Source organism: Acidovorax sp. 35-64-16, assembly GCF_002281195.1.
Classification (GTDB): Bacteria; Pseudomonadota; Gammaproteobacteria; order Burkholderiales; family Burkholderiaceae_C; genus Acidovorax; species Acidovorax defluvii.
Genome location: NZ_NCFM01000004.1, coordinates 112,891 through 169,174 on the forward strand (window position 1 = coordinate 112,891; position 56,284 = coordinate 169,174).

General features: G+C 63.9%; 54 protein-coding genes (2 of these 54 running past the window's edge). 32 read left to right on the forward strand and 22 right to left on the reverse strand.

Annotated elements, in window-relative coordinates; genetic code table 11:
- The 8 genes from pilV to B7Y64_RS05030 all read left to right on the forward strand — a co-directional run.
- Positions 1-189: the final stretch of a type IV pilus modification protein PilV gene (gene pilV, locus B7Y64_RS04995; protein ID WP_291328467.1), read on the forward strand. Its footprint begins 450 nt before the window's first position; 189 of the gene's 639 nt are visible here — the last part of the coding sequence; its start codon lies off the left edge, out of view; it ends in the stop codon at positions 187-189.
- A 63-nt stretch (positions 190-252) separates the two neighbouring features.
- Positions 253-1,143 (forward strand): PilW family protein, encoded by an 891-nt coding sequence (locus B7Y64_RS05000; protein ID WP_291325292.1) that lies wholly within the window; start codon positions 253-255, stop codon positions 1,141-1,143.
- A gap of 35 nt (positions 1,144-1,178) precedes the next feature.
- Positions 1,179-1,985 (forward strand): PilX N-terminal domain-containing pilus assembly protein, encoded by an 807-nt coding sequence (locus tag B7Y64_RS05005; protein ID WP_291325290.1) that lies wholly within the window; start codon positions 1,179-1,181, stop codon positions 1,983-1,985.
- A 108-nt stretch (positions 1,986-2,093) separates the two neighbouring features.
- Positions 2,094-5,816, forward strand: a complete 3,723-nt coding sequence (locus tag B7Y64_RS05010; protein ID WP_291325288.1) for a PilC/PilY family type IV pilus protein — start codon at positions 2,094-2,096, stop codon at positions 5,814-5,816.
- Positions 5,817-5,826: 10 nt separating this feature from the next.
- Positions 5,827-6,252: a type IV pilin protein gene (locus tag B7Y64_RS05015; RefSeq protein WP_291325286.1), complete on the forward strand. Its 426-nt coding sequence runs from the start codon at positions 5,827-5,829 to the stop codon at positions 6,250-6,252.
- Between the two features lie 50 nt (positions 6,253-6,302).
- Positions 6,303-7,388, forward strand: a complete 1,086-nt coding sequence (gene ribD / locus B7Y64_RS05020; protein WP_291325284.1) for a bifunctional diaminohydroxyphosphoribosylaminopyrimidine deaminase/5-amino-6-(5-phosphoribosylamino)uracil reductase RibD — start codon at positions 6,303-6,305, stop codon at positions 7,386-7,388.
- Positions 7,389-7,541: 153 nt separating this feature from the next.
- Positions 7,542-7,916 carry a hypothetical protein gene (locus B7Y64_RS05025; protein ID WP_291328469.1) on the forward strand — a complete coding sequence of 125 codons (375 nt, stop codon included), beginning with the start codon at positions 7,542-7,544 and terminating at the stop codon, positions 7,914-7,916.
- Between the two features lie 12 nt (positions 7,917-7,928).
- On the forward strand, positions 7,929-8,456 hold the full coding sequence (locus B7Y64_RS05030) for a hypothetical protein (protein ID WP_291325279.1): 528 nt from the start codon (positions 7,929-7,931) through the stop codon (positions 8,454-8,456).
- Positions 8,457-8,469: 13 nt separating this feature from the next.
- Here the strand turns inward: B7Y64_RS05030 and selD are convergent, their stop codons facing one another.
- Entirely contained in the window at positions 8,470-9,534 is a 1,065-nt protein-coding gene (gene selD, locus B7Y64_RS05035; RefSeq protein WP_291325277.1) for a selenide, water dikinase SelD, read from the reverse strand.
- A gap of 48 nt (positions 9,535-9,582) precedes the next feature.
- Between selD and mnmH the strand changes: the two genes are divergently transcribed.
- The 3 genes from mnmH (at position 9,583) to B7Y64_RS05050 (ending at position 14,323) form a co-directional block, all read left to right on the forward strand.
- Complete coding sequence (gene mnmH, locus B7Y64_RS05040) at positions 9,583-10,632, forward strand: tRNA 2-selenouridine(34) synthase MnmH (protein ID WP_291325275.1); 1,050 nt, start codon at positions 9,583-9,585, stop codon at positions 10,630-10,632.
- Positions 10,633-10,890: 258 nt separating this feature from the next.
- Positions 10,891-12,093, forward strand: a complete 1,203-nt coding sequence (locus tag B7Y64_RS05045) for an ammonium transporter (protein WP_291325273.1) — start codon at positions 10,891-10,893, stop codon at positions 12,091-12,093.
- 241 nt (positions 12,094-12,334) lie between these two features.
- Positions 12,335-14,323, forward strand: a complete 1,989-nt coding sequence (locus B7Y64_RS05050) for a phospholipase D-like domain-containing protein (protein ID WP_291328471.1) — start codon at positions 12,335-12,337, stop codon at positions 14,321-14,323.
- Between the two features lie 31 nt (positions 14,324-14,354).
- Here the strand turns inward: B7Y64_RS05050 and B7Y64_RS05055 are convergent, their stop codons facing one another.
- Positions 14,355-15,308: a tRNA-dihydrouridine synthase gene (locus tag B7Y64_RS05055; protein ID WP_024814456.1), complete on the reverse strand. Its 954-nt coding sequence runs from the start codon at positions 15,306-15,308 to the stop codon at positions 14,355-14,357.
- 261 nt (positions 15,309-15,569) lie between these two features.
- On the opposite strand from B7Y64_RS05055, the gene B7Y64_RS05060 reads away from it, so the two are divergent.
- Positions 15,570-16,085, forward strand: coding sequence for a hypothetical protein (locus B7Y64_RS05060; protein WP_024814455.1), 516 nt, complete (start codon positions 15,570-15,572; stop codon positions 16,083-16,085).
- A gap of 41 nt (positions 16,086-16,126) precedes the next feature.
- Here the strand turns inward: B7Y64_RS05060 and B7Y64_RS05065 are convergent, their stop codons facing one another.
- From B7Y64_RS05065 to B7Y64_RS05075, 3 genes are all read right to left on the reverse strand, one after another.
- Complete coding sequence (locus B7Y64_RS05065) at positions 16,127-17,275, reverse strand: class I SAM-dependent methyltransferase (RefSeq protein WP_291325269.1); 1,149 nt, start codon at positions 17,273-17,275, stop codon at positions 16,127-16,129.
- A 9-nt stretch (positions 17,276-17,284) separates the two neighbouring features.
- The gene (locus B7Y64_RS05070) at positions 17,285-17,803 is read right to left on the reverse strand and encodes a GNAT family N-acetyltransferase (RefSeq protein ID WP_024814453.1); all 519 of its coding nucleotides are present in this window, start codon (positions 17,801-17,803) and stop codon (positions 17,285-17,287) included.
- A 122-nt stretch (positions 17,804-17,925) separates the two neighbouring features.
- The gene (locus B7Y64_RS05075; protein WP_024814452.1) at positions 17,926-18,492 is read right to left on the reverse strand and encodes a hypothetical protein; all 567 of its coding nucleotides are present in this window, start codon (positions 18,490-18,492) and stop codon (positions 17,926-17,928) included.
- Positions 18,493-18,656: 164 nt separating this feature from the next.
- On the opposite strand from B7Y64_RS05075, the gene B7Y64_RS05080 reads away from it, so the two are divergent.
- Together B7Y64_RS05080 and B7Y64_RS05085 are read left to right on the forward strand one after the other, a co-directional pair.
- A complete protein-coding gene (locus B7Y64_RS05080) occupies positions 18,657-19,292 on the forward strand; it encodes a response regulator transcription factor (protein WP_114655044.1) in 636 nt (211 codons plus the stop codon).
- On the forward strand, positions 19,279-21,066 hold the full coding sequence (locus B7Y64_RS05085) for a hybrid sensor histidine kinase/response regulator (RefSeq protein WP_291328474.1): 1,788 nt from the start codon (positions 19,279-19,281) through the stop codon (positions 21,064-21,066). The genes B7Y64_RS05080 and B7Y64_RS05085 overlap by 14 nt, the downstream gene beginning before the upstream one ends.
- 49 nt (positions 21,067-21,115) lie before the next feature.
- On the opposite strand, the gene B7Y64_RS05090 is transcribed toward B7Y64_RS05085, so the two are convergent.
- From B7Y64_RS05090 to B7Y64_RS05115, 6 genes are all read right to left on the reverse strand, one after another.
- Entirely contained in the window at positions 21,116-22,555 is a 1,440-nt protein-coding gene (locus B7Y64_RS05090) for a coniferyl aldehyde dehydrogenase (RefSeq protein WP_291325264.1), read from the reverse strand.
- A 127-nt stretch (positions 22,556-22,682) separates the two neighbouring features.
- Positions 22,683-23,033 carry a hypothetical protein gene (locus B7Y64_RS05095; RefSeq protein WP_291325262.1) on the reverse strand — a complete coding sequence of 117 codons (351 nt, stop codon included), beginning with the start codon at positions 23,031-23,033 and terminating at the stop codon, positions 22,683-22,685.
- Between the two features lie 149 nt (positions 23,034-23,182).
- Positions 23,183-25,789: an ATP-dependent chaperone ClpB gene (clpB, locus tag B7Y64_RS05100; RefSeq protein ID WP_291328476.1), complete on the reverse strand. Its 2,607-nt coding sequence runs from the start codon at positions 25,787-25,789 to the stop codon at positions 23,183-23,185.
- Between the two features lie 320 nt (positions 25,790-26,109).
- Entirely contained in the window at positions 26,110-26,469 is a 360-nt protein-coding gene (locus tag B7Y64_RS05105) for a collagen-like protein (RefSeq protein ID WP_024814446.1), read from the reverse strand.
- 378 nt (positions 26,470-26,847) lie between these two features.
- A complete protein-coding gene (locus tag B7Y64_RS05110) occupies positions 26,848-27,405 on the reverse strand; it encodes a molybdenum cofactor biosynthesis protein MoaE (protein ID WP_024814445.1) in 558 nt (185 codons plus the stop codon).
- A 57-nt stretch (positions 27,406-27,462) separates the two neighbouring features.
- Complete coding sequence (locus B7Y64_RS05115) at positions 27,463-27,693, reverse strand: hypothetical protein (protein ID WP_024814444.1); 231 nt, start codon at positions 27,691-27,693, stop codon at positions 27,463-27,465.
- Between the two features lie 74 nt (positions 27,694-27,767).
- Here B7Y64_RS05115 and B7Y64_RS05120 point away from each other — a divergent pair, with 74 nt between their 5' ends.
- A complete protein-coding gene (locus tag B7Y64_RS05120) occupies positions 27,768-28,022 on the forward strand; it encodes a hypothetical protein (protein WP_024814443.1) in 255 nt (84 codons plus the stop codon).
- A gap of 9 nt (positions 28,023-28,031) precedes the next feature.
- Complete coding sequence (locus B7Y64_RS05125) at positions 28,032-28,379, forward strand: hypothetical protein (protein WP_291324012.1); 348 nt, start codon at positions 28,032-28,034, stop codon at positions 28,377-28,379.
- A 75-nt stretch (positions 28,380-28,454) separates the two neighbouring features.
- On the opposite strand, the gene moaD is transcribed toward B7Y64_RS05125, so the two are convergent.
- The 6 genes from moaD to B7Y64_RS05155 form a co-directional block, all read right to left on the reverse strand.
- Positions 28,455-28,706 carry a molybdopterin converting factor subunit 1 gene (moaD, locus tag B7Y64_RS05130; RefSeq protein ID WP_024814441.1) on the reverse strand — a complete coding sequence of 84 codons (252 nt, stop codon included), beginning with the start codon at positions 28,704-28,706 and terminating at the stop codon, positions 28,455-28,457.
- Positions 28,703-29,944, reverse strand: coding sequence for a gephyrin-like molybdotransferase Glp (gene glp / locus B7Y64_RS05135; RefSeq protein WP_291324011.1), 1,242 nt, complete (start codon positions 29,942-29,944; stop codon positions 28,703-28,705). Before glp ends, moaD begins: the two co-directional genes overlap by 4 nt.
- Positions 29,929-30,498, reverse strand: coding sequence for a molybdopterin-guanine dinucleotide biosynthesis protein B (mobB, locus tag B7Y64_RS05140; protein WP_024814439.1), 570 nt, complete (start codon positions 30,496-30,498; stop codon positions 29,929-29,931). Before mobB ends, glp begins: the two co-directional genes overlap by 16 nt.
- Before the next feature lie 111 nt (positions 30,499-30,609).
- On the reverse strand, positions 30,610-32,124 hold the full coding sequence (locus B7Y64_RS05145; RefSeq protein WP_024814438.1) for a threonine synthase: 1,515 nt from the start codon (positions 32,122-32,124) through the stop codon (positions 30,610-30,612).
- A gap of 23 nt (positions 32,125-32,147) precedes the next feature.
- Positions 32,148-33,509: a homoserine dehydrogenase gene (locus B7Y64_RS05150; RefSeq protein ID WP_291324010.1), complete on the reverse strand. Its 1,362-nt coding sequence runs from the start codon at positions 33,507-33,509 to the stop codon at positions 32,148-32,150.
- 71 nt (positions 33,510-33,580) lie between these two features.
- Positions 33,581-34,810 carry a pyridoxal phosphate-dependent aminotransferase gene (locus B7Y64_RS05155; protein WP_024814436.1) on the reverse strand — a complete coding sequence of 410 codons (1,230 nt, stop codon included), beginning with the start codon at positions 34,808-34,810 and terminating at the stop codon, positions 33,581-33,583.
- Between the two features lie 169 nt (positions 34,811-34,979).
- Between B7Y64_RS05155 and B7Y64_RS05160 the strand changes: the two genes are divergently transcribed.
- From B7Y64_RS05160 to B7Y64_RS05175, 4 genes are all read left to right on the forward strand, one after another.
- Positions 34,980-35,360 (forward strand): Mth938-like domain-containing protein, encoded by a 381-nt coding sequence (locus tag B7Y64_RS05160; protein WP_111865465.1) that lies wholly within the window; start codon positions 34,980-34,982, stop codon positions 35,358-35,360.
- Between the two features lie 152 nt (positions 35,361-35,512).
- On the forward strand, positions 35,513-35,998 hold the full coding sequence (locus tag B7Y64_RS05165) for a peroxiredoxin (protein WP_024814434.1): 486 nt from the start codon (positions 35,513-35,515) through the stop codon (positions 35,996-35,998).
- Positions 35,999-36,182: 184 nt separating this feature from the next.
- The gene (locus B7Y64_RS05170) at positions 36,183-37,943 is read left to right on the forward strand and encodes a PhoH family protein (protein ID WP_291324009.1); all 1,761 of its coding nucleotides are present in this window, start codon (positions 36,183-36,185) and stop codon (positions 37,941-37,943) included.
- 2 nt (positions 37,944-37,945) lie between these two features.
- A complete protein-coding gene (locus B7Y64_RS05175; protein WP_024814432.1) occupies positions 37,946-38,332 on the forward strand; it encodes a hypothetical protein in 387 nt (128 codons plus the stop codon).
- A gap of 78 nt (positions 38,333-38,410) precedes the next feature.
- Here the strand turns inward: B7Y64_RS05175 and dnaB are convergent, their stop codons facing one another.
- From dnaB to rpsF, 5 genes are all read right to left on the reverse strand, one after another.
- On the reverse strand, positions 38,411-39,829 hold the full coding sequence (gene dnaB, locus B7Y64_RS05180; protein ID WP_114655052.1) for a replicative DNA helicase: 1,419 nt from the start codon (positions 39,827-39,829) through the stop codon (positions 38,411-38,413).
- A gap of 179 nt (positions 39,830-40,008) precedes the next feature.
- Positions 40,009-40,461, reverse strand: coding sequence for a 50S ribosomal protein L9 (gene rplI, locus B7Y64_RS05185; RefSeq protein ID WP_024814430.1), 453 nt, complete (start codon positions 40,459-40,461; stop codon positions 40,009-40,011).
- Between the two features lie 12 nt (positions 40,462-40,473).
- The gene (gene rpsR, locus B7Y64_RS05190) at positions 40,474-40,755 is read right to left on the reverse strand and encodes a 30S ribosomal protein S18 (protein ID WP_005795932.1); all 282 of its coding nucleotides are present in this window, start codon (positions 40,753-40,755) and stop codon (positions 40,474-40,476) included.
- 17 nt (positions 40,756-40,772) lie between these two features.
- Positions 40,773-41,063, reverse strand: a complete 291-nt coding sequence (priB, locus tag B7Y64_RS05195; RefSeq protein WP_024814429.1) for a primosomal replication protein N — start codon at positions 41,061-41,063, stop codon at positions 40,773-40,775.
- 20 nt (positions 41,064-41,083) lie between these two features.
- Entirely contained in the window at positions 41,084-41,503 is a 420-nt protein-coding gene (gene rpsF / locus B7Y64_RS05200) for a 30S ribosomal protein S6 (protein WP_024814428.1), read from the reverse strand.
- Between the two features lie 251 nt (positions 41,504-41,754).
- On the opposite strand from rpsF, the gene grpE reads away from it, so the two are divergent.
- From grpE to truA, 12 genes are all read left to right on the forward strand, one after another.
- Positions 41,755-42,306 (forward strand): nucleotide exchange factor GrpE, encoded by a 552-nt coding sequence (gene grpE / locus B7Y64_RS05205; RefSeq protein WP_024814427.1) that lies wholly within the window; start codon positions 41,755-41,757, stop codon positions 42,304-42,306.
- A gap of 82 nt (positions 42,307-42,388) precedes the next feature.
- A complete protein-coding gene (dnaK, locus tag B7Y64_RS05210) occupies positions 42,389-44,335 on the forward strand; it encodes a molecular chaperone DnaK (RefSeq protein WP_291324008.1) in 1,947 nt (648 codons plus the stop codon).
- 90 nt (positions 44,336-44,425) lie between these two features.
- Positions 44,426-45,571 carry a molecular chaperone DnaJ gene (gene dnaJ, locus B7Y64_RS05215; protein WP_024814425.1) on the forward strand — a complete coding sequence of 382 codons (1,146 nt, stop codon included), beginning with the start codon at positions 44,426-44,428 and terminating at the stop codon, positions 45,569-45,571.
- Between the two features lie 248 nt (positions 45,572-45,819).
- Positions 45,820-47,184, forward strand: coding sequence for an MBL fold metallo-hydrolase (locus B7Y64_RS05220; protein WP_024814424.1), 1,365 nt, complete (start codon positions 45,820-45,822; stop codon positions 47,182-47,184).
- A 245-nt stretch (positions 47,185-47,429) separates the two neighbouring features.
- Positions 47,430-48,368: a LysR family transcriptional regulator gene (locus tag B7Y64_RS05225; RefSeq protein ID WP_291324007.1), complete on the forward strand. Its 939-nt coding sequence runs from the start codon at positions 47,430-47,432 to the stop codon at positions 48,366-48,368.
- 36 nt (positions 48,369-48,404) lie between these two features.
- A complete protein-coding gene (leuC, locus tag B7Y64_RS05230; protein ID WP_291324006.1) occupies positions 48,405-49,826 on the forward strand; it encodes a 3-isopropylmalate dehydratase large subunit in 1,422 nt (473 codons plus the stop codon).
- Between the two features lie 11 nt (positions 49,827-49,837).
- Positions 49,838-49,963, forward strand: a complete 126-nt coding sequence (locus tag B7Y64_RS05235; protein ID WP_008903921.1) for an entericidin A/B family lipoprotein — start codon at positions 49,838-49,840, stop codon at positions 49,961-49,963.
- Positions 49,964-49,972: 9 nt separating this feature from the next.
- Positions 49,973-50,623 (forward strand): 3-isopropylmalate dehydratase small subunit, encoded by a 651-nt coding sequence (gene leuD, locus B7Y64_RS05240; protein ID WP_291324005.1) that lies wholly within the window; start codon positions 49,973-49,975, stop codon positions 50,621-50,623.
- A gap of 88 nt (positions 50,624-50,711) precedes the next feature.
- On the forward strand, positions 50,712-51,782 hold the full coding sequence (gene leuB / locus B7Y64_RS05245; protein WP_291324004.1) for a 3-isopropylmalate dehydrogenase: 1,071 nt from the start codon (positions 50,712-50,714) through the stop codon (positions 51,780-51,782).
- Positions 51,783-52,111: 329 nt separating this feature from the next.
- On the forward strand, positions 52,112-53,242 hold the full coding sequence (gene asd, locus B7Y64_RS05250) for an aspartate-semialdehyde dehydrogenase (RefSeq protein ID WP_291324003.1): 1,131 nt from the start codon (positions 52,112-52,114) through the stop codon (positions 53,240-53,242).
- Positions 53,243-53,524: 282 nt separating this feature from the next.
- Complete coding sequence (locus B7Y64_RS05255) at positions 53,525-56,095, forward strand: FimV/HubP family polar landmark protein (protein WP_291324002.1); 2,571 nt, start codon at positions 53,525-53,527, stop codon at positions 56,093-56,095.
- A protein-coding gene (gene truA, locus B7Y64_RS05260; protein ID WP_024814417.1) for a tRNA pseudouridine(38-40) synthase TruA crosses the window boundary here: on the forward strand, positions 56,095-56,284 show its start. It continues 680 nt past the right edge of the window; only the first 190 of its 870 coding nucleotides appear in the window; the start codon lies at positions 56,095-56,097; the stop codon falls past the right edge of the window. The genes B7Y64_RS05255 and truA overlap by 1 nt, the downstream gene beginning before the upstream one ends.

Sequence of the window (56,284 nt, forward strand, 5' to 3'; positions counted from 1 at the left end):
GCTGGCACCAAAACCGACGATATCGACGCGAGCAAGTTCCGCGCCGCCGACGGCACCTTTACTTCAGGCACCGACACCACCAACGCCTGCCCCGCCGACAAAACCTGCCACCTGCAATACATCCCGGTTGCTGCCCGCTGCGCGCCCTACGACGATGGCAGCGGCACAAAGATGCTCTATTGCTCGTAACGAAGGCCACCCCATGCTCTCAAAAACCATAGCATCTAGCGCTTATCCGGTGGGCTCTACATCATGAAAATCCTTCAAACATCCCTCCGGCAACGCGGCGTAACGCTGATCGAGATGATGGTCGGCCTGTCCATCGGACTGCTGGTCGTCGCGGTAGCCATGGGCGCGCTGATAGTTTCGCGCGGCATCTCTGGCACAGTCAGTGACGCCAGCGGCATCCAGCAACAGGGTGCCTACATCCTGCGAGTCATTGGCCAACAACTGCGCCAAACCGGCTCGCTGTACCTGAACCCCGACCCCGCTGGAGGCACCAGCACCGACGTACTGAGCCCCGTGGCATTTGAAATCAAGGCCGACAAAGTAGGCAGCGGAAACAGCTTCGAGCAGGAAAGCACCCTCGCGGGCGCCAGTGACACCGTAACCACCGGATTCAGGCGCTACCCAGACAACGTTTTCATGGTCGCAGGCACAGAAGCCGCCGCCTCCACCCCTGCCACATTCGGCACTGACTATCTGGCACGCAACTGTGTCGGTGCCCCGGGCAATAGCAGCACCGATCAGCGGGTCGAAAGCATCTTCACTTTTAACAGTGCCAAAAACGAACTGCGATGCGGCGGCAACGGTGCCTCGGCTCAACCAATCGCGCAAAACGTCGCGCAATTCCAGGTTGTCTACATGGTGCAAACCACCGATGCTGCCGGGACCAAGGTGCAATACACCAAAGGAAGCGACATGCCCGCCGCCGCAACCGACCCAGCATGGCGCCAGGTACAGGGCGTGCAAGTTTGCTTGGTGCTCTATGGCAGCGAACCCATCGACATGCCCGCAGGCAGTAGCTACACCGACTGCTCCGGCACCAGTGTGAACATGACCACCCTCACCGGCGATCGCAAGAACCGCATGCACCTACTGTTCCGCAACACCTTCCAGTTGCGCAGCCAGGGGCTGGTCTGATGCACGCGCCCCGAAAACACTGCAAATTTTCCCTCATGCCACACAGTCCGCGCCCCGACGCCCTCCGCCCCGCAGCCCATTGCGGCCACGGGCAACCCTTGCCACCCGTTGCCGTGCGCCAGCGTGGCGTGGCACTGTTCGTCGTCATCGTCTTCGTCATGCTCTCGATGCTGCTGGCACTGTGGGCGTCGCGCACCTCGCTGTTCAACGAAATGGTGGTGGGCAACGACGCGGACTACCAACGCGCCTTCGAGGCAGCCCAGGCGCTGCTGCAAGACGCTGAACTTGATATTCGCGGCGAAATGGCCGATGGCAATTTATGCAGCGCCCCCCCTTGCCGCGCGTACTCGAGCGCGCTGCAGTTTCCGGGTGACACCAACGAGATCAACCCACTGATTACCGTGCTGGAATCCAAGGCCACGCGCTGCCAGGACGGCCTGTGCGCGCGGCGCGTGGGGCGGCAGGACTTTTGGAACTACGCCACAGCAGAGACCACCATCACACCTGCCGCTAACACGGCCTTGGGAGAAGTGCCGCTGTCCGACCTCATGGCCGTGGGTGCCCGCTACGGCCAGTTCACCGGCGCACAACTGGGCAGCACCACAGCGCCCGCCAACCCCATCCTGGCCGACCCTGATGCTGGACGGTACTGGATCGAAATCATGCGCTACAGCGACACAGCCAAAAGCGCCAACCTGATCGTGGATTCCACCACCAGCCAATTGCCGCTGAACCTCGATGTTTACGTTGTCTTCCGCATCACCGCCCTGGCCGTCGGGCGCAAGCCCGGCACCACCGTTGTGCTGCAGGAAACCTATGCCCGCCAACGGACGAAAGATTGAAACACAGCGCTGGGAAACCATGAATTCGATAGCTACCAGCGCACACCACACAATCGTTTCAGGTCATTTTTACTTCTTTTCTTGAATCCACCCCTGAAGGAGCAAGCCATGCCCCGCACCAAGAACCTACCCTTCCAGAAGAACCTGCTGGCCATTGCCATCGCCACTGCGTTGACCCCCGCCTGGGCGCTTGAACTGGTGCAGGAGCCGCCGCTGCCCACGTCCAAATCGGCTTTCGTAGCACCGAACGTGATTATTTCAGTCGATGATTCTGGAAGTATGGGGTTCCGTTTGGATACGGGAAGCACATATAACGCAACGAACAATACCACCCCCAATGCCGACAAAACATGGCCAGTTACCAGTCGGCGCATGAATGTGCTAAAACATTCATTGACACAGGTTTTCAACGACAAAGAACTTATTCCTGATGGAAAAATACGCTTGGGATGGCAGGCCATGTGGAACAACGGCAACACCGTGAGCACCTATGGCGATTTATATTATTGGTATGGCAGCGGCAACAATCCTGGCAAAGGAAATACACCCGGGGCAGACGACATTAAATCAACTAGCACCACAAGAAAAAATTATATTCGTCCCCTTGATTCAAATCATCGAACCAACTTCCTGAATTTTGTCGGTTATCTCTTACCACAAAATAGCACGCCTTCACACAAATTATTCAAGCAAGCCGACGAACATATGCGTGCGGCGTTGAGTAGTACCGGCCCGTGGTCCACAGATCCCGGCGGCACCGGCAGCAAGGCCACTGAATACCTCGGCTGTCGCCGCAACTATCACATCATGTTGACCGATGGCCAATGGAACGGCACTGTATCTGGCGAGCAGCAAGATGGAACCAACTGGGGGGCTTCTGGCAATCGTTTGGAATACAACACCACGTCTGACCAGACAAGAATTTACAAAGATGATGACTCGGACACCTTAGCAGACTGGGCCTTCAAAAGCTGGATGAATCCTTTACAGGATTCAAGCAAACTCACGGATGCGGACAAACTCAAACCCTCGAAGGTTTATGAAGAGGCTCCAGCCACCGAGTTTTTTACCCGGACAAAAGACACATTTAAGTATGTGGAAATTTCCAGACCCAACAGAAGGAGCAAGTGCGAAGCTATAGCCGGAGAGTGGAACAGCAATACTGAACTGTGCAAAATAAAAGGAACAGAAACCAAATCCGTCGATCTCCAAAAATACTGGAATCCCAAATACAACCCTGCCACCTGGCCACATATGGTGACCTACACCATCGGTTTCAGTAAAGAGGCATATCAATGGACTGACACGCCCACACCGCCTACAGCACAAATACCTTTTGGCTATGACAACGGATTTGTTGACCTAGTTACCGGTTGGCAATCTTGGCCAAAAATGAGTTCAAACTCTGATATACGGGGAATGGATTTATGGCACGCTGCCATAAATGGTCGTGGACGGTTTTATGCTGTGGAAAAAGGGGAAGATCTAGAAAATGTCTTCCGCGAAATTATCGGCAAGATCAACGATGAAAGCGCCCCCCTGCCCGACAATATTGCCGGCGGCGGCAGCACCAGCGGTTACAACGTTTCGCAAAGCAACGCCGGTATTTTTGCATCGGTCTACGACCCCAAAAACGGGTGGAGAGGCTCCATCACCGCCACACGCGCTGTTGAGCCCGAAGAATATGCCTGCCCGACAGAGGCAGACCCTGCGGCCAAGTGCATCCGCTTTCCTGACACCACCGCCGGATGGCAAGGCAAGTCAACTGCGGACCGGCTCGACGAAGCCTGGCCTACGGATGGTTCAGTAGACACCCGGCTGGTTCTAAGCTGGGGCGACGGTTCGGGCCAAGGCATCCCATTCACATGGACCACCAGCGCAGCCATTGGTTACAGCACGGCGCAAAAGCTGGCGCTGCTCGGCGTCACATCGGGCGACACGACGCTAGACCCCCTGAAGACCCAGGGCATCAACATCGTCAACTACATCCGGGGCGATCGCAGGCTGGAAGGCACCACGACAGACAAGCCACTGCGCGTGCGCTACAGCCGGCAGGGAGACGTGGTCAACTCCGAAATCTGGTACACCGGGCGCCCAATTAGCAACTATGCGATGGGCTATTCGAGCTTTGTGACGGCCCAGAAAGATCGCACGCCCATTCTGTACGTGGGCGGCAACGACGGCATGCTGCACGGGTTCTCTGCCACAGATGGCAAGGAGCTGATCGCGTATGTGCCGCGCGGCGTGGTAAGCGGGCTAAAAGACCTGACCGATAAGGACTACCAGCACCGCTACTACGTCGATGGCTCGCCCATGACTGGCGACATCAAAGATGGCACCACCTGGAAGACCCTGCTGGTGGGCGCGCTGGGTGCCGGTGGCAAGGGCTACTTTGTGCTGAACGTCACCAACCCCGCCGGATTTGGCACAGCCACTGCGGCTGATCTGGTGGTGCTGGACCGCACTCGCGCCAAGGGCGAGGCCGACCCCAACTGCAGCGCGCTCACGGGCACGGCAAAAACCGCCTGTGACGCGACCGTGGCCGAAATCAAGGACATCGGCAACATCACGGCCCAGCCCGGGCGCAACCCTGCCAACAAGCAAGAAGCCACGCAAATCACGCGCATGAACAATGGCCGCTGGGCCGTGGTTATGGGCAATGGCTATAACAGCGACAACCAGCGCCCGGTGTTGCTGGTGCAGTACCTTGATGGCGACAAGGCGCTTAAGCGCATTCAGGCCGTCCCTGCGACAGTCGCCACGGGCACCGGCAACGCCAATGACAACGGGCTGGCATCGCCCGCGCTGGTGGACCTTGATGGCGATGGCAAGACCGATGTGGCCTATGCAGGTGACAACCTGGGCAACCTTTGGAAGTTCGACCTCACCAGCGTCACCGACAGCGACTGGAAGGTGGCCTTCGGCGACAACAAGCCGCTGTTCACCACGCGCGGCCCCGCTACGCTGACCAGCACCACGCGCGACAAGGTGCAGCCCATCACGGCCCCACCCATCGTGCGTCCCAACGACCGCAGCATGACCGTGGGTACGGGCGCCAGTGCAAAGACAATCCCCCTGGGCGGCATGATGGTTGCCTTCGGCACGGGCCGCAACCTCACTGCAAACGACCGCCGCACCGACATCACGCAGCCGGTGCAAACGCTGTATTCGGTGCTGGACAACACGCGCTATCGCATGAAGACGGACAAATCCTCGCTGGAAGTCCACCCCGGCGGTGGCACCTGCCCCAGCGGCGCCGACTGCGTGCCTGCCCCCACGCAGGTGGGCACCATCGCCAACAACGGCGAGCCCCTGGCCAAGCAAACCGTGACGACCGTGTCTGGCGACGACGCCACCGTGAACGCCACGCAAGAGCTGAAGACGGCCACCTGGAACAAGTACAAGGGCTGGTATGTGGATTTGCCGTTTGCTGGTGAGCGACTGCTCAAACCCATGCAGTTCTATGATGGCAGCAACATTCTTGCGGTCTATAGCGAATCGCCCTCGGGCACCAAAAACAGTGAGAGCGACAACATCAACGAGAGTTGCGTGCCGGTGAAAGTGGACACCAGCGCGGGCAGCCAGTTCCGAACGTTTGTCAACATCATGGATGGCAAGCGCCCCACGGTCCAGCTGGTGGACACCGACAACAACGGCATCTACAACTCCGCTGACAACAATGTCAACCGAGTGGCGGTGAAGACCGGCACACCGGTCCTGATCACCAAACGCGACCGCATTCAGGACCTCACTGGCGGCGGGGGTGCCCGGGACACCCTGAACCGCATGCCTGAGCAATCCATGCGCCCCAGCTGGCGCCAACTGAAGTGAGAAAAGCAACATGATTCGACATCCGCAGAAAGCGCAACGTGGCTTCACCCTCATCGAGCTCATGATCGTGGTGGCCATCGTCGGGATTCTCTCGGCGGTCGCCTACCCCAGCTATACCGAATACGTCCGGCGCGGGCACCGGGCGGATGCGCGCGCCGGGCTGTTGCAGGCGCAGCAGTGGCTGGAGCGTGCCGCCACGGCCACAGGCGTTTACCCCACGGCTTTACCCGCCACTTTGACCTGGGCCAATGACTCCGCCAAGCGCTACACCATATCTATTGGCGGAGCGACCACGTCCGCCTTTACGCTGACGGCCACCCCCAAAGGAGCCCAGGTTGGCGACAAGTGCGGCAATTTCACCGTTACCAATACTGGCGTGCGCGGTGCCAAGGGCGCCACCACAGGCGATATCGTCACCGACTGCTGGAACAAATAGCCCGCTGCGCTACCATCCGCAGCGCAATGACAACACCTGCGCTCACCTTCATGAACCAAGCGCTTGGGCTCGCCGCCCAGGCGCTTTTTCTTTCCAACCCCAATCCGCGCGTCGGCTGCGTGCTGGTGGCGCCCGATGGCCGGGTGATCGGGCGCGGCTTTACCCAGCAGGCCGGCGGGCCGCACGCCGAGGTGATGGCGCTGCGCGATGCAGCAACTGCCGGGCAGGACGTGCGCGGTGCCACGGCCTACGTCACGCTGGAGCCCTGCGCGCACCAGGGGCGCACGGGGCCGTGCTGCGATGCGCTGATTGCCGCCGGCATAGGCCGCGTGGTGGCCTCCATTGCCGACCCCAACCCGCTGGTGGGCGGCCAGGGCTTTGCGCGGCTGCGGGCGGCGGGCGTGGCGGTAGAGGTGGGCCCGGGCGCGGCCGAATCACGCGAGCTCAATATCGGCTTTTTCAGCCGCATGGTGCGCGGCACGCCGTGGGTGCGCCTCAAGGCTGCGGCGTCGCTGGATGGCACCACTGCCTTGGCCAATGGCGCCAGCCAGTGGATCACATCGCCCGCTGCGCGCGCCGATGGCCACGCCTGGCGTGCGCGCGCCTGCGCGGTGCTGACCGGCATTGGCACGGTGCTGGACGACGACCCGCGCCTGGATGTGCGCGAGGTGCCCACCCCGCGCCAGCCGCATGTGGTGGTGGTCGATAGCCAGTTGCAAACGCCGCTGGATGCTCGCCTTTTCATAGCTTGTCGCGCTTGCTACATATACGCTGCAGCCCAAAATGATGCCAAAAAGGCCGCACTGGAAGCGCGTGGCGCCACCGTGATCTATCTGCCCAATGCACAGGGCAAAGTGAGCCTGCCCGCCATGCTGCGCGACCTGGCCCAGCGCGGCGTGAACGAGCTGCACGTGGAGGCTGGCAACAAGCTCAATGGCTCGTTCGTGCGCGAGGGGCTGGTGGATGAACTGCTGGTGTATCTGGCACCCACTTTATTGGGGCCGGGCCTTGGCATGGCCAACGTGGGGCCATTCGACGCATTGGGTCAGGGCTTGGCGATGGACTTCACTACGGTGGAGCGTGTGGGGCCAGACATTCGCATCGTGGCCCGGGTGCGCGGGCGCGATATTTTTTGACAATGGCGGCAATGGGGCGGTGACCATTTGGGTGTCTCGGACCCAAGTTTGTACAGACAACGTCATAACTCCATGCTCACCAAAAATACGCTCTCTATACGGCAATGGCTTCGCTTTAGCGCCAACACTTGATTGTGTAATACACTTATTTATGTGTTGAACATCATCAAAGGATCAAACATGGCCGCGAATGTCAATTTCACTGGTTCCGTGGATCGCGACCTACTCAAGCGAGCCAAGGTGATTGCGGCCAAGGCGGATACGTCGATCAATGCGCTGTTCAATGCCGAGCTACGCTACCTGGTCGAAACTTTTGAGGCAGCCGAAATCAGCGGCAATCAAAACTTCAGAGCCCTGCTGGATTTTTCGCTGGGGCGCATTGGCGACGGTGAAACGCTTGCAGCCTTAGGGATAGACAGCCAGGAAGACCTTTTCTTGCTGATGGCGCAGGCCCATTTGCCCATGCCGCGCATTGCAGATGCTGAAACACAACATATGGTGGGCAGCCTGCACGCACTGGCGCCTTGATCGGCAGGCCGAATGACGACGCACGCTGACATTGTTTTGCTGCCCGACGCGGGGCCGTTGATTACCCTGGCCTATGCCGACGCGCTGGATGTGCTTTTCAGGCCGGGCTGGGAGGTTGCGCTGGTGGATATGGTGCTGTTGGAGGTGACGCGCAACCAGACCCCTACCAGCGATAAGCTGGCGCAATGGGCACAAACCAACCATGTGCCCGTTCTCACCACCAGGATTCATGAACGCTACCAACAAAGCCTGTATAGCGGCTCTGCCCCACCCCGAAAATCGAATCTGGGGGAACTGGCAATTCAGGAATCGATGAATCACTTTGCAGTAGAGCAGCCACCGAAAACCGGTGTTTTCTTGTTTGAAGACCACAAAATAGCGCGTGCCAGCTTTGTCGTTCCAGACAATTGCCGCAAGGTCAGCACCCGGGCTTTCTTGTTGTTTCTGGAACAAAAGGGGTGGCTGGCGTCTGCCGCAGAAATCGAGCGCAAAGCGGTTCACGCCGGGCGTGCGTTTTCAAATTTGCGCTTCCCCCCGTAATAGTCCGCCCCACTCACCCGCAAACCAGCTGACTGCCCTGCCCTTGGGCCCGCGCTTGCATGCCGCCAATGGCAGCAGCTGCGGCAAAGCCGGCGTGCTGAAACGTGTTGAGCACCTGCTGCAGCGCGTCGGGGCTGCAGCTCACCAGCAGGCCACCGCTGGTTTGGGGGTCGGTCAGCAGGTGGCGCTGCCATTCGGGCGCACCGGGGGCCCAGGCCACATCGGCGCCGTAGGCGGCCCAGTTGCGGGCCGATGCACCGGTCACCACGCCATCCAACGCAAACTTCGCAGCGGCCTCAATGAAAGGCACCTGGGCCACATTGACCCGGGTCGACAGCCCCGAGCCCCGGCACACCTCCAACAAATGGCCGGCCAGGCCGAAGCCGGTGACGTCGGTCATGGCGTGCACCCCGTCCAGCGCGCCCAGCGCAATGCCCACGCGGTTGAGTTGCGTGGTGTAGCGCAGCATGTCGGCATAGCCAGCAGCGTCCAGAATGCCCTTTTTGAGCGCTGCCGAAAGAATGCCCACGCCCAGCGGCTTGCCCAGCACCAGCACATCGCCTGCCTGCGCGTCGGCGTTGCGGCGCACGCGCTGGGGGTGCACCAGGCCCAGGCCCACCAGGCCGTAGATGGGTTCGAGCACGTCGATCGAATGCCCGCCCGCAATGGGGATGCCGGCTTCGCGGCACACGGCGGCGCCGCCTTCGAGCACGCGGCCTATCACTTCGGGCGGCAGCTGGGCAATGGGCATGCCCACCAGCGCCAGCGCCATGATGGGCGTGCCGCCCATGGCATAAATGTCTGACAGTGCATTGGTGGCGGCAATGCGGCCAAAGTCGTACGGGTCGTCGACGATGGGGGTGAAAAAATCGGTGGTGGCCACCAGCGCCTGGCTGTCGTTGAGGCGGTAAACCGCCGCGTCGTCGCTGGTTTCTGTGCCCACCAGCAGCTCGGGCGGCACGATGCCCTGCGGTGCGCGTGCCAAAATCTCTTGCAGCAGGCCCGGCGCTATCTTGCAACCGCAACCGCCGCCGTGCGAGAACTGGGTAAGACGAATGGGTTTTGAATCAACAGTCATGGTGCGCGCCATTGTGCCAGCCGCCTGCGGCGCGGCGCGGGGCGAGCCATGAGCCACCGCAGCCCCGTGCGCGTGGCAGACCGCCACGCGTTTCACACCCTCATTGATGCGCGGTCGCCCGCCGAATACGCGCTGGACCACCTTCCCGGCGCCATCAACTGCCCCGTGCTGGATGACGACGAGCGCCGCATTGTTGGCACCATCTACAAGCAGCAGGGCGCCTTTGAGGCGCGGCGCGTGGGTGGCGCCATGGTGGCCGCCAACCTGGCGCGGCATTTGCGCACGCAGTTTGCCGACCAGCCCGCCAGCTGGAAACCGCTGATCTACTGCTGGCGCGGCGGCATGCGCAGCGGCTCGATGGTGACCTGGCTGCGCCTGGTGGGCTGGGATGCCCAGCAACTGGCCGGTGGCTACAAGTCGTGGCGCCGCCACGTCATCGACCGGCTGGCCGAGCTGGCACCGCAACTGCCCCTGCGCGTGATTTGCGGCCCCACCGGCAGCGCCAAAACGCGCGTGCTGCAAGCCCTGGCCGCGCGCGGCGCGCAGGTGCTTGACCTAGAGGCCTGCGCGCGCCACCGCGGCTCGGTGCTGGGCGCCTGGCCGGGGGTGGACCAGCCTTCGCAAACCGCCTTTGAAACCGCCCTGCTGCATGCGCTGGAGCCCCTGGATTTGCAGCGCACCATCTATGTCGAGGCCGAGAGCAGCAAGATCGGCCGCCTGGCGGTGCCCCAGCCCCTGGTGCAGCGCCTGCGCGCCAGCCCCTGCATCGAGATTGCAGCCAGTGTGCCAGCGCGGCTGGATTTTTTGCTGCGCGACTATGCCAACCTGGGCGACGACCCCGACCTGCTGGCCCAGCAACTGGGCGTGCTCAAAGAGTTGCACGGCAAGCAGGTGATTGCACGCTGGCAAGACTGGGCACAGGCAGGTGCGTTGCCCCCCCTGTTCGCCGAGCTGGTGGCACTGCACTACGACCCGCTGTATGCCCGATCGCAAAGCACGCACCTGCACCAGTGGGCTGCACGGCACAGCCTGGCCAGCGACGATCTTTCTGCAGCCGGCATTGATACCCTGGCCGCCCAGGTGCTGGCGCTGGGCTGAGGGCCCCCTCTGCACCGGACAGGGCTTCGTGCATCGATAGCTATCAAAACAATAGCTGCTTGCGCTTACTGCATAAGCGCTAGAGGCATATTTGACCCAATTTTCTCGGATTCACACGACAACGGTGCCTGATATTGGTGCGCGCTGGCCACGCACCAGTATGGTTTTCATGGTCCAAATTTTGCTTAATTTTGGTGCAAATCTGGCGCCGACGTCTTGAGCGCACCAGAACCGATCAATTCTGAGCACGAGGAAGTTATGAATGCACTCCCACAGGGCAGCGATGCCCTGTTTATTTTGCTGGGCGCCATCATGGTGTTGGCCATGCACGCGGGGTTTGCGTTTTTGGAGCTGGGCACCGTGCGCAAAAAGAACCAGGTGAATGCGCTGGTCAAAATTTTGGTGGATTTTTCGGTTTCCACGGTGGTGTATTTTGTGGTGGGCTACAGCGTGGCGTATGGCACCCATTTCTTTGTGGGTGCAGAAACCTTGGCCCAGCAAAACGGCTATGCGCTCGTGAAGTTCTTCTTTCTGCTTACCTTCGCTGCGGCCATTCCGGCCATTGTGTCGGGCGGCATTGCCGAGCGTGCCAAATTCTGGCCCCAACTGCTGGCAACGGCTGCCATCGTGGGCTTTGTCTATCCATTTTTTGAAGGCATCGCCTGGAACGGGCACTTTGGCATCCAGGCTGCCATTACCGCCCTGACAGGGGCCGCTTTTCACGACTTTGCCGGTTCTGTGGTGGTGCACGCCATGGGGGGCTGGATTGCCCTGCCTGCGGTGCTGCTGCTGGGGTCGCGCTCCAACCGCTACCGCAAGGACGGCGCCATCTCGGCACACCCTCCATCCAACATCCCGTTTCTGGCGCTGGGGGCGTGGGTGCTGGTGGTGGGCTGGTTTGGTTTCAATGTGATGAGCGCGCAGACGGTCGACAAGCTCTCGGGGCTGGTGGCGGTCAACTCGCTGATGGCCATGGTGGGGGGCACGCTGGCTGCGCTGGTGCTGGGCAAAAACGACCCCGGCTTTGTGCACAACGGCCCGCTGGCCGGGCTGGTGGCGGTGTGTGCGGGCTCGGACCTGATGCACCCGCTGGGCGCGCTGGTGGTGGGCGCGGTGGCGGGCAGCATCTTTGTGGTGATGTTCACCCTGACCCAGAACCGCTGGAAGATCGACGACGTGCTGGGCGTGTGGCCCCTGCACGGGCTGTGCGGCACCTGGGGCGGCATCGCAGCGGGCATTTTTGGCAGCAAGGCGCTGGGTGGGCTGGGCGGCGTGAGCCTGTGGGCCCAACTGATGGGCACGGCCATGGGCGTGCTGTGGGCGCTGTTGGGGGGCGCGCTGGTGTATGGCGTGCTCAAGGCCACGGTGGGCCTGCGCCTGTCGCAGGAAGAAGAGTTTGATGGTGCCGACCTGTCGATCCACAAGATCAGCGCAACGCCCGACCGCGAAGTGAGCTGGTAAGAACCTGTTCTGGGATCGTCGAATTGCCCTGCCTGGGCGGTTGTTGATTTTTTCACACGGCAAGAGGCCAGTTCCTCGGCACGGCGTGCCGTCTGACACCCGCCCGGCGTGCGGCCCGCTACGCTGTGGCGCATGATGTGCACAGCGAGCCCACACAGTGGGCCGGCACGCCATCGCGCTGGCAAAGTCCTCGACCACCCAAATCACCACAGCCGCCCAAAAGCCTCCGATGAGCCCGCCCATGACCCCAGCCCTTGTTTCCGCCCCCCGTAGCGTGCTGCCACTGCGGCATCTGCCAGTGCTGTGGGCAGCCCTGCTGGTTGCCGTGCTGGGTGGCTGTGCCGAGTTGCCCAAGAATGTGCCGCGCCCCGTTTCAACGGCGCTGGAAACCACCGCAGGCACCGCGCTGGCCACCCAGGTGCAAGAGCGCCGCGCGGCGGCGAGTGGGCGCTTTGAATCCGGCTTTTTGCTGCTCTCCGGCCCCCAGGCGGCCTATGGCAGCCGCCTGGCACTGGTCGAGGCGGCCCAAAAAACGCTGGACCTGCAGTACTACGCCATTCACGCCGATGCCAGCACCGAGCGTCTGCTGCGCAGCGTGGTGGCCGCAGCCCGGCGCGGCGTGCGCGTGCGCGTGCTGCTGGACGACTTCAACACCTCCGGCGCGGACGCGCAGGTGATGCGCCTGGCCTTTGAGCCCAACATCGAAATGCGCATGTTCAACCCGGTGGCCGGTTCCCGTGACTCGTCTTTGTGGCGCATGGTCAGTGCCCTGAGCGATTTTTCGCGGGTGCAGCAGCGCATGCACAACAAGCTGTTCATTGCCGACAACGCCATGGGCATCGCCGGCGGGCGCAACCTGGGCGATGCCTATTTCGGCCACGACACTTCGGGCAACTTTGTGGACCTGGACGTGCTGGCGGCTGGCCCCATCGTCAAAGATCTGTCGCGCAGCTTTGACAGCTACTGGAACAACGAGCGCGCCTACCCGGTGCAGTCGCTCATCACGCGCAAAGAGCTCGATGCCCTGCGCGCTTCTGCTGCATCGGTCGAAGAGGTGGACGAGACGCCCACCGAATCTTCCAGCCCCCCCGAGGCCGCCCCCAGCCCTGTGACAACGGCATCAGCATCAGCAGCGGCAACGGCATCGCCCCCGAACGCCACGACCGCCCTGGAGGCCCTGGAGGCCCAGCGCAGCCGCGTGTGGGACCGCAAGCCACTCAATCTGGCCGCCGCACGCTTTGTGTGGGCACCGGCCGTGGTGCTGGTGGACAAGCCCGCCAAGATTCCGGCAGATTCCGCCGCCACCACGGAGCCGCTGGCACCACAGCCCGGAACACCGTCGCCGCGTGATGCGGTGACGGCAGTGGCTGGGCAGCGCAACGCCCTGGCCCCCGCGGCCCCCGTGCACCCCGTACATGTGGCATCGGTCACGCCGGCACCCAAAACGCCCACGGCATCAATCACCGCGTCCCCCGTGGGCACCTCCACGGCCCCTACGTCAGGCACGCCTCAGGCGCCATCGGCGGCCGAGCTTGAATACCTGGAAAGCCAGGAAGACACCGTGGTGGATGGCCTGTTGCAGCTGATGGACCAGGCCCGGCGCGATTTGCTCATTGTTTCGCCCTATTTCGTTCCCGGCCCCGAGATCACGGCCGCCTTTGCCGCCGCGCGTGCCCGGAACGTGCGGGTGCGGGTGCTGACCAATTCGCTGGCATCGAATGACGCACCCATTGCCCATGTAGGCTACGCACGCCACCGCAAGACGCTGCTGGCGATGGGCGTCGAACTGTACGAAATGCACAGCGAGGCCACCGGCGTGCGCAAGGCGTTGAGCGCCACGGGCAGTGGCAGCAGTGGCGGCAGTGACGGCATCGGTGCCACGGGGTCCACGGGCTCTTCGCGCGCGATGCTCCACTCCAAGCTGGTGATCATGGACCACCGGCTGCTGGCCGTTGGCTCGATGAACCTGGACATGCGTTCGCAAAAACAAAACACCGAGATCGCGCTGCTGATCCGCAGCATGGATCTGTCCCGCAGGGCCGGTGCCAGCATCGAACTGGCGCTGCGCGATGCCGCCTGGCATGTGGAACTGGACGCCCGTGGCGGCCTTGTCTGGCGGGCGCCGCAGGGCAGCAACCTGCAGGACGCCACCAGCGAGCCCGGCGCAAGCGTGCCGCTGCAGTTGCTGTTGCTGCTGCTGGGGCCGCTGGCGCCCGATCATCTGCTGTAGAGCCTGCCCCGCACGGGTGGCCGCGCCCGCCTCAAGGCTGCAGGGCTGCCAGCCAGGCCGTGATGGCGCGCTGATCGGTCATGGTGCGCACGTGCTGGTAGGCCAACTCGGCCTCTGGATAGCGGCGGCGCAGCAGGTTGAGCCATTGCTTGAGGCGGCCGGCGCGCTGGCGCGGCTCCAGGTCGTTGCACACCAATTGCCAGAACGCTGCCAGCTGCGGCAGCAATGCCGGCCACTGCACCGGGTCGGTGCCGGGCAGGCCCTGGTCGGCAGCACGGATGGCACGGGCCAGCCCGGGGTCGGCCACCATGCCGCGGCCCAGCATAAGGGCGTCGCAGCCCGACACTTCGCGGCAGCGCTGCGCGTCGGCCACGGTCCAGATCTCGCCATTGGCCACCACGGGGATGCGCACCGCCGCCCGGATTGCCGGGATCTGCTCCCAATAGGCGGGCGGGCGGTAGCCATCGGCCTTGGTGCGCGCATGCACCACCAGTTCGCTGGCACCGCCAGCCTCCATGGCCTGCGCGCACTCGCGCGCCAGGCTGGCGTCGTTAAAGCCCAGGCGCATCTTGGCCGACACGGGCAGGTGGGCGGGAACAGCGCGGCGCACGGCGGCCACCAGCGTGGCAATGCGCTCGGGCTCTTGCAGCAGCGCCGCCCCGCCGCCGTGGCGGTTGACCACCTTGGCGGGGCAACCAAAGTTCAGGTCGATGCCCTCGGGCCCCAGCGCCGCCAGGCTGGCCGCGTTCTCGGCCATGCACACCGGGTCGGAGCCCAGCAGCTGCGCGCGCACGGGCACGCCGGCCAGCGTGCGCCCGCCATGGTGCAGTTCGGGCAGGTAGCGCAGAAACACCCTTTCGGGCAACAAGGTGCCGGTGACGCGGATGAACTCGGACACGCAGCGGTCCACGCCGCCCACGCGGGTGAGCACATCGCGCAGCACAAAATCCAGAAGCCCCTCCATGGGGGCGAGCAGCAAGGTCATGGTGCAGCACACCCGCCCGACTTGCGGAGGGATGCTCAGAGAGTATTCAAACAAAAACGGGCTGTAGCGCTTATGTATAAAGCGCAAATAGCTATAATTATTATAGCAACTTACGCCGTTGTCGGCGGCCCCGTCGGCAGCCGACATTGTGCGACAGGCTGACGGAGTGCTCTGCCTGCGGTGCCGCCCGCTGCACGGGTCATCACAGCGTCATCGCACGGTGCTGCAATGCACGCCATACCCTTCGCAACCCATGCCCCCATGTTGCTCCACCGAACCGAAAAAGCCCGCCGTGAACTCTCGCCAGGCGTTCGCACCCTGAGCCTGCGCGAACGCTCGTTGCTGTTGCTGGCAGACGGCAAACCCCTGGCCGATCTGCAGGCCATGTACCACGGCATCGGTGCGCAAATGGTGGAGCAGCTGGTGCGCGAGGGCTACCTCACCCACTTGGCCACCACGCGGGCGGCAGACACCGCCGCCCCCGCGCCAGAAACGCCCCCCGAACCCACCGAGGCCCTGCGCTCACTGGCGGGCACCCGCATGTACCTGTTCGATCTGTGTGAACGCCTGTTTGCGCGCCGCGACCCCGATCTGGCCCGCTTCTATCACGCCACCTTGCGCGAAGCGCGCGATCACCACAGCATGCTGGAAGTGGGCGCAGCCCTGATCGCGGAAGTGGCCAAGGTGGCCGGGCCGGAGCGCGCCCACGGCATCCGCGAACGCCTGGAGCAGTTGCAGCCGCCGGAACGCGCGCTGTCAGCCGCCATGAGCGACTGAGCCCATCGCGCAGCCCCTTCATCCCATCGAACGGGATCGAATCAGGCCGCAGCCAAGCGCCACAGCGAGGTGACTTCCGCCGCACGGGCAGCGTGCAGGGCATCGCCCGCATCGGCCGCCTTGGCGTGGTGCGGGCGAATGTCCTCACGGCCCAGCACCTTGAGGCCGGCCTCGGCAATCCAGCCCAAGAGCTGTTCGCGGCTGCGCAAACCCAGGTGCTCGGCCAGGTCCGACAAGATCAGCCAGCCCTCGCCTGCGGGCTCCAGGTGGGCTGCGAGCCCTGCCAGAAAGCCGCGCAACATGCGGCTGCCCTCGTCATACACCGCGTGCTCGATGGGCGAGCTGGGGCGGGCCGGCACCCAGGGCGGATTGCACACCACCAGCGGCGCGCGCCCGGCAGGAAACAGGTCCACCGACTGCAATTCGACCTGCGGCAGCACGCCCAGGCGCTGCAGGTTGTCGCGGGCGCAGGCCAGCGCGCGCGGCTCGTTCTCGGTGGCCACCACGCGCTGCACGCCCCGGCGCACCAGCAGGGCCGACAGCACGCCCGTACCCACGCCGATGTCAAAGGCCAGCGCCTTCGACGGCAGGGTTGCGGCTGCCACCAGGTCCACATATTCGCCGCGCACGGGCGAAAACACCCCGTAATGCGGATGGATGCGGTTGTGGGGTGCGGCGCCGAGCGCAGGCACTTCCACGCCCTTCTTGCGCCACTCGTGCGCCCCCACCAGACCCAGCAGTTCACGCAGCGAGGCCACCGAGCGTTCGCCCGTGGCCGCGCCCCAGGCTTCGGTGCAGGCCTGGCGCAGGTCGGGCGCACGGCGCAGGTCAATGGCGTAATCGCCTTCCAGCGCAATCAGCAGGGACGACAGCACGCGTGCGCGCTGCGCCTGCGCCTGGCGGTGCAGGTGAAACGCTTCGGCCGCCGTGGCCTCTGCCATTTTTTGTGCTGCCTTGGCTGCCGCCTTGGGCGGCTTGCGATCCACCCGCCGCATAAGGGCCTGCAGCAACATGCGGGCGTTCTGAAAGTCGCCCTGCCACAGCAGGCCGGTGCCTTCGCAGGCCAGCCGGTAGGCCGTGTCAGCGGACAGCGTGTCATCGGCCACCACGACGCGGCGCGGCGCAGTGGCCCCGCTTTCGGAGCGCCAAAGGGCTTCGTGGGCTTGGCCCGAGTCGCTCCAGGAGATCATGCAATAGCCTTAATTGATGGGGCGTTTGAGACGCACTTCTTCGATCTTCACGCCGCCTACCACGGCCGTCTTGGCAGTGGAGAGCTCGCGCTTGAAACCGGCCATTTCGTGGAACCGGATGGCGCGTTCGTTGCGCAAGGGAACCCACGCGGTCACGTTGGTGCAGCCTTCTTCGTGCAGGCCGTCACGGGCGGCGTCCCACAGGGCCAGGCCTACGCCCTGGTTCCAATGGGTGGGCGCGGCGTAGATGGCCCAGATTTCACCGGTGGTGGGGCGGGATTTTTCATCGCGCGAGCGGTCATAGCCGACGAAGCCCACAATCTTTTCGCCATCAATGGCGACTTGCACCTGGGGCTCGCAATATTCAATGGCTTCGCGCCAGTAGGCCTGGCGCTTTTCTACCGACATGGATTTCAACTGCTCGTCTGGCACCAGACCTTTGTAAGCCTCTTGGGCGGATACGGTGTGGATCTGGGCAATGGCTTTGGCATCGCGAAGCGTGGCGGGACGAACCTGGATACTGGACATGGAAAAACCGAACGAAAACAGGGAGTGAAAAAACAAAAAGGACCGGCATTGTCGCCGCAAACGCTTTTTCGCCCTGTGCTGCTGGTTAATCCGGGGGCTCGCAACGCCCCCCACCACCACCCTCAGGCCCTGCTGAGCGCGGCGTTCGATGCCGTGTCCAGGCCCTGCGCCCGGGCGCGTTTGTTGCGCGGGCGCGGCACCTTCACCGCAGGCGGCACACCGTTGATGGCGCCCATGCACAGCACCAGCGCCACACTGTGCGATGCGTCCTCGCGCTCATCCGGCGCATAGGGGCGATAGCTGCCATTGCCAGCGCCGTGGCCGCGCTGCACAGAGTGAAACACCACGCGCGCGCCCTCCCGGTTGCTGCCCGAGCACAGCACGCGCAAACGCGCGTCGCGGTCGAGCGCCAGGCCCGTGTGGCCGGGCCGGTTGATGAGGTCGGTACGCACAGCGCGCCACGTCTGCCCGTCGTCCAGCGAAAATTGCCAGGTGCCTGCCTGCGTATCCAGATATTCAATGACCACACCCGCCGATGCCCGCATGTCGGCGCAGTTTTCCTGCAGCAGTTGGGCCACGGTATTGCCCCCCACACCGGCCCCGCCAGCAGCTGCCACGGGGCGTTGATCGACGATGCGCTGACCGAGAACGGAAGAGCGGGCGACAGAATGGGAAACACTGGCACTCATGCGTAAACCTCTTTGTGGATAAGCTGGACAGGATCGGATGCGCCACGCGGTCCAGCCACAGACCATCACAACGCCTGGGTCACAGTCTAGAAACCGCACGCCCGTGCGTCCATCGCACAAATGGACTAGTCGCGCACCCCGGCGTTGTGCGCAATACTCGCCCCATGCCTGCCAGTCTGCTGCTTGTTGACGACCACACCCTGTTTCACACCGGGCTGCGCCTGATCGTGCAGGACCACCCCGGCGTGGATGCCATCTTCGAAGCCGGCACCGTGGCCGAAGCCTGCGCGCTGCGGCCAGAGACCGTGGACCTGGTGCTGCTGGACATCCAGATGCCCGGCATGAGCGGCCTGGACGGCCTGCGCCTCTTGCGCCAGGCATTCCCCCGGGCGCGCATCGTGCTGGTGTCTGCCAGCGTGGCGCCCGACGCTGTTTACGAGGCGCGCACGCGCGGTGCCGACGGTTTTCTGCCCAAGTCGGCCAGTGGCGCCGACATTCTGGAGGCCATCAGCTGCGCGCTGTCGGGCGCGCCCTGCTTTCCCGCCCACAGCGGCAACACCACCACCACACGCGCACCGGCAGCGCCCACGCTGACCGCACGCCAGCTCGATGTGCTGTTCCTGCTGTGCACCGGCAAGCCCAACAAGGTGATTGCCCGCGATCTGGGACTGAGCGAAAACACCGTGCGCGTGCATGTGGCCGCCATCTTTGCGCAGCTGGGCGTCAACAGCCGCAGCGCTGCCTTGCTGGCGGCACAGCGGCTGGGCCTGTCGTTGCCGCCGCTGCATGATGCCGCCTGAAACGCCAGGGACCGGTGCGCTCTGGCCCTGGCCGTCGCTGCGCTGGGAGCGCGACGAGGTGCTGCGCGAGCAGGTCGCACTGCTGCGCCAGAACTTTCCCATGACCCTGGTGGCCTCCCTGGCCACGGCACTGGGCACGATGTGGGTGATGGACGGCGCGGTCGACCCGCAGGCGCTGACGGCCTGGCTGATCTCGCATGTGCTGGTCGTGATGGGGGTCTATCTCTCGCTGCGCAGCATGGACCCGACGACCGATCCCGCCCGCTGGTCGGCCTATAAGCTGATGGCCTGCATGGCCGGCATGGGCCTGAGTTGGGGCGGCCTGGGCCTGGTGGTGATGCACTGGGGCAACGCCAGCAGCGTGGTCTATGCCATTGGCATCGTCAGCACGGTGTCGTCCGGCGCCCTGGGGCTGGGAGCACCGCTGTACCGCGCCTACCTTGTCTACCTGAGCTGCGCCATTGGCAGCGTGCTGCTGGCCATTGCCCTGGCAGGTGGGCCGGTGCTGTGGCCCGCGCTGTTCCTCGTGCTGGTGTATTTCAGCCTGACCTGCATGCAGGCCAGCACGGCCGATACAGCCACCCGCCGCAGCATTGCCCTGAAACTGGAAAACCAGCGCCTGGTGGGAGAGCTGCGCGCCGAGTCCCAGCGCGCCCAGGCGGCGCAGCAGATCGCCGAAAAAGCCGATCGCGACAAGTCGCGTTTCCTGGCGGCGGCCAGCCACGACCTGCGCCAGCCGCTGCACGCCATGGGGCTGTTTCTGGAGAGCCTGCAGCGCAGCCCGCTGAACGCCCACCAGCAGACGGTACTGGACCATGCCCACGCCGCATCCAGCGCCGCAGCCGAAATGCTCACCACCTTGCTCGACTACTCGCGGCTGGAGGCTGGCGTGGTCAAGGTGCGCCCGTCGGCATTTGCCGTGCAACCCCTGCTCACGGCCCTGGAGCAGGAATTTGGCGTGCAGGCCGACAACGCACGCCTGGTGTACCGCACCCGCGAGACCTCACTGGCCGCGCATGCCGACCGATCACTGGTGGGCCTGGTGATGCGCAACTTCATCTCCAATGCGCTGCGCTACACCACCCGGGGCGGCGTGCTGATTGCGTGCCGTCGGCGCGGCCAGCGGGTGGCACTGGAGGTATGGGACACCGGAATCGGCATTCCCCAGCACCAGTGGGACGACATTTTTCAGGAGTTCCTGCAGCTCGACAACCCGGAGCGCGACCGGCGCAAGGGCCTGGGCCTGGGCCTGGCCATCGTGCACCGGCTGGTGAACGAGATGGGGGGCACAACTGTCGAGTTGCGCTCGCAACCGGGCCGGGGCTCGGTGTTTCGCCTCTGGATGGATGCGTGGGACGGCGCGCTGGAGGATGAAGCCGCGCCGCTCCCCGAAGACCGCAGCCTGGAGGGCCTGCATGTGCTGGCCATTGACGACGACGAGGCGGTGCTTCTTGGAATGCAGTCGCTGCTGCAAAGCTGGGGTTGCCACTGCACCGTGGCCGGCTCGGGCGCCGAAGCACTGAAGCACCTGGGCGACGACACCCCCGATCTCATCATCACCGACTTCCGGCTGCGCCATGAGGAAACCGGCAAGCAGGTGCTGCAGGCACTGCGCACGCACCTGGGCACTGCAGTGCCGGCCATCATCATGACGGGGGACACCTCGCCCCAGCGCCTGCGCGATGCGCAAAGCACATCGGCCCTGCTGCTGCACAAGCCGGTTTCCACCGGCCAGCTGCGCGAAGCCATGGTGCAGCTCATCACCCAGCCGTAGCCCACCAACGCGGCCGGCTCCGCGATGCAGCCGGTCGACGACAACGCGGCTACAACCAGCGGCGCAGCAGGCCCATGATCTTGTCGAAGCGCGCGCCGTAAGGCGGGTAGAACAGCGAGCCCATGGCCCAGCGGGACTGCACCAGCACCGCCTTCTGGTGGCAAAAGCGCAGAAAACCCTGCTCGCCGTGGTAGGCGCCCCAGCCGCTTTCGCCCACACCGCCAAAGGGCAGGTTGTCGTGGGCGATGTGCATCAGCGTGTCGTTCACCGTGACGCCACCGCTCACGGTGCGGCGCAGCACATCGTCACGCACCGCATCGCTGCGGCCAAACCAGTACAGCGCCAGCGGGCGGGGCCCCGCGTTGATGTGGGCCACGGCATCGTCCAGCCGCTCGTACGAAATCACGGGCAGGATGGGGCCAAAAATCTCCTCCTGCATCAGCGCCATGGCGGGCGTGGCGCCAAACACCAGCGAGGGCAGCATCTGGCGGCTGGCCCCGTCGCCCAGCGTGCCCACAGTGGCCGCCACGGGCTTGCCGCTGGCGGGGTCGATGGTGTGCACCTCGGCGCCCTGCGTCTGGGCCTGCTGCAGCATGGTGCGCAGCCGCGCATAGTGGCGCGGCGTGATGATGGAGGCGTAATCGGGGTTGCCCTCGATGCTGGGAAACAACCGTGCCACCGCAGCCTGGTAGGCCTGCGAAAACTCGGCCTCACGCCCGCGCGGCAGCAGCACGTAATCGGGGGCAATGCAGGTCTGGCCCGCATTGAGCAGCTTGCCGTGGGCAATCTTGAGCGCGGCGTCCTGCATGTCGCAATCGGCATCGACGATGCACGGCGACTTGCCCCCCAGCTCCAGCGTGGTGGGCGTGAGGTGCTGCGCTGCCGCCTGCGCCACCTTGCGCCCTACCGCAGTGGAGCCGGTGAACACCAGGTGGTCAAACGGCAGCGAGGCCACCAGCGCGGCCGCCGCTGCATCGCCCTGCACCACGCAGAACTCATCCGCCGCAAAGAACTGCGCCACCAACAGCGCCAGCTGGGCCGATGTGTGGGGCGTGAGTTCGCTGGGCTTGAGCATCACGCGGTTGCCCGCCGCCAGCGCCGTGATGGCAGGGGCCAGCGCCAGTTGCACGGGGTAGTTCCAGGGCGAAATCACGCCCACCACACCCAGCGGCTGGCGCGCGATCCAGCCCCGCGATGGCTGTAAAAAGAGGGGCGTGCGCACCTTCTGCGGCTTCATCCAGCGCGCCAGATGGCGCAAGGTGTGCGACAGCAGCGTACGCAACACAAAAAAATCGGCCACCTCGGTCAAACGCGGCGAGCGCATGCCGAAATCGGCCTGCACGGCGGCGGCCAGCACGGGCCCGTGCTCATCGAGCATCTTTTGCACGCGCAGCAGGCGCTCGCGACGCACCAGCAGGGGCACGTCAATGTGTGCCCGGCTGGCCTGGTACTGAAGGTCAAAATGGGCACGAATGTCGTCAGGTGTCATGGCCGCCATCATAGAAGACAGCCCGATGCCCCGGAGTCAAGCCCCTGCAACGCCCCCACGTCGGCGTCAGAAGCCACGAACCACAAAGCGCAGGCACCCGGCGCGGCTGCCAGCAGGCTCTTTCGCGCTACTGCTCTTCGCGAGGCTCGCGGGGTGCGCGGGGTTCCACATCCACCACCTCATCGGCGCCGGGCAACACGCCTGCGCGACGCGAGGGGGTGTCGGCGGCGGGTGCGGTGCGCGCAGCCGACCACCGCTCGGTGGAGCGGTAAACCGTGCTCCAACCCGTGCGCGGATCAACCCGCAGGGTCCAGGGCATCACGGGCCGACCGGTGAGGCGCGCCCACAACGCGCGCAGCCCCCACACCAGCGCCAGCACCAGCACGGCGGCCAGCAAACTCAAAAATATCACCAGCCCGGCAACCACCACCACGGCCCGGATGAGCCAGCGGGTCAGGCCCGCCAAAAAATCATTCAAACAACCTCCTCGGTTCTCAGCCTTTGGGCGATAGGCAGGGATGTCCACTACCCACTGTCAACCACCAAAATTTATGCCAAATGTGCCGCTAGCGCTTATCCATAAAGCGCTAGCAGCTATCATTTTTGACAATTAAAATTGCCTGCCGCTCAGACCGGCGCGGATGCTCCAAAGTGGAACACCCCCGGCTCCAGCACCGGATCCACACTGACCTCGATGCGGCTCTTGGGCGGGAAGCGCCCTTCGAGCAGCAACTTCGACAGCGGGTTCTCGATGCGCTGCTGGATGGCACGCTTGAGCGGGCGCGCACCAAACACCGGGTCGAACCCCACCTTGGCCAGCTCGGCCAGGGCGGCGTCGGACACCTGCATTTCCAGGTCCATCTTGGCCAGGCGCGATTGCAGCAGCTGCAGCTGGATCTTGGCGATCGAGGCAATGTGCGCCGCGTCGAGCGCATGGAACACCACGGTCTCGTCGATGCGGTTCAAGAACTCGGGGCGGAAGTGGTTCTTCAGCTCGCCCCACACGGCTTCCTTGATGTCGTCCGAGTCCTGCCCCACCATCGCCTGGATCAGGTGCGAGCCGATGTTGCTCGTCATCACGATCACCGTGTTCTTGAAGTCCACGGTGCGGCCTTGGCCGTCGGTCAGGCGGCCGTCGTCCAGCACCTGCAGCAGCACGTTGAACACGTCGGGGTGGGCCTTCTCCACCTCGTCCAGCAGCAGCACGCTGTAGGGCTTGCGGCGCACGGCTTCGGTCAGGTAGCCGCCCTCTTCATAGCCCACATAGCCCGGAGGCGCGCCAATCAGGCGGGCAACGCTGTGCTTTTCCATGAACTCGCTCATGTCGATGCGGATCAGGTGCTCTTCGCTGTCGAACAGGAAGCCCGCCAGCGCCTTGCACAGCTCGGTCTTGCCCACGCCCGTGGGGCCGAGGAACAGGAAACTGCCCGTGGGGCGGTTCGGGTCACTCAGGCCCGAGCGCGAGCGCCGGATGGCGTTGGCCACGGCGGCAATCGCCTCCTCTTGGCCCACCACGCGCTCGTGCAGCTTGGTTTCCATCTGCAAGAGCTTGTCTTTTTCGCCCTGCATCATCTTGGCCACAGGAATGCCCGTGGCGCGGCTCACCACCTCGGCGATTTCTTCGGCGCCCACCTGGGTGCGCAGCAGGCGGTTGGGGGCAGACACGCCATCGGTGCCGGCCTCCTGGGCCTGGGCTTCCTTGAGCTGCTTTTCCAACTCTGGCAGCTTGCCGTATTGCAGTTCGGCCACCTTGTTGAAGTCGCCCTTGCGCTTGAGTTCTTCGATCTGCAGCTTGACCTGCTCAACCTGCTCGCGCACATGCTGGCTGCCCTGCGCCTGGGCTTTTTCAGCCTGCCAGATCTCGTCGAGGTCGGCGATTTCTTTTTGCAGCGACTCGATTTCTTCCTCGATCAGGCCAAAGCGCTTTTGCGAGGCTTCGTCCTTCTCGCGGCGCACGGCCTCGCGCTCAATCTGCAGCTGGATCAGGCGGCGGTCGAGCTTGTCCATGACCTCGGGTTTGGAGTCGATCTCGATCTTGATCTTGGACGCAGCCTCGTCGATCAGGTCAATCGCCTTGTCGGGCAGGAAGCGGTCGGTGATGTAACGGTGCGAGAGCTCGGCGGCGGCGACGATGGCCGGGTCAGTGATCTCAACGCCATGGTGCACCTCGTACTTTTCCTGCAGGCCGCGCAGGATGGCAATGGTCGCCTCCACGGTGGGCTCGCCCACCAGGATCTTCTGGAAGCGGCGCTCCAGTGCGGCGTCCTTCTCGATGTACTTGCGGTATTCGTCGAGCGTGGTGGCGCCCACGCAGTGCAGCTCGCCACGCGCCAGCGCAGGTTTCAGCATGTTGCCGGCGTCCATGGCGCCCTCGGCCTTGCCCGCGCCCACCATGGTGTGCAACTCGTCGATGAAGACGATGGTTTGCCCCTCGTCCTTCGCCAGCTCGTTCAGCACGGTTTTCAGGCGCTCTTCAAACTCGCCGCGAAACTTGGCGCCGGCCAGCAGCGCTGCCATATCGAGCGAGAGCACGCGCTTGCCCTTGAGGCTTTCAGGCACCTCACCGGCCACGATGCGCTGCGCCAGACCCTCGACGATGGCGGTCTTGCCCACACCGGGCTCGCCAATCAGCACGGGGTTGTTCTTGGTGCGGCGCTGCAGCACCTGGATGGCACGGCGGATCTCGTCATCACGGCCGATCACCGGGTCCAGCTTGCCCATGCGAGCGCGCTCGGTCAGGTCGATGCAGTATTTTTTCAGGGCCTCGCGCTGGCCCTCGCCCTCGGCGCTGTCCATCTTCTGGCCACCGCGCACGGCGTCAATGGCGGCTTCGAGGCTCTTGCGCGTGAGACCGTTTTCCTTGGCAATGCGCGCGGCATCGCCCTTGCTGTCGATCACGGCCAGCAGAAACAGCTCGCTGGCGATGAACTGGTCGCCGCGCTTGATGGCTTCTTTTTCAGTGGCTTGCAGCACGCGGCCCAGCTCGGGCCCGCCCTGCACCTGATCCTGGCCCTGCACGGAAGGCAGCCGCTTGACGGCAGCCTCGGCCGCAGCCAGCAGGCCGGGCACGTTGGCACCCGCGCGCTGCAACAGTGCCTTGGGGCCGTCGTCCTGCTTGAGCATGGCCACGAGCAAGTGCACGGGCTCGATATAAGCGTTGTCATTGCCCAGCGCAATGCTCTGGGCATCGCTCAGGGCTTCCTGGAACTTGGTGGTGAATTTGTCGAGACGCATGGTCCATATCCTCCGAATTGCAGAGCACTTGAGGCAGGGTGTGCCTGATTTCAAGACAGCACGCAGGCCAGAACTTGTGCCAGGTCAACCAACCCAAGGGCGCTGGCACCCCCTTGTAAACCCATTTTTCCATGACCACCGGCGCTTGACCAGCGGGGAACAGCAACTGCGGATCCGGTTCGCCAAGGCGGCGTGCAAATCCACCCGTCGGCATTGCGCGGGGCATGGATGCCGTTTATTTGAAACGGCACCCCATTGCCCGGCCCAAAAAAAAGGCGCAGGCGGAAAACCGCCTGCGCCTGTCGCGTCACGCCAAGGTTCTACTTGGCGGGCACAACAATCACGGTGTCGCCCGTTTTGCCATCAGCGCCCGCTTCGCCCTTGGCACCGTCGTAACCGGTGGCACCCGTGGCGCCAGACGCACCGGTGGCACCGGTAGAGCCCGTGGAGCCCGTGGCACCGTCATAGCCGCTCGCACCCGTGGCGCCGGTAGCACCGGTGGGGCCTGGAACACCCACCGTGGAGCCGGTAGCTCCGGTGGCACCCGTGGCACCCGCAGGGCCTGCCGGGCCCGGAACCACCACCACCGGTGCAGCGACCGGCGGGGTTACAACGGTTTTTTCGCAAGCGGCCAGACCGAAAGTGGCAATCAGGGCGGCAAGCAGTAGGGAATTTTTCATGGAAACCTTGTAGGGAGGGGATAGACGCACATGACGATGAAACTGCGCGCGGAGTTTCTTTCTTGCCAAGACCTTCAACAGTCATTGACAAGCTGTGGCGCAAATCTACAGAAAATGCCCACGCGGCCCTGTAGGACGAACCGACGCCTGCGTGTCATTGTTCAGGCCGATTCAGCCCGCCTCCAGGCTGGATGGGTGTCCGGTCGGGTAAAAGCTGTTTTTCCGTCCCAACGCCAGCGCTGCGCCCCACGGCGCCCCAATCACCGTGCGCTGGCCACCGGACGGCCGAATGTGGCGACGCGGCCGCACCAGCGGCGTGGCTGTGCTCGCGGGTCCGCAGGGCGACGCCAGCGCCAGCACTTAGCGGTCGACGGCCCCTCAGGCGTTGCGTGCGTCGATGCCCCAGCGCGCAAGGGCGGCATCGTCGCTCACGCGCGCATCCACCCAGCGGGCTCCCTGCGCGGTTTCTTCCTTTTTCCAGAACGGCGCCTGGGTCTTGAGGTAGTCCATCAAAAACTCGCATGCCTGAAAGCTCTGGCCCCGGTGGGCGCTGGTCACTGCCACCAGCACGATCTGGTCGAGCGGCTGCAGCAGCCCCACGCGGTGGATGATGCGGGCGCCAAAAATATCAAAGCGCCGCATGGCCTCGTCCACCATCGCCTCGATGGATTTTTCGGTCATGCCGGGGTAGTGCTCCAGTTCCATGGAGGCCACGGCATCGCTGTCTTGCGCCGCCCGGCCGCCCGAAGGCGCAAGCGCCCCTTCGGAGGGCAGCGAGGACACGGACGTGCCGAGCGTGGGGGCCACGGTACGGTCACGCACGGTGCCGACAAAGCTGCACACCGCACCCACGCCCTTGTTCTCGTGGCGCAGCGCGGCAATTTCGGTGGAGACGTCAAAGTCCTCGGTCTGGATGGAAACGCGGGGCAAGGTCATGGCAAAAAGCTCTCTACAGGGCGAAATGACGGCAGGGGACGGGGCGCGGCCCACCCCTCAAGGCGAGCGGTGCAGGCGTGGCGCTGCCAGCAGCGCGCACTCTTCTTCCACCACCTTGTTCAGTTGCGTCAGCGCGGGCGATGGGGGCAGCTGGGCCAGCAAGGCTTGCAGGCGGGTGACATCACCGACGGTCGGGGCCACCTTGATCTGCGCGATGGCGGCGGTCAGGTTGCCGCCCCGAACCAGGGCGAGCACCTTGGCGGGCCATTCACTTTTGTTGCGTGCCATAAATTGTGAAATAGGTTTGTCTGTACGATTCGCCCGCACTGTACCCGCACTGCACAACCACCCCTTCTTCGCCCATGGCCACACAAACGATTCAGACACCTCTGTACAAGCTCTATCCGTCGCCACGCAACCTGCACCGCGATATCTTCGAGCACCAGGTTTTCGTGCCCTACCCCTACGCCATCATTGACCTGGATGTCATGGAGCTTTCGGGCAAGACCACGCTGTTTGCGGCCTGTCGGCTTTCCGACATGAAGATGGGGCAGTTGGTCACCTTCGATCTGGCACCCGATCAGGCCAAGTTTGAGCGTCTGTTCACACCCGACTGAACCACGCCCATGCACGACGACAACCAGATTTTCGTTCCGCCGTCTTTCATGGCCGTGTTCACCGATGCCCGTGGGCGGCTCACTGAAAAGGCCGACGCCGTGCGCACGCGCTACGAGCTGTGCGAAGACCTGGCCGGACACCTGGTGGAACATGCGCAGACGCTCTACAACGTGCAGGCCCCTTTAGAGGCCGAGATTTTGCGGCGCATCCATGCCGGGCTGTGCACGGCCGAATCGGGTGTATCAACGGCCGAGGCGACCTGGATCGTCACGCGGCTGGCCGAACTGCTGGTGTGGCCATGCCCCGACCTGGTTGTAGCGCCGCCAGAGCAGCCTGCCGCGCCCGAGGTGCCCTGAACTCGAACTACCCTGAACCTGCAGGTGCTGCCCGTTGCTGCCCGGCAGCCCGGTTGCGTGCCCGGCGCTTACCTGTCAGCCACCGGTGACCGGCGGAAAGAAGGCAACCTCTGCCCCGTCGGCCAGCGCGGCCGATTCATCGCTCAGCGTCTGGTTGAGCGCCATGCGCACGGCCTTGCCGCGCGCCAGGCTGTCGGCATGGGGGCCACCGCGCGCAATGAGTTCGTCGCGCAGCGCGCCCAGGGTGGCGGCCGTGGTTTGCACCGGCTCTAGCCCGGTGCCGATCGCCTCGCGGATGGAGGCGAAATAGCGCACGGTAATCTTCATGACAGCAGCTCCGAAAACGCAATGAACCGCACGGTGTCACCCGCTGCAATGGTCTGGCCGGCCGGGTTGTCCACCACACCGTCGCCCCAGGCGGCCGAGGTGAGCACGCCCGAACTCTGGTTGTTGAACAGGTCCAGCCCGCCCGTGGCGTTGTGCCGCACACGCAAAAATTCACGGCGTTTATCGGCCTTGGGCCAGGTGAAACCAGCGCGGGCAGCTATGGTTTGAGGAGCAACAACAGAGGCTCCCTGCAGCCGCAGCACAAAGGGCCGCACCAGCAACGCAAAGGTCAGAAAGCTCGACACCGGGTTGCCTGGCAGGCCGATGAAGTGCGCTGCCCCCCCATCGCGTGGAATCTGGCCGTAGGCAAACGGCTTGCCGGGTTTCATGGCGATCTGCCACAAATCGAGCGTGCCCAGCGCCTGAACGGCGGGCTTGATGTGGTCTTCCTCGCCCACCGACACACCGCCGCTGGTCAGGATCAGGTCGTGCGCGCTGCTTGCCGCGCGCAGGGCCTCGATGGTGGCGTCGCGCCGGTCGGGCACGATGCCGAAGTCGGTGACCTCGCAGCCCAGGCGCTGCAGCATGGCGCGCAGAAAAAAGCGGTTGCTGTTGTAGATGGCGCCGGGGCGCATCTGCTCGGGCGGCACATCGCCGGGCATGACCAGTTCGTCGCCGGTGGAAAACATCGCCACGCGCGGGCGGCGCGCCACCTGCAGCTGGTGCAGGCCAATGCTGGCGGCCAGGCCCAGCTCGGCAGGCGTGAGGCGCGTGCCGGCGGGCAACACCACGGCGCCGCGCGTGATGTCTTCACCGGCACGGCGAATCCACTGGCCCGGCTGCGGCACGGCGTTGATGCGCACGCGGCCATCGCCCTGCGCCTCGCAGTCTTCCTGCATCAGGATGGCATCGGCACCTGCAGGCACGGGGGCGCCGGTGAAGATGCGCGCTGCCGTGCCCGGCTGCAGGGGCTCGCCCGCGCTGCCCGCTGCAATGCGCTGTGATACGGGCAGCAGGGCACCCGCAGCCGCCACATCGGCGCAGCGCACGGCATAGCCGTCCATCGAGCTGTTGTCCTGCGGCGGCACATGCAGCGCCGAGATGCAGTCCTGGGCCAGCACGCGGCCGTCGGCATCAAAGGTGGTGACGGTGTCGACGCCTGTCAGCGGCGTGGCGTGGCCCAGCAACTCGGCCAGCGCTTCATCCAGCGGTTTGAGGGGTTTCATTGGGGGGCGCATGGCAACAGGTCTCCGTGCAGGTCCCATTGGTAGTCAAAGCGGTCGGCGTGCTGCAGCAGCCAGTCGACCACCTGCGCGGGCGCATTGAGGTCGAGCACGGGCAGCTGGGTGGGCACCGGCAGGCCGTGCGGGGCATCGGTGGCAACAGCGACCACAAAGTCGTCTTCGGGGTAGCGCACGGGCTTGGCCGCGCGTCCGGGCTCGGGCATGCGCCACACTTCGATCTTGAGCAGATCACTGTCTTTGAAGCCCTCCACCAGCACCCAGTCCACGCCCTGGTAAAGCTCGGCCAGCAGATGGTGCACGCTGAGCGTGGCGGGCTGCTCGAACTCGCGCACCAGCATGAGGCGCTTGTCGGAGGCGGCCACCACTTCGAAGGCACCGGCTTCGCGATGGCGGTAAGTGTCCTTGCCGGGGTGATCGATGTCGAAACTGTGGTGGGCGTGTTTGACCACCGAAACGCGCAGCCCCCTGAGCCGCAACTCGGGGATCAACTGCTCGACCAGCGTGGTCTTGCCGCTGCCGGAGAAGCCGGCAAAGCCTACAACCTTCATCCAATGCTCCTGTGAATAGCTATGCTATTTATAGCTGCTAGCGCTTATCAGACAAGCGCTAGGGGCATTTTTGACTCAAAAACCCTGGGGCGCCGCACTTCCGACAGGGAATTACTGGCAGTGCCGCTCGACATACGCCTTGACCAGTTCCACATCGGCTGGCATGACCTGCACGCGCTTGGGCAAGGCCTCGATGCCGGCAAAGCGGTCGGGGCGCTCGGGGGCATGGCCCAGGGCCTCCTGAATGGTTTCGGCAAACTTGATGGGCAGGGCTGTTTCCAGGACGATCATGGGCACGCTGCCGTCGCCCCGGTGCTCGCGCGCCACCTTCACGCCATCGGCGGTGTGGGTGTCGATGGTCACGCCAAAGCGGCTGTAGGTATCGCGGATCGTGGCCAGGCGGTCGGCATGGGTGCTCTTGCCGCTTTCAAAGCCGTATTTGCCCGCAGCGTCGGCAAACAACGGCTCCGCGCTCAGGTCGAAGCGGCCATAGGTCTGCAAGGCGGCGCTGAACAAGGCCTTGGTGCGTTGGCCATTGCGCCCCAGCAGGTCGAACACAAAGCGCTCGAAGTTGCTGGCCTTGCTGATGTCCATCGAGGGGCTCGATGTTTCGTGTGTGTCGGCGCTGCCGCGCACGCGGTACACACCGGTGCGAAAGAACTCGTCGAGCACGTCGTTCTCATTGGTGGCCACCACCAGCTTGTCGATCGGCAGGCCCATCATGCGCGCCACATGGCCGGCGCAGATGTTGCCGAAGTTGCCGCTGGGTACGGTGAAGCTGACCTTCTGGTCGTTGGGATTCGCCGACGGGCCGCCCCTAGGCGAATCAGCCCCCTCGGGGGGCAGCGAGGACACGCCAGTGCCGAGCGTGGGGGCCGGGTGTTCAGTGGCTTGGATGTAGCCGGCAAAGTAGTAGACCACCTGCGCCAGCAGACGCGCCCAGTTGATGGAGTTGACGGTACCGATCTTGTATTTGCGCTTGAATTCGAGGTCGTTGCTGACGGCCTTGACGATGTCCTGGCAGTCGTCAAACACGCCTTCGATGGCGATGTTGTGGATGTTCTCGTCCTGCAGGCTGAACATCTGCGCCTGCTGGAAGGCGCTCATGCGGCCGTGCGGGCTGGTCATGAAGACGCGCACGCCCTCTTTGCCGCGCATGGCGTATTCGGCTGCACTGCCGGTGTCGCCGCTGGTGGCGCCCAGGATGTTGAGCTGTTCACCGCGGCGCTTGAGCTCGTACTCGAACAGGTTACCCAAGAGCTGCATGGCCATGTCCTTGAAGGCCAGCGTGGGGCCGTTGGACAGAGCTTCGAGCCACAGGCCGTCTTCGAGGTGGCGCAGCGGCACGATCTCGCCGGTGCCAAACACTTCGGCGGTATAGGTCTTGGCGCACAGGGCCTTGAGGTCGGCGGCAGGAATGTCGTCGATATAGAGCGACAGGATCTGAAACGCCAGCTCGGCGTAGCCCTGCTCGTGGTAGGCCTTGCGCAGTTGGGTCAACTTGGCGTCGTCGATCTGCGGGTAGTGCTCGGGCAGGTACAGGCCGCCGTCGGGCGCCAGGCCTTCGAGCAGGATGTCGCAAAAGTGTTTGCGGTCCGGGTGGCCGCGCGTGGAAAGGTACAGCATGGCGTTCGTCCTGCGTGTTGGGCTTAGTTCAGCTCTTCCTTGCGGATACGGGTGATGGGCGCCAGCACCGTAGGAAGCTGCTGCATCTGGGCGATGGCATCGTTCATGGTGCCTTCGCGCGTGTCGTGCGTGAGGATGATCAGATCGGTTTGCGTGGAACCTTCGCCCCCCACCTCGTCGGCCTCGCGCTGCAGCACCGCGTCGATGCTGATGCCCGCATTGGCCAGGATGCCGGTGACCTTGGCCAGCACGCCGGCCTGGTCGGCCACGCGCAGGCGCAGGTAATAGCTGGTGACCACTTCGCTCATGGGCAGCACGGGGAGCTCGCTCATGGCCTGGTCAAGGGTGTGCGGCTGGAAGGCCAGGTGCGGCACGCGGTTGAGCGGGTCCACCGTGTGCAGGCGTGTGATGTCCACCAGATCGGCAATCACGGCGCTGGCCGTGGGCTCGGACCCCGCGCCCTTGCCGTAGTACAGCGTGGCGCCCACGGCGTCGCCCTGCACCACCACGGCGTTCATGGCACCTTCCACGTTGGCGATCAGGCGCTTGGATGGCACCAGGCTCGGGTGCACGCGCAGCTCGATGCCCCCGGCGGATTTGCCGGCGGCGTCGGTTCTTTCCACCCGCTTGGTGATGCCCAGGAGCTTGATGCGGTAGCCCAGCTGCTCGGCGTATTTGATGTCGGTGGCGCTGAGCTGGGTGATGCCTTCCACATAGGCCTTGTCGAACTGCACCGGGATGCCAAAGGCGATGGCACTCATGATGGTGACCTTGTGCGCGGCGTCCACGCCTTCGATGTCGAAGGTGGGGTCGGCCTCAGCGTAGCCCAGGCGCTGCGCCTCTTTCAGCACCACGTCGAAGTCCAGGCCCTTGCTGCGCATCTCGGACAAGATGAAGTTGGTGGTGCCATTGATGATGCCCGCCAGCCACTGGATGCGGTTGGCCGTGAGGCCCTCGCGCAGCGCCTTGATGATAGGGATGCCACCGGCCACGGCCGCTTCAAAAGCCACCATCACGCCCTTGGCCGATGCTGCGGCAAAGATCTCGGTGCCATGCACGGCCAGCAGCGCCTTGTTGGCGGTGACCACATGCTTGCCTGCGGCAATGGCTTCGAGCACCAGTGCCTTGGCAATGCCGTAGCCGCCAATCAGCTCGATGACGATGTCGATGTCGGGGTTGGCGATGACGGCGCGTGCGTCGCTCACCACCTGCACGCCCTCACCCACCACTTTCCTGGCGCGCTCCACGTCGAGGTCGGCCACCATGGTGATCTCGATGCCCCGGCCCGCACGGCGGCGGATTTCTTCCTGGTTGCGTTGCAGCACGTTGAAGACGCCGCTGCCGACGGTGCCAATGCCCAGCAGGCCTACTTGGATCGGTTTCATGGGGAATTTACCAGTCAAAATGCGCCGCAGCGCTTTATCTACAAGCGCAAGCAGCTATCAAAAAAAGAGTTTTATTCGGTGCCGCACCGCTTGCGGTACTGCTCGAGAAAGCGCGCCACGCGGCCAATGGCCTCGCGCAGGTCGTCCTCATGGGGCAGGAACACGATACGGAAATGATCGGGCCAAGCCCAGTTGAAGCCCGTGCCCTGCACCAGCATCACCTTGGTCTCCTGCAGCAGCTCCAGAAAGAACTGCTGGTCGTCCTTGATCGGATAAATCACCGGATCAAGGCGCGGAAACATGTACAGCGCCGCCTGCGGCTTCACGCAGGTCACCCCGGGAATGGCGGTGATGAGCTGGTAAGCCAGGTCGCGCTGCTTGCGCAGGCGGCCGCCCTCGCCCACCAGTTCGTTGATGCTCTGGTAACCACCCAGCGCGGTCTGCACAGCCCACTGACCGGGCACGTTGGCGCACAGGCGCATGTTCGAGAGCATGTTCAGGCCCTCGATGTAGTCGCGTGCGGGCTTCTTGTCGCCCGACACCACCAACCAGCCGGCCCGGTAGCCGCAGGAGCGGTAGCTCTTGGACAGCGAGTTGAAGGTGAGTGTGAGCACGTCCTCGCTCAGGCTGCCCAGCGCGGTGTGGCGTGCGCCGTCGTACAACACCTTGTCGTACACCTCATCGGCAAAGATCACCAGCCCATGCTCGCGGGCGATGGCAACGATGCCCTTGAGCAACTCGTCCGAATACAGCGCGCCCGTGGGGTTGTTGGGGTTGATCACGACAATGCCCTTGGTTCTGGGCGTGACCTTGGAACGGATGTCATCGAGGTCGGGCATCCAGCCATTGGCCTCGTCGCACAGGTAATGCACGGGCGTGCCGCCCGACAGGCTGGCCGCCGCCGTCCACAGCGGGTAGTCGGGCGAGGGCAGCAGCAGCTCGTCACCGGTGTCGAGCAACGCATTGGTAGCCATCACGATGAGCTCGCTGGCGCCGTTGCCCAGATAAATGTCGTCGAGCGTGACGCCCTTGATGCCCTGCTTTTGCGTCTCGTGCATCACGGCTTTGCGCGCCGCGAAAATGCCTTTGCTGTCCGAGTAGCCTGCCGAGTTGGGCAGGTTGCGGATCATGTCCTGCTGAATCTCTTCGGGCGCATCAAAGCCAAACACCGCCAGGTTGCCGATGTTGAGCTTGATGATCTTGTGGCCGTCTTCCTCCATCTGCCGGGCCGCGTCCATGATGGGGCCCCGGATGTCGTAGCAGACGTTGGCGAGCTTGGCGGATTTGTGGACGGTTTTCATGGACTGACTTTGAAATGCGGTGGGGTCAGAGACCTGCCAGCGCCCCGGGCGCTCTGGCGAAACCTATAATTTGACCACAGATCGACGGCACCCCGAGGCCCAAACGCCCGTGAATGCCGCTCCTGCAAAGCCCCAGCCCGTGGCCTGCGCCAACCCACCCAGCCTTCGCATGAAATTCCAGCCCGAACCCTCCTCCGCACAGACCATCCGTGCCTACGGCCCCGGCTGGATCGGCATAGATGCAGAAAAGATCACCACCAGCATCATCCTGGGATCGGGCGGCCTGCGCATGGTCTGGCCTTGCGCCCGGTTTGAAGACCTTACGCCCGATCATTTCGCCCAGCTGGCCACCCTGGAGGCGGAGCTGATCATCTTTGGCAGTGGCGTGCGCAACCGCTTCCCGCCGCCGGCCTGGCTACAGCCACTGATGGCCCGGCGCATGGGCCTTGAAACCATGGACACCCCAGCGGCCTGCCGCACCTACAACATCCTCGCCAGCGAAGGCCGCAACGTGGTGGCGGCGCTTGTACTGGAAACACCGGTGGCCTAGAACGCGTTCGCGATCCTGGACAGAGCCCGCGGATTGGCCTTGGTGGCGTTTTCAGGGTAAAATCACCGGTTGCGGTCGGGGGCACCACCAAAATCAATAACACCCAGCTCCCCCGGCTTATCAACGACTACATCCTGAGAGATTGAAGTGATATGGCGATCGTTGTCAACAAACCCCTCCCTGAATTTGAAGCCAACGCGACCGGTGGTATCAAGGTCTCCAACACCTCCCACCTCGGCCAGGTTGTTGTTTTGTACTTCTATCCCAAGGACAACACGCCTGGATGCACCACGGAAGCCATGCAGTTCCGGGACAAGTACAAAGATTTTGCAAAAATTGGCGCTGCCGTTTTCGGCGTGTCGCGCGACAACATGAAGTCGCACGACGAGTTCAAGGAGAAGCTGGAGCTGCCCTTCGAGCTCATCGCCGACACCGAAGAAAAAATGTGCCACATGTTCGGCGTGGTCAAGAACAAGATCATGTACGGCAAGAAGGTCAAGGGCATTGAGCGCAGCACCTTCCTGATCGGACCCGACGGCATTTTGCAAAATGAATGGCGAGGTCTCAAGGTGCCAGGCCATGTGGACGAAGTGCTCAAGGCCGTCAAGTCCATCAAGGCCTTGAAAAAGGCCGCCTGAAACCCTGCGTTGCATGGCCCCTCACGCGGATCGCAAAGCTGCTGCGCAATCCGACACAGTGAATGGGCATAATGGTTCGATGCACCTGAAAACAGCCACGCTTTTTTCCTCCCCCAAAGCCGCCTTGGTCTCCAGGCGGCTTTTTGCTTTCTGAACACCCTACTCTGCCCAAGGCCCTGCCAACATGCCCCTGCCTCCCGCCCCCAGCCGGCGCGCTGCCATCCTCGCGCCAGAAGCCTACGAAGCAAGTGCGCGCACCCGTCCCGTTGATAAAACGCACCCCGAGGTGGAGACAAGGGTTGAACCTGCCAGCCGCAGCGGTCGCAAAACCGAACGCAGCCAGGCTGCTGCCGCGGAACTGGCACCAGCGCCCGCAATGATTCAGGTGGAAACCAAATCGCGCGCACCAGCCCCTTCCCAAGAGCCCGCCGCTGCCCCCGCACCAGTGGCGCGCCGCGCCACCAGTACCCGCAGCAGCACCGGCACCAGCAAACCTGCTCCCGGCGCGCCGGCAGCACCCGTTGCAGCGCGCAGCAAAAAGGCAGCGCCACAGGGGCCAGCCAAGTTGTTTGTGCTGGACACCAACGTTCTGCTGCACGACCCGACCAGCCTGTTCCGCTTCGAAGAACACGACATCTTCCTGCCGATGATCGTGCTGGAAGAACTCGACGGCCACAAGAAAGGCATGACCGAAGTGGCGCGCAATGGCCGCCAGACCAGCCGCACACTGGATGCACTGGCTGGTGTCCATGGCGCCGACATCGCGCACGGGCTCAAGCTCGACTCCACGGGCCAGCGTGCTGCCGGTGGGCACCTGTTCTTTCAGACGGTTCCGCTCGACTACAGCCTGCCCACCAGCCTGCCACAAGGCAAGGCCGACAATCAAATTCTGGGTGTGGTGGAGGCCCTGCGCAAGCTGCATGCACCGCGCGAGGTGGTGCTGGTGTCCAAAGACATCAACATGCGCGTCAAGGCGCGCGCCCTGGGCCTGAACGCCGAGGATTACCAGAACGACAAAACGCTGGAAGACGGCGACCTGCTCTACTCCGGCGTGTTGGCCCTGCCCACCGATTTCTGGGTCAAGAGCGGCAAAAACGTGGAAAGCTGGCAAAGCGGCGCGCACACCTACTACCGCATTGGCGGCCCCATCGTGCCGCAACTGATGATCAACCAGTTTGTCTACTTTGAGGCCCCGGGCGAGCCCAGCCTGTTTGCCCGGGTCAGCGAAATCCGTGAGAAGACGGCGGTGCTGCAGACGCTCAAGGACTATGGTTCGGTCAAGCACGCGGTGTGGGGCGTGACCACGCGCAACCGCGAGCAGAACTACGCCATGAACCTGCTCATGGACCCCGAGGTTGACTTCGTGACGCTGACTGGCACGGCCGGCACCGGCAAAACCCTGCTGGCGCTGGCCGCCGGCCTCACACAGGTGCTGGACGACCGCCGCTATACCGAGATCATCATGACCCGCGCCACCGTGAGCGTGGGCGAGGACATCGGCTTTTTGCCCGGCACCGAGGAAGAAAAGATGGGCCCCTGGATGGGAGCACTGGACGACAACCTCGAATTTCTGGCCAAGGGCGACGGCGGCAACGCGGGCGAGTGGGGCCGTGCAGCCACCAACGAACTCATCCGCAGCCGCATCAAGATCAAGAGCATGAACTTCATGCGAGGCCGCACCTTCCTGAACAAATACGTGATCATCGACGAGGCGCAAAACCTGACGCCCAAGCAGATGAAAACGCTGATCACCCGCGCTGGCCCCGGCACCAAGATCATCTGCATGGGCAACCTGGCACAGATCGACACACCCTACCTCACCGAAGGTTCGTCGGGCCTCACCTACGCGGTGGATCGATTCAAGGGCTGGCCGCACAGCGGGCACATCACGCTGGCACGCGGCGAGCGCTCGCGCCTGGCAGATTTTGCCAGTGAGGTGCTCTGAGCATGGCCGTGGGATGGGTTACTGCCCTCAAGCTGGTGCCCTGGGGCGACGTCCTGGAGGCGACGCCCCAGATTTTGCAGGCGGCCAAAAAGCTGCTGGGCAGCACACGCCAAGGCACGGCAGATGCGGCTGCCGGCACGCTGGCGGGTGCGGGCGATGCAGCCACACCCCCGGTCGCCCTTCAGCTGCAGCAATTGCGCGAGCGGGTGGCGCGCCTGGAGCAGGAACAGCAGGAATCTGCCGTCCTGATCCAGTCCCTGGCAGAACAGAATGCCCAGGTGGTACAGGCGGTGGAAGTGCTGCGCCTGCGCAACCAGCGCCTGACGGCGGCCATCGCGCTGCTGGGGGCGGTGTGCGCCGGGCTCATCGTGTGGGCACTGCGGCAGTAGCGCCGGCGGCCAACGCAAAAAAGCTATTATTTTGATAGCTGCTAGCGCTTGTAAATCAAGCGCTAGCAGCTATTTTTATTAGAAATCGTCGCCCGAACCCATCGCCAGGCTCTCAAAGCGCGTCTGCGACTTCTGGAAGTACAGCTTCACGGTGCCAGTGGGACCGTTACGCTGCTTGCCGATGATGACCTCGGCCACGTTCGGCTCTTTGCTGTCCTTGTTGTAGTAGTCGTCGCGGTAGATGAACATGATGATGTCGGCATCCTGCTCGATGGCGCCCGATTCGCGCAGGTCACTCATCATGGGGCGCTTGTCGGTGCGCTGCTCTACCGAACGGTTGAGCTGCGACAGCGCAATCACCGGACACTGCAGCTCCTTGGCCAGCATCTTCAGGCCCCGCGAAATTTCACCCAGCTCGGTGGCACGGTTTTCGCCCTGAGAACCGCTAGAGCCACTCATCAGCTGCAAATAGTCCACCACGATCAGGCCCAGCTTGCCGCACTGGCGCGCCAGGCGCCGCGCATTGGCGCGCAGCTCACTGGGCGTAAGACCCGGTGTTTCGTCGATGTGCAGCGACACCGTGCGCAACTTTTCGATGGCTTCGGTCAGGCGCGGCCATTCTTCATCACTGAGCTTGCCGGTGCGCAGGTTGCCCTGGTTGATGCGGCCAATCGAGCCGACGATACGCACGGCCAACTGGGCAGCGCCCATTTCCATCGAGAAGATAGCCACGGGCAGGCCTTCGTTCAGCGCCACATGCTCGGCAATGTTCACCGCAAACGCCGTTTTACCCATGGACGGGCGCGCAGCCAGCACCACCATGTCGCCGGCCTGCAGGCCCGAGGTCATGCGATCAAGGTCGACAAACCCCGTGGGCACGCCGGTGATGTCATTGGGGTTGTCAGCCATCTCCTGCACGCGGTCGAGCAGGTCCACCACCAGGGTGTCCATGGCCTGAAAGCCCTGCTTCATGCGCGAGCCTTCTTCACCGATGTTGAAGATTTTTTGCTCGGCCTCGTCGAGGATCTTGTCCACCGGCTTGCCCTGCGGGTTGAAGGCGTTGGTGGCAATTTCGTCGCTGGCCGTGACCAGCTTGCGCAGAATGGCCCGCTCGCGCACGATCTCGGCGTAGCGGCGGATGTTGCTGGCGCTGGGCACATACTGCGCCAGGTTGTTCAGATACCCTAGCCCCCCAATTTCCTCGGCCTTGCCCAGCCCCTGAAGCTGCTCATACACCGTGATCACGTCGGCAGGCTTGCTGGCATTGATCAGGCCGCCGATGGCGGCGTAGATCAGCTTGTGCTCGTAGCGATAGAAATCGCCGTCTTTGAGCAGATCGCCCACGCGGTCCCAGGCGTTGTTGTCCAGCAGCAGCCCGCCGAGCACGCTCGACTCTGCCTCGATCGAGTGCGGAGGCACGCGCAGCTGGGCAATCTCGCGGTCCGGCATGGGCGGTGCGAAACCGTGGTCATCGAGCGGGGGAAAAACAGCAGACATGGGGTTCCTTGGGGCAAGCCTTTAATGCTAGCGCAGAGCGGCCTGACGGGATGGGGACAAGCCTGTGGATAACCACGGGGAAGGCTGTGGGTTGCCCTGTATGGTTGCACCGCACCAAAAACAAAAGCCGCCCGAGGGCGGCTTTTGTGCATCGTCACGAAATGACGATCAGGCGACGATCAGGCGCTTTCGCCGTAGACCGACACGTTGACTTCAACAACCACGTCGGTGTGCAGAGCCACGCTCACCGAGGTGTCGCTCACCACCTTGATGGGGCCGTTAGGCAGGCGAATCTGGGCCTTGGCGACCTTGTAGCCTTGCTTGTTCAGCTCTTCGGCGATGTCGTGGTTGGTCACGGAACCAAACAGACGGCCATCCACACCGGCCTTTTGCGTCAGCTTGACGGTGGTGCCAGCCAGTTTTTCGCCTTGGGCCTGGGCTTCTGCCAGCTTGGCAGCAGCCGCCTTTTCGAGTTCGGCGCGCTTGGCTTCGAACTCGGCCTTGGCCGATTCGGTGGCGCGGCGTGCGCGGCCCGAAGGGATCAGGAAGTTGCGGGCGTAGCCGTCTTTGACCTTGACGATTTCGCCGAGGTTGCCGAGGTTCACAACCTTGTCGAGCAGAATGATTTGCATGGGTTGTGCTCCTTAGATCTTGTGCTGGTCGCTGTAAGGCACCAGGGCCAGGAAGCGGGCGCGCTTGATGGCGGTATTCAGCTGACGCTGGAAGATGGCGCGCGTGCCGGTCAGGCGTGCGGGGATGATCTTGCCGTTTTCGGCGATGAAATCGCGCAGCGTGTCGACATCTTTGTAGTCGATTTCTTCAACACCCGTCACCGTGAAGCGGCAAAAGCGCTTGCGCTTGAACAGCAGGGACTGGGTGTTGCGCTTTGGGCGCTTGTCTTTGTTGAACTTCTTGAACGTGGCCATTGCGGACCCCTTGCAAATTAATTTTGTTGAATATCCTGGATGTGGAGCACTGCATTCTTGCCATTGCGTGGCGTGGCCAGAAACCCACTGAAAGTCCAGAGACTTCCGATGTTCTGCCTTGCCAGACGCTCAGCCATTGCACCAAAGGCAACGGCTTTCATGGCGGCCTTGACTTCGCGGGGGTGGCCTGCCTCGTCTTGCTGCGACTCGTGTTCGAGACGCAGCGCAATGGCAGGCAATCCGGCGGGCGTGTAGCGCAGGGCCTCAGCCTCTGCGATACAAGCGGTCAAGACAACGCGGTTCTCCACTCCTCAGGCTGAACTGTCAATCAGCGATCGCCAGAACGCTCGCCACGGTCACCGCGGTCACCGCCACGGTCGCCAGCAGCTGCGTATTCAGCTTGGCTGACCTTGCGGGCTTCTTCGCGCTCGACAGTCTTCATCATCGAAGAGGGGCCGGTATCGGCCTTCTTCTTCTGCACCGTCAGGTGGCGCAGCACGGCGTCGTTGAACTTGAAGGCGTGCTCCAGTTCAGCCATCACGGCCTGGTCGGCTTCAATGTTGACGCACAGGTAGTGGGCCTTGGCCAGCTTGTTGATCAGGTACGCCAGTTGACGGCGGCCCCAGTCTTCAACGCGGTGCACCTTGCCACCGCCAGCGGTGATCATGCCCTTGTAGCGCTCCAGCATGGCTGGAACTTGTTCGCTTTGATCCGGATGGATCAACAAAATGATTTCGTAATGACGCATGCATACTCCTTCTGGGTAAGACCACCCGTTGCGTCCCAATCTCGTCGATCTTGTCGAGATTGCGCGGTGTGGCAAGGCAAAGCCGGTGATTATAGCCCGCATCTTTGCGGCTTGTACACTCCCGGCCTGACCACTGCCGCGTGGCGTGCCATTTCGCGCGACCAAAACGGCGCCCGGCTGCCACAGGCCTTGAAATACGGCCCGCCCGCCCCATTCTTTTCGCGTATCCGTTCGTTTCAAAAAATTCCGATATGTCCGATAACAGCCAGCAACACCCCAACCAAAGCACTCCCGCCCCCGAAGAAGTCGAAGCCGCCATGGCAGCCCACGCTTCTGACGAAATGGCCCGCCTGCAGGGCGAACTGGCCGAAATCAAGGCAAAAAGCGCTGAACTGGCGGACCAGTTCCTGCGCGCCAAGGCCGAGGCGGAAAACGCCCGTCGCCGCGCAGAAGACGAGGTGTCCAAAGCCCGCAAATTCGGCATCGAAAGCTTTGCCGAAAGCCTGCTTCCCGTGGCAGACAGTCTGGACGCAGCACTGGCCATCCAGAACGCGACGGCCCAGCAACTGCGCGAGGGCTCCGACGCCACGCTGCGCCAGTTGACTGCTGCGCTGGAGCGCAACAAGGTGCTGGCCATCAACCCGGCCGCCGGCGACAAGTTCGACCCCCACCAGCACCAGGCCATCAGCGTGGTGCCTGCCGACCAAGAGGCGAACACGGTGGTGTCCGTGCTGCAAAAGGGCTACTTGATCTCGGAGCGCGTGCTGCGCCCCGCCCTGGTGACGGTCACCGCCCCCAAATAAATTTCTGGAAAACAACTTGAACCCGTTCAAGTTATCCACAAGTTACTAGCTATCCAATCATTCAAACATCGCGGAGAAGAACATGGGAAAAATCATCGGTATCGATCTGGGCACCACCAACAGCTGCGTGTCCGTCATGGAAGGCAACACCACGCGCGTGATCGAAAACTCGGAAGGTGCCCGCACTACGCCGTCGATCGTTGCGTACCAGGAAGATGGTGAAGTGCTGGTGGGCGCCTCGGCCAAGCGCCAGGCTGTGACCAATCCCAAGAACACGCTGTACGCCATCAAGCGCCTGATCGGCCGCAAGTTCACCGAAAAAGAAGTGCAAAAGGACATCGACCTGATGCCCTACAAGATCACGGCGGCCGACAACGGCGACGCCTGGGTCGAAGTGCGCGGCAACAAGATCTCGGCCCAGCAGGTCAGCGCCGACATTCTGCGCAAGATGAAGAAGACTGCCGAAGATTACCTGGGCGAGCCCGTGACCGAAGCCGTGATCACCGTGCCCGCCTACTTCAACGACGCCCAGCGCCAGGCCACCAAGGACGCCGGCCGCATTGCCGGTCTGGATGTCAAGCGCATCATCAACGAGCCCACCGCCGCGGCACTGGCCTTTGGCCTGGACAAACAGGAAAAGGGCGACCGCAAGATCGCCGTGTATGACCTGGGTGGCGGCACGTTTGACGTGTCCATCATCGAAATCGCCGATGTGGACGGTGAAAAGCAGTTTGAAGTGCTGTCGACCAACGGCGACACCTTCCTGGGCGGCGAAGACTTCGACCAGCGCATCATCGACTACATCATTGCCGAGTTCAAGAAAGAGCAAGGCGTTGATCTGTCCAAGGACGTGCTGGCCCTGCAACGCCTGAAGGAAGCCGCCGAAAAGGCCAAGATCGAGCTGTCCAACAGCGCGCAAACCGACATCAACCTGCCCTACATCACGGCCGACGCCTCGGGTCCGAAACACCTGAACATCAAGCTCACGCGCGCCAAGCTCGAAGCCCTGGTGGAAGAGCTCATCGAGCGCACCATTGCCCCTTGCCGCACCGCCATGAAGGACGCCGGTATCAGTGTGTCCGACATCAACGACGTGATCCTGGTCGGCGGCATGACGCGCATGCCCAAGGTGCAGGAGAAGGTCAAGGAATACTTTGGCAAGGAGCCCCGCAAGGACGTGAACCCCGACGAAGCCGTGGCCGTGGGCGCTGCCATCCAGGGCCAGGTGCTGTCGGGCGACCGCAAGGACGTGCTGCTGCTGGACGTGACGCCGCTGTCGCTGGGCATTGAAACCCTGGGCGGCGTGATGACCAAGATGATCACCAAGAACACGACCATCCCGACGAAGTTCGCGCAGACCTTCTCGACGGCCGACGACAACCAGCCTGCTGTGACCATCAAGGTGTACCAGGGCGAGCGCGAAATGGCCTCGGGCAACAAGCTGCTGGGCGAGTTCAACCTCGAAGGCATTCCACCCGCATCGCGCGGAACGCCGCAGATTGAAGTGTCGTTCGACATCGACGCCAACGGCATCCTGCACGTGGGTGCCAAGGACAAGGGCACGGGCAAGGAAAACAAGATCACCATCAAGGCCAACTCGGGCCTGTCGGAAGAAGAAATCCAGCAGATGGTGAAGGACGCCGAGCTCAATGCCGCCGACGACAAGAAAAAGCTGGAGCTGATCCAGGCCCGCAACCAGGGCGAAGCCGCTGTGCACAGCGTGAACAAGAGCCTGGCCGAGCATGGCGACAAGCTGGATGCGGGCGAAAAAGACGCCATCACCGCCGCAGTCAAGGCCCTGGAAGAAGTCCTCAAGGGCGAAGACAAGGACGCCATCGATGCCAAGACCACGGCACTGATGACCGCCAGCCAGAAGCTGGGCGAGAAGATGTACGCCGAATCCCAGGCTGCACAGGCGGCGCAGGCAGCCGGTGGTGCGGATGCGGCAGGTGCATCGGCTTCGTCTGGCAAGCCCGCAGACGACGACAACGTGGTCGATGCAGAGGTCAAGGAAGTCAAGAAGGGCTAAAGCAGCCCCGTTGCTGACCCGAGCCGCCGCGCTGGGCCCCTTTTCAGGGTGCCTGCGCGGCGTTCCTCTTCCAACCAGGCTGATTCATCCATGTCCAAAAGAGACTATTACGAGGTCCTCGGCGTTCCCAAAAACGCTTCCGAGGACGAAATCAAGAAGGCTTATCGCAAGTTGGCGATGAAGCACCACCCTGACCGCAATCAGGGGGATACCGCCAAGGGCGCCGAAGAAAAGTTCAAAGAGGCCAAAGAGGCCTACGAGATGCTTTCGGACGCGCAAAAGCGCGCTGCCTACGACCAGTACGGCCACGCCGGCGTGGATCCGAACATGCGCGGCCCGGGCGGGCCCGGTGCGGAAGGTTTTGGTGGCTTTGCCGAGGCCTTTGGCGACATCTTTGGCGACATGTTCGGCCAGCAGGGTGGGCGCGGGCGTGGCGCGGGGGGCCGCCAGGTGTACCGCGGCAGCGACCTCAGCTACGCGATGGAAATCACCCTCGAAGAGGCCGCGCGCGGCAAGGATGCGCAGATCCGCATTCCCTCGTGGGAAAGCTGCGACACCTGCCACGGCAGCGGCGCCAAACCCGGCACCAGTGCCAAGACCTGCACCACCTGCACAGGCAGCGGCACGGTGCAGATGCGCCAGGGCTTCTTCAGTGTGCAGCAGACCTGCCCGCACTGCCGGGGCACGGGCAAGATCATTCCCGAGCCCTGCACCACCTGCTCCGGCCAGGGCAAGCTCAAGAAGCAAAAGACGCTGGAAGTGAAGATTCCGGCGGGCATCGACGACGGCATGCGCATCCGCAGCACCGGCAACGGCGAACCGGGCACCAACGGCGGGCCACCGGGCGACCTGTACATCGAGATCCGCCTGAAGAAACACGACATCTTCGAGCGCGACGGTGACGACCTGCATTGCCAGGTGCCCGTGAGCTTCATCACGGCGGCGCTGGGCGGCGAGATCGAAGTGCCCACGCTGGCCGGCAAGGCCGCCATCGACATCCCCGAAGGCACGCAGGCCGGCAAGCAGTTTCGCCTGCGCGGCAAGGGCATCAAGGGCGTGCGCGCCAGCTACCCCGGTGACCTGTATTGCCACATCGCGGTGGAAACGCCGGTCAAGCTCACCGAGCACCAGCGCAAGCTGCTGCGTGAGCTGGAAGACTCGCTGAAAAAAGGCGGCGGCCGCCACTCGCCCAGCGGCGAAAGCTGGACCGACCGGTTGAAAAACTTCTTCAGCTAAGGACCGCACAGCAGCGCTGCCCGTTGCACCCAAGGCTGCCCCGCTTAGCGCCGGGCAGCCTTTTTTATTGCCCCGGCCCATGCGCCCACGGTGCCCTCGTGCGCCACATGCGCCACCTGCACACGCAGGTCTCAGCCCATTTTTACCAGCGCCCCCTGACCTGCATCACGCGGCCGCCCGCTCCCACCCGCGGCAGCGGCCCCCCTGCGCGCTACGATGGCAGCCATTGGCACGCATGGAGAACTGCAATGGAAGTCAACATCACCTTTCTGGGCGGCGCCAGCACCGTCACTGGCTCGAAATATTTGGTGCGCCACAACGGCCACAGCATGCTGGTCGATTGCGGCCTGTTTCAGGGCTACAAACAGCTGCGCCAGCGCAACTGGCACCCGTTGCCCCTCACGCCGCACCAGATCGACGCCGTGGTATTGAGCCATGCACACCTCGACCACAGCGGCTATCTGCCCCTGCTGGCGCGCGATGGCTACACCAAGGCCATCCACGCCACCACCGGCACGCGCGACCTGTGCGCCATCCTGCTGCCCGACAGCGGCCACCTGCAGGAAGAAGACGCCGCCTTTTTGAACCGCCACCAGCTCTCGCAGCACGCACCGGCGCTGCCGCTCTACACGCGGCTCGATGCGCAGCACTGCATGAAGCAGTTCCGCACCCATGCGTTCCACAAGGCGTTTGAGCCGATTCCCGGCTGGCGCGTCACTTTTACGCCGGCCGGGCATATCCTGGGCGCGGCCAGCGTGCTGCTGGAAGTGGGCGGGCGGCGCATTCTGTTCTCGGGCGACCTGGGCCGTCCTGACGACCTGGTCATGAACCCGCCCGAGGCGCCACCCCAGGCCGACACCGTGCTGGTCGAATCCACCTACGGCGACCGCCAGCACGGGCAGGAGGACATCCTGCAAGAGCTGGGCCCCGCCCTGCAACGCCTGTCCCAGCGCGGCGGCGTGGCCGTGGTGCCAGTGTTTGCCGTGGGCCGGGCGCAGGCCGTGCTGCATGCCATCAACCTGCTCAAGAAACAGGGCACCATCGCCCGCTCGCTGCCAGTGTTTCTGGACAGCCCCATGGCCGTGAGCACCACCGGGCTGTTTGCGCACCACACAGGCGAGCACCGGCTCACCGCGCACGAGGCAGACGCCCTCTCGCACACGGCCACCATGGTGCAGACCACCGACGAATCCAAGGCCCTGGCACGGCGCCACGGCCCCATGGTGATCCTGTCGGCCAGCGGCATGGCCACGGGCGGGCGGGTGCTGCACCACCTTGCGCTGTATGCGGGCGACCACCGCAACATGATCATCATCACCGGCTACCAGGCGCCGGGCACGCGCGGCGCGCGCATTGCCAGCGGCGAAAAGACCACCCGCATCCACGGGCAGGATGTGGATGTGCGCGCCGAAGTGGTGCAGCTCACCTCTGCCTCGGCCCACGCCGACGCCAACCAGACCCTGGCCTGGCTGCGCAGCATGGGGCATGCGCCCGACCGGGTGTATGTGGTGCACGGTGAGATGGGCGCGGCCGACATGCTGCGCCAGCGCATCGAACATGAACTGCGCTGGCGTGCCGCGGTGCCCGAGCACGGCAGCACCCTGACCGCCTGAGGGGGCACAAAGCCAGGCGCTTCAGGCAGCATGCTTCAAAAAAAAAGAGCGCTTTGCGCTCGTCTTTATTGGCTTTCAATCACAAAAGCAGCTGAAATGCTTTAAAAGCAAGCGCAAGCAGCTCACTTTTTTGACAAACTAAGCCCTTGCGCGATGAAAACCATCGCGTTTGGCGATGGCAAACACAAAAAATTGGGGTGAAAATCGCAAGTCTTCTCAAAACAAGAAGACTGCACACCGCCCCCATGAAAAGCTCCGAGCGCAGTTTTGCGCGCCGCATTGATCTCACCTCGCTGCAATTGTTTGTGGCGGTGTGCGAGCTCGGCAGCATTGGCCGCGCGGCCGAGCGCGAGTTCATTGCGGCATCGGCCGTGAGCAAGCGGCTGTCCGACCTGGAAACCGCTGTGGACACCGCCCTGCTCTACCGCCACAGCCGGGGCGTCACGCTCACCCCCGCGGGCGAAAGCCTGTTGCACCACGCGCGCACGGTGCTGTTTGGCCTGGAGCGCATGCAGGGCGAGCTGAGCGAATACGCCGAAGGCGTGCGCGGCCATGTGCGCATGCACGCCAACATCTCGGCCATCGTGCAGTTTCTGCCCGAAGACCTGGGCGCTTTTGCGCGCGCGCACAGCCAGGTGAAGATCGACCTGCAGGAACACCTCTCCAGCGATGTGCTGCACGCCGTGCAGGAAGGCGCGGCCGATCTGGGCATCTGCAACACCGGCGGGCCCGGCGCCGCCGACCTGCAAAGCCGCCCCTATCGCACCGATCGATTGGTGCTGGTTGTGCCTGCAGCGCACGCCCTGTCTGCGCAAGCAGCTATCAATTTTGAAGAGGTGCTGGACTGGGACATCGTCGGTCTGCACGCCAACAGCAGCATCAGCCTGGCCATGCGCGCTGCCGCCGCTGCCGCTGGACGCCCGCTGCGCCAGCGCATCCAGGTCACCGGGCTCGATGCCATGTGCCGCATGATCGACAACGGCCTGGGCGTGGGCCTGCTGCCCGACCGGGCCTTTGCCCTCATGCACGGCGTGGGCCGCCTGCAAGCCATTCCCCTGGCCGACCCCTGGGCCCAGCGCGAGCTGCGTGTGGTGGCCCGCGACTTCGATGCCCTGCCCGTGACGGCACGGCTGCTGGTGGAGCACCTGGTTCGCCCGGCTGCCGGCACTTTCACGCCCACCTAAAATCCAACTTACCCACACCCACGAAAAGAGACCGCCATGGGACGCACCCTGTACGACAAGATCTGGGACGAGCACGTCGTCCACACCGAGGAAGACGGCACCGCCATCCTCTACATCGACCGCCACCTGGTGCACGAAGTGACCAGCCCCCAGGCCTTCGAGGGCCTGCGCGAGGCGGGGCGCAAGGTCTGGCGCATGAGTTCCATCGTGGGCACGGCCGACCACAACACGCCCACCACGGGCTGGGAAAACGGCTACGACGGCATCACCGATCCGATCAGCAAAGAGCAGATCACCACGCTGAACGACAACATGGCGACGATCACGCCCGCTGCGTTCTTCCCCTTCATGCACAAGCGCCAGGGCATCGTGCACGTGATCGGCCCGGAAAACGGCGCCACGCTGCCCGGCATGACGGTGGTGTGCGGCGACAGCCACACCAGCACCCACGGCGCGTTTGGCGCACTGGCCCACGGCATCGGCACGTCGGAAGTCGAGCATGTGATGGCCACGCAGACCCTGCTGGCCAAGAAGGCCAAGAACATGCTGGTGCAGGTGGACGGCACGCTGGCCAAAGGCGTGACGCCCAAGGACGTGGTGCTGGCCATCATCGGCAAGATTGGCACCGCGGGCGGCACCGGCTACACCATCGAATTCGCAGGCTCGGTGTTCCGCGCCATGAGCATGGAAGGCCGCATGACCGTGTGCAACATGGCCATCGAAGGCGGCGCGCGCGCGGGCCTGGTGGCCGTGGACGACAAGACCATTGAATACGTCAAGGGCCGCCCCCTGTCACCCACGGGCGTGGAGTGGGACCAGGCTATTGCCTACTGGAAGACGCTGCACTCCGACCCCGATGCCAAGTTCGACACGGTAGTCAAGCTTGACGCCGCAGACATCGTGCCGCAGGTCACCTGGGGCACCTCGCCCGAGATGGTGCTGGGCGTGGACGCCCGCGTGCCCGACCCCGACAAGGAAAAAGACGCCAACAAGCGCGGCGCCATCGAGCGCGCGCTGACCTACATGGGCCTGCAGCCCGGCAAGGCCATCAACGACATCACCATCGACAAGGTGTTCATCGGCTCGTGCACCAACAGCCGCATCGAAGACATGCGCGAAGCCGCCGCCGTGGTCAAGAACCTGGGCCGCAAGGTCGCCAGCAACGTGAAGCTGGCCATGGTCGTACCTGGCTCGGGCCTGGTCAAAGAGCAGGCCGAGCGCGAGGGCCTGGACCAGATCTTCAAGGCCGCAGGCTTTGAATGGCGCGAACCCGGCTGCAGCATGTGCCTGGCCATGAACGCCGACCGCCTGGAGCCCGGCGAACGCTGCGCATCCACCAGCAACCGCAACTTCGAAGGCCGCCAGGGCGCTGGCGGCCGCACCCACCTCGTGAGCCCCGCCATGGCCGCTGCTGCTGCCGTGCACGGCCATTTTGTTGACATTCGCCAATTTGCCTGAAGGAGACCGCCATGAAGAAGATTGCCACCCTCATCGCCCTGTCCGCCGCTTTCGTGCTGGCGGGCTGCAACACCGTCAAGGGCGTGGGCCAGGACGTTCAACGGGCCGGAGGCGCACTCGAGCGCGCCGCCAAGTAAAAGAACGCCATGCAGAAATTCACCAAGCTCCAGGGCCTTGTCGCCCCCATGGACCGCGAGAACGTCGATACCGACGCGATCATCCCCAAGCAATTCCTCAAGTCGATCAAGAAGACCGGCTTTGGCGTGAACCTGTTTGACGAATGGCGCTACCTGGACCACGGCGAGCCCGGCATTCCGGAATCGCAACGCAAGCCCAACCCCGACTTCGTGCTGAACCAGCCGCGCTATGCAGGCGCCTCCATCCTGCTGGCACGCAAGAACTTCGGCTGCGGCTCGAGCCGCGAGCACGCGCCCTGGGCGCTGGACCAGTACGGCTTTCGCGCCATCATCGCCCCCAGCTTTGCCGACATCTTCTTCAACAACTGCTTCAAGAACGGCCTCTTGCCCATCGTGCTGCCCGCGGCCACGGTGGCCCAGCTGTTCGATGAAGTGCACGCCTTCCCCGGCTACCAGCTCACCATCGACCTGGAACGCCAGGTGATTGTTAGACCGCAGGGCGAAGAGATCCCGTTCGAGGTGCAGGCCTTCCGCAAGTACTGCCTGCTCAACGGCTTTGACGACATCGGCCTGACCCTGCGCCAGTCCGACAAGATCAAGGCCTTTGAAGCGCAGCGCCTGGCCACCAAGCCGTGGCTGGCGCACACCATGGTGTCGTAAGACGGCGCAGCACCAAAAATATTAGTCAAATTGGCCTCTAGCGCTTTACCCATAAGCGCTAGCAGCTATCCAAATCAAAGCAAATTCAATGAAAATCGCAGTTCTGCCAGGTGACGGCATTGGCACCGAAATCGTCTCCGAGGCCGTCAAGGTTCTGGAAGCGCTGGAGCTCCCGTTCGAGATGGAATCCGCCCTCGTAGGCGGCGCCGCCTACGAGGCCCATGGCCACCCGCTGCCCGAATCCACCCTGAAGCTCGCCATGGATGCCGACGCCGTGCTGTTCGGCGCGGTAGGCGACTGGAAATACGACAAGCTGGACCGCCCGCTGCGCCCCGAGCAAGCCATTCTGGGCCTGCGCAAGAACATGGGGCTGTTTGCCAACTTCCGGCCCGCCATCTGCTACGAGCAACTGGTGGGGGCGTCGAGCCTCAAGCCCGAGCTGATTGCCGGGCTGGACATCCTCATCATCCGTGAACTGACCGGCGACATCTATTTCGGCCAGCCGCGCGGCCGCCGCGTGGCCACCGACGGCCACTTCCCCGGTGCCGAAGAAGCGTTTGACACCATGCGCTACAGCAAGCCCGAGATCGAACGCATCGCCCACGTCGCCTTCCAGGCCGCGCGCAAGCGCAGCAAAAAGGTCACCAGCGTGGACAAGGCCAACGTGCTGGAGACCTTCCAGTTCTGGAAGGACGTGGTCACCGAGGTGGGCCAGCAGTACCCCGACGTGGAACTGCAGCACATGTACGTGGACAACGCCGCCATGCAGCTCGTCAAGGCGCCCAAGGCGTTTGACGTGGTGGTCACCGGCAACATGTTCGGCGACATCCTCTCCGACGAAGCCTCCATGCTCACCGGGTCGATCGGCATGCTGCCCTCGGCCAGCCTGAACAGCAAAGGCCAGGGCCTGTACGAACCCAGCCACGGCAGCGCCCCCGACATCGCGGGCAAGGGTGTGGCCAACCCGCTGGCCACCATCCTCTCGGCTGCCATGATGCTGCGCTTCAGTCTGAACCAGGAAGCCGCCGCCCAGCGCATCGAAGCCGCCGTGCAAAAGGTGCTGGCGCAAGGGTTGCGCACGCCCGACATCTACAGCGAAGGCACCACCAAGGTGGGCACCGCGCAGATGGGCGATGCCGTGGTGAAGGCGCTGGCATAAACCTGCCCTCCAGGCGCAGGCATTTATCAAGGGCGGCCAGGTGCCGCCCTTTTTCATGCACGGCTCTTACGCCGAAACACACCGACCACCGTCAGCGGGCGCAAAGCCGCCATCCGCTACAATTTGCACCCATGTTTGTCGCCCGCCCGTTCGCCCTGAACACCGCATCCGCCGCCCAGGCCGGTGCAGCCGCGCGCGCAATCACCACCAAAACCACGACCATTAAGGGCTGATCCAGCCCAGGTATCGTCGTGCGCCCTCCCTGGCCAGACGAGCCGGGGCAAAACAGTCTGGTCTGGCACTGTTTCTTACTTTGAAAGGGCGTTGAAATGAGCAAGTTGGTAGGTTTGGTCGGCTGGCGCGGCATGGTCGGCTCGGTCCTGATGGACCGCATGGTGCAGGAAAAAGACTTCGATCTGATCGAACCCCTGTTCTTCTCCACCTCGAACGCAGGCGGCAAGGCCCCGGCACAGGCCCGGAACGAAACCACGCTGCAGGACGCGTTCAACATCGACGCCTTGAAGCGCTGCGAAATCATCATCACCGCCCAGGGCGGCGACTACACCAGCGAGGTGTACCCCAAACTGCGCGCCGCCGGCTGGAACGGCCACTGGATCGACGCCGCGTCGTCCCTGCGCATGGAAAAGAACGCCGTCATCGTGCTCGACCCGGTGAACATGCCGGTCATAAAGAACGCCCTGGCGAATGGCGGCAAGGACTGGATCGGCGGCAACTGCACGGTGAGCTGCATGCTGATGGGCGTGGGCGCGCTGTACAAGGCGGGCCTCGTCGAATGGATGAGCACCCAGACCTACCAGGCCGCATCGGGCGGTGGCGCACAGCACATGCGCGAGCTGCTCACGCAGTACGGCACGCTGAACGCCGAAGTGAAGGCCCTGCTCGACGACCCCAAGAGCGCCATCCTGGAAATTGACCGCAAGGTCATCGCCAAGCAGCGCAGCTTGAGCGCCGCCGAAACCGCCAACTTCGGCGTGCCGCTGGGTGGCTCGCTGATCCCCTGGATCGACAAAGACCTGGGCAACGGGATGTCCAAGGAAGAGTGGAAGGGCATGGCCGAGACCAACAAAATTCTGGGCATGGGTGAAGGCTTTGACTCTGCCGCCATACCGGTCGATGGCTTCTGCGTGCGCGTGGGCGCCATGCGCTGCCACAGCCAGGCCCTGACCTTCAAGCTCAAGAAGGACGTGCCCGTGGCCGACATCGAGGCCATGATCGCTGCCGACAACCAGTGGGTGAAAGTGGTGCCCAACACGCGCGAGGCCACCATCAAGGATTTGACCCCCGTGGCCGTGACCGGCACGATGACCATTCCCGTGGGCCGCGTCCGCAAGCTGGCCATGGGCCCCGAGTACGTGGGCGCCTTCACCATCGGCGACCAGCTGCTGTGGGGCGCCGCCGAACCCCTGCGCCGCATGCTGCGGATTCTGCTGGAGGCCTGATCTGCCCAGCCCCCAGGCGCGCGCAGCACACGCTGTAGCGCGCTTTTTTATGCCTGATCCACGGAAACACCCGGTTACGCGGCGTTGGCATTTGGCAACATCTTAATCCCCAAAAACAAGGCGACGACACCTCGCTCAAAGCTTCCACACCACGTCAGCTTGTCAGTGCAAAACATTGCTGCTATGGTGCTTTTTACACATTTTCACGCGCCGGGGCGGGACCAGACCATGAGAAGAACAACACCGCTCGACCGAGCAGCACAAACACACTTGATGGCACACATGCATCGTTGGAAATTTTCTGTCCTGGCGGCTGCGGCCGTCGCATTGACCGGTTTCCATGCCGACGATGCTTATGCCCTGGCTCTGGGTCGCATTACGGTGCAATCCGCTCTCGGCGAGCCATTGCGCGCCGAAATCGACCTGCCCCAGATCACACCAGCAGAGGCCGACACCCTGCGCGCCACAACGGCGTCACCCGAAGTCTTTCGGGCCCAGGGCATGGAGTTCAACCCGGCGGTGAACAACCTGCGGATGCAACTGCAGCGGCGGCCTGATGGCACTGCCGTGTTGCGCCTGTCCAGCGACCGCCCCGTCAACGACCCGTTCGTGGACCTGGTGCTCGACGCCACATGGGGCAGCGGCCATATCGTGCGCAGCTACACCATGCTGTTTGACCCACCGGCATTGCGCCGCGCGGCGCCCACGGTTACCGCAGCACCGCAGGTTTCAGTCCCTTCGGCAAAAGCCCAAGCTGGCGCTGCCCCGCGCGTGTCGGCGGCACCGGCTAGCACGCCTCCCCGCAATACCCCTGCCGCGAGCCCGCGCACCGCTCCTGCCGATGGCGTCACCGTACAGCCGGGCGATACGGCTGGCCGCCTGGCCAACGCCTACCGCCCTGCCAGCGTGTCGCTGGACCAGATGCTGGTGGCACTGATGCGCGCCAACCCTGACGCCTTCATCCAGGGCAACGTCAACCGGGTCAAGGCCGGCGCCGTGCTGCAAATGCCAGACGAGGCCACTGCATTGGCCACGCCAGTGGGCGAAGCACGCCAGGTTCTGGCGGCGCAAAGCCGCGATTTCAACGCTTTCCGCCGCAAGCTCGCGGCAGCAGCCCCCACCGCCGAAGTGGCGGCGGCAGAGCGCTCTGCCAGCGGCACAGTGCAAGCGCGCGTCGAAGACAAGAAACCCGCAACGGCTGCACCCGACAAGCTCACCCTGTCCAAGGGCGCCATCACGGGTCAGAAGGCGGCAGAAGACCAACTGGCCAAGGACAAGCAAGCCAGCGAAGCATCCGCCCGCATGGCCGAACTGTCCAAGAACATTGATGAGCTGAACAAGATCAGCGCTGCGTCTGCGCCCGTCGGCGCACCTGCAGCCACGGCCTCCGCGCCAGGCGCTGTGGCAGTGGCAACACCAGCAGCAATGCCTGCCCAGCCTGCCGCTTCCGAGCCAGTTGCCGTGGCGGCATCGCCCACGGCGAGCGCCCCCGCAGTACCGGAAGCAGCGGCCTCCGATCCAGTCGTTCCTGCTGAAGCAGCGGCACCAGCCTCTGCCCCTGTCGCGGCACCAGCTCCCACGCCTGCCCCGCCGCCAGCGCCAGCCCCTGAGCCAAGCTTCCTGTCGGACCTGATGGAAGACCCCCTGGTGCCGGCCGGAGGGCTTCTCGCCTTGATCGCACTGGGCGGTTACGGCGCTTACCGTGTCGTACAACGGCGCCGTGCCAATGCCGGTGTTGACAGCTCCTTCATGGATAGCCGTGCTCAGCCCGACTCTTTCTTTGGCGCCAGCGGTGGCCAGCAAGTGGACACCGCCAACAGCGAGATGACCACAGGCTCATCCATGGCCTACTCCCCCAGCCAGCTCGACGCTGGCGGTGACGTGGACCCTGTGGCTGAAGCCGACGTGTACCTGGCGTATGGACGCGATCTGCAGGCCGAGGAGATCCTCAAGGAGGCCATTCGCCACAACCCGGCCCGCGTATCGGTGCATGTCAAGCTGGCCGAGATCTATGCCAAGCGGCAAGACCGCAAGGCACTGGAGGTGGTGGCCGGTGACGTTTTCAAGCTCACCCAGGGCGAAGGCCCGGACTGGACCCACGTAGCTGAGCTGGGCCGCGACCTGGATCAGGAAAACCCGCTGTACCAGCCTGGCGGACGTCCTGGTGCGCTCCTGAGCGATGCCACCGCCGCATCCACTGCCGGTTTGGCGGGCAGCGCCATGGCAGCAGCAACCACGCTGCCCCCGGACCTGGATCTTGACCTGGATCTGGATTTGCCTGAAGACGCACTGAGCGAGGCGCCAGCCGCCCCCGGTGGTTTTGCTGCAGCAGCGGCCACGGCCACCGCCGCCAGTGAAGTGGACGCTGGCTACAGCACCAGCAACGTTGAATCATCTGCGCTTCCGCAACTGGATCTGCCCCCATCGCTGCCCACCGAGCAGTCTGCCGTGGCGGCAGCCCCTGACGTCGGGTTGCCTGCAATGGCAGACCTGGACTTTCCAAGCTCCGATGACCTCACCATGCTCCCGTCCGGTGCCATGCCGCTGACAACCAGCACCAGTTCAGCGCCCCTGGAAACCGCCCCCATGGAATTTGACCTGGGTGACTTGACGCTGGATTTGGGCGCACCTGCCAAACCTGCCGCGCTGCCTCCTGCAGCGGCGCTGGCCGCAGCAGACATCGGCGTCGAGGCCGCTGCGGATGACCCATTGGCCACCAAACTGGCACTGGCGCAAGAGTTCAATGCCATTGGCGACACCGATGGGGCCCGCACCCTGGTCGAAGAAGTGGTCGCCGAGTCGTCGGGAGCGCTCAAGGCCCGCGCCCAGCGAATGCTGGCCGACCTGGGCTGATGCAGCCGGACAACCCGCCCGCACCGCAAGACACTGCCCCTGCCCACCTCTCCAGGGTGGCCATGGGGGTCAGCTACAACGGCCAGCGCTACAGCGGCTGGCAAAGCCAGCTGTCTGGCAATACGATCCAGGATCATCTTGAAGCGGCCTTGGGCCGCTTTGCTACGCACCGGGTCAGCACCTTGTGCG

What these genes read in the sequence shown, in the direction of transcription:
- B7Y64_RS05125 (WP_291324012.1), top strand. Translation starts at nt 28,032, where the DNA reads ATGCACGACGACAACCAGATTTTCGTTCCGCCGTCTTTCATGGCCGTG.
- B7Y64_RS05060 (WP_024814455.1), top strand. Translation starts at nt 15,570, where the DNA reads ATGTTGCTCCACCGAACCGAAAAAGCCCGCCGTGAACTCTCGCCAGGC.
- B7Y64_RS05155 (WP_024814436.1), bottom strand. Translation starts at nt 34,810, where the DNA reads ATGAAAACCGTCCACAAATCCGCCAAGCTCGCCAACGTCTGCTACGAC.
- B7Y64_RS05075 (WP_024814452.1), bottom strand. Translation starts at nt 18,492, where the DNA reads ATGAGTGCCAGTGTTTCCCATTCTGTCGCCCGCTCTTCCGTTCTCGGT.
- rpsF (WP_024814428.1), bottom strand. Translation starts at nt 41,503, where the DNA reads ATGCGTCATTACGAAATCATTTTGTTGATCCATCCGGATCAAAGCGAA.
- B7Y64_RS05005 (WP_291325290.1), top strand. Translation starts at nt 1,179, where the DNA reads ATGCCACACAGTCCGCGCCCCGACGCCCTCCGCCCCGCAGCCCATTGC.
- B7Y64_RS05080 (WP_114655044.1), top strand. Translation starts at nt 18,657, where the DNA reads ATGCCTGCCAGTCTGCTGCTTGTTGACGACCACACCCTGTTTCACACC.
- B7Y64_RS05175 (WP_024814432.1), top strand. Translation starts at nt 37,946, where the DNA reads ATGGCCGTGGGATGGGTTACTGCCCTCAAGCTGGTGCCCTGGGGCGAC.
- rplI (WP_024814430.1), bottom strand. Translation starts at nt 40,461, where the DNA reads ATGCAAATCATTCTGCTCGACAAGGTTGTGAACCTCGGCAACCTCGGC.
- dnaJ (WP_024814425.1), top strand. Translation starts at nt 44,426, where the DNA reads ATGTCCAAAAGAGACTATTACGAGGTCCTCGGCGTTCCCAAAAACGCT.
- grpE (WP_024814427.1), top strand. Translation starts at nt 41,755, where the DNA reads ATGTCCGATAACAGCCAGCAACACCCCAACCAAAGCACTCCCGCCCCC.
- dnaK (WP_291324008.1), top strand. Translation starts at nt 42,389, where the DNA reads ATGGGAAAAATCATCGGTATCGATCTGGGCACCACCAACAGCTGCGTG.
- B7Y64_RS05115 (WP_024814444.1), bottom strand. Translation starts at nt 27,693, where the DNA reads ATGGCACGCAACAAAAGTGAATGGCCCGCCAAGGTGCTCGCCCTGGTT.
- leuC (WP_291324006.1), top strand. Translation starts at nt 48,405, where the DNA reads ATGGGACGCACCCTGTACGACAAGATCTGGGACGAGCACGTCGTCCAC.
- B7Y64_RS05110 (WP_024814445.1), bottom strand. Translation starts at nt 27,405, where the DNA reads ATGACCTTGCCCCGCGTTTCCATCCAGACCGAGGACTTTGACGTCTCC.
- B7Y64_RS05225 (WP_291324007.1), top strand. Translation starts at nt 47,430, where the DNA reads ATGAAAAGCTCCGAGCGCAGTTTTGCGCGCCGCATTGATCTCACCTCG.
- B7Y64_RS05055 (WP_024814456.1), bottom strand. Translation starts at nt 15,308, where the DNA reads ATGACCTTGCTGCTCGCCCCCATGGAGGGGCTTCTGGATTTTGTGCTG.
- B7Y64_RS05120 (WP_024814443.1), top strand. Translation starts at nt 27,768, where the DNA reads ATGGCCACACAAACGATTCAGACACCTCTGTACAAGCTCTATCCGTCG.
- mnmH (WP_291325275.1), top strand. Translation starts at nt 9,583, where the DNA reads ATGAGCCACCGCAGCCCCGTGCGCGTGGCAGACCGCCACGCGTTTCAC.
- B7Y64_RS05085 (WP_291328474.1), top strand. Translation starts at nt 19,279, where the DNA reads ATGATGCCGCCTGAAACGCCAGGGACCGGTGCGCTCTGGCCCTGGCCG.
- dnaB (WP_114655052.1), bottom strand. Translation starts at nt 39,829, where the DNA reads ATGTCTGCTGTTTTTCCCCCGCTCGATGACCACGGTTTCGCACCGCCC.
- B7Y64_RS05105 (WP_024814446.1), bottom strand. Translation starts at nt 26,469, where the DNA reads ATGAAAAATTCCCTACTGCTTGCCGCCCTGATTGCCACTTTCGGTCTG.
- ribD (WP_291325284.1), top strand. Translation starts at nt 6,303, where the DNA reads ATGAACCAAGCGCTTGGGCTCGCCGCCCAGGCGCTTTTTCTTTCCAAC.
- clpB (WP_291328476.1), bottom strand. Translation starts at nt 25,789, where the DNA reads ATGCGTCTCGACAAATTCACCACCAAGTTCCAGGAAGCCCTGAGCGAT.
- B7Y64_RS05065 (WP_291325269.1), bottom strand. Translation starts at nt 17,275, where the DNA reads ATGATCTCCTGGAGCGACTCGGGCCAAGCCCACGAAGCCCTTTGGCGC.
- B7Y64_RS05090 (WP_291325264.1), bottom strand. Translation starts at nt 22,555, where the DNA reads ATGACACCTGACGACATTCGTGCCCATTTTGACCTTCAGTACCAGGCC.
- B7Y64_RS05050 (WP_291328471.1), top strand. Translation starts at nt 12,335, where the DNA reads ATGACCCCAGCCCTTGTTTCCGCCCCCCGTAGCGTGCTGCCACTGCGG.
- B7Y64_RS05255 (WP_291324002.1), top strand. Translation starts at nt 53,525, where the DNA reads ATGCATCGTTGGAAATTTTCTGTCCTGGCGGCTGCGGCCGTCGCATTG.
- rpsR (WP_005795932.1), bottom strand. Translation starts at nt 40,755, where the DNA reads ATGGCCACGTTCAAGAAGTTCAACAAAGACAAGCGCCCAAAGCGCAAC.
- B7Y64_RS05150 (WP_291324010.1), bottom strand. Translation starts at nt 33,509, where the DNA reads ATGAAACCGATCCAAGTAGGCCTGCTGGGCATTGGCACCGTCGGCAGC.
- B7Y64_RS05220 (WP_024814424.1), top strand. Translation starts at nt 45,820, where the DNA reads ATGGAAGTCAACATCACCTTTCTGGGCGGCGCCAGCACCGTCACTGGC.
- leuD (WP_291324005.1), top strand. Translation starts at nt 49,973, where the DNA reads ATGCAGAAATTCACCAAGCTCCAGGGCCTTGTCGCCCCCATGGACCGC.
- mobB (WP_024814439.1), bottom strand. Translation starts at nt 30,498, where the DNA reads ATGAAGGTTGTAGGCTTTGCCGGCTTCTCCGGCAGCGGCAAGACCACG.
- glp (WP_291324011.1), bottom strand. Translation starts at nt 29,944, where the DNA reads ATGCGCCCCCCAATGAAACCCCTCAAACCGCTGGATGAAGCGCTGGCC.
- B7Y64_RS05165 (WP_024814434.1), top strand. Translation starts at nt 35,513, where the DNA reads ATGGCGATCGTTGTCAACAAACCCCTCCCTGAATTTGAAGCCAACGCG.
- B7Y64_RS05010 (WP_291325288.1), top strand. Translation starts at nt 2,094, where the DNA reads ATGCCCCGCACCAAGAACCTACCCTTCCAGAAGAACCTGCTGGCCATT.
- leuB (WP_291324004.1), top strand. Translation starts at nt 50,712, where the DNA reads ATGAAAATCGCAGTTCTGCCAGGTGACGGCATTGGCACCGAAATCGTC.
- B7Y64_RS05030 (WP_291325279.1), top strand. Translation starts at nt 7,929, where the DNA reads ATGACGACGCACGCTGACATTGTTTTGCTGCCCGACGCGGGGCCGTTG.
- asd (WP_291324003.1), top strand. Translation starts at nt 52,112, where the DNA reads ATGAGCAAGTTGGTAGGTTTGGTCGGCTGGCGCGGCATGGTCGGCTCG.
- B7Y64_RS05045 (WP_291325273.1), top strand. Translation starts at nt 10,891, where the DNA reads ATGAATGCACTCCCACAGGGCAGCGATGCCCTGTTTATTTTGCTGGGC.
- B7Y64_RS05145 (WP_024814438.1), bottom strand. Translation starts at nt 32,124, where the DNA reads ATGCTGTACCTTTCCACGCGCGGCCACCCGGACCGCAAACACTTTTGC.
- B7Y64_RS05235 (WP_008903921.1), top strand. Translation starts at nt 49,838, where the DNA reads ATGAAGAAGATTGCCACCCTCATCGCCCTGTCCGCCGCTTTCGTGCTG.
- B7Y64_RS05160 (WP_111865465.1), top strand. Translation starts at nt 34,980, where the DNA reads ATGAAATTCCAGCCCGAACCCTCCTCCGCACAGACCATCCGTGCCTAC.
- B7Y64_RS05000 (WP_291325292.1), top strand. Translation starts at nt 253, where the DNA reads ATGAAAATCCTTCAAACATCCCTCCGGCAACGCGGCGTAACGCTGATC.
- selD (WP_291325277.1), bottom strand. Translation starts at nt 9,534, where the DNA reads ATGACTGTTGATTCAAAACCCATTCGTCTTACCCAGTTCTCGCACGGC.
- B7Y64_RS05015 (WP_291325286.1), top strand. Translation starts at nt 5,827, where the DNA reads ATGATTCGACATCCGCAGAAAGCGCAACGTGGCTTCACCCTCATCGAG.
- moaD (WP_024814441.1), bottom strand. Translation starts at nt 28,706, where the DNA reads ATGAAGATTACCGTGCGCTATTTCGCCTCCATCCGCGAGGCGATCGGC.
- B7Y64_RS05070 (WP_024814453.1), bottom strand. Translation starts at nt 17,803, where the DNA reads ATGTCCAGTATCCAGGTTCGTCCCGCCACGCTTCGCGATGCCAAAGCC.
- B7Y64_RS05170 (WP_291324009.1), top strand. Translation starts at nt 36,183, where the DNA reads ATGCCCCTGCCTCCCGCCCCCAGCCGGCGCGCTGCCATCCTCGCGCCA.